Here is a 57671-nt window from a genome sequence, read left to right on the forward strand (position 1 = left end):
CGCCCTCTCGGCGCATCCATGCGCCTCGCCCCGGCCTACAGGAAACGCCTCAGCGATTTACAGCCGGACCAGGACATCGCTGTAAGTTATTCATTTCTCTGAAGCAATGTTCATCGCTTCAGGAAAAAATTACTGGGGATCCCTCTCCCCTGTGGGAGAGGGTCAGGGTGAGGGCATCAGGCCGCACCTATCCTCCACCCATACGAAAATGTTATTTGCATCACAATCCAAACTGCAAATTAATGTGGATTGCATTTTTTTGCGGGAGGTAACAAAACATATCGTTGCCAACTGATAGAATTGCATCAAATAACAACCCTGAATGTTCCTATAACAACATATCTCCCGCTCACTTGTGAGGAAAGTAACATGAACCTTAAGCTGCAGCTTAAAATCTTGTCGTTTCTGCAGTTCTGCCTGTGGGGTAGCTGGCTGACTACACTCGGCTCCTATATGTTTGTGACGCTCAAGTTTGATGGTGCGTCAATCGGTGCCGTCTACAGCTCGCTGGGTATTGCGGCTGTTTTCATGCCAACGCTGCTCGGTATCGTGGCGGATAAATGGTTAAGTGCGAAATGGCTGTATATGCTTTGCCATCTGGTGGGTGCGGGGACGCTGTTTATGGCGGCCGAAGTGACCACGCCGGGGGCGATGTTTATGGTGATCCTGCTTAACTCGCTGGCGTATATGCCAACGCTTGGGCTGATCAACTCCATCTCCTACTACCGCCTGAAATCTGCCGGCCTGGATATCGTCACCGACTTCCCGCCAATCCGTATCTGGGGCACCATCGGCTTTATCATGGCGATGTGGGGCGTGAGCTTCGCGGGCTTCGAGCTGAGCCACATGCAGCTGTATATTGGTGCTGCGCTCTCCGTACTGCTGGCGCTGTTCACCCTGACGCTGCCAACCATTCCGGTATCTAACCAGCAGAAAAACCAGAGCTGGAGCACCATGCTTGGCCTGGATGCCTTCGCGCTGTTCAAAAACAAGCGCATGGCGATCTTCTTTATCTTCTCCATGCTGCTGGGCGCGGAGCTGCAAATCACCAACATGTTCGGCAACACCTTCCTGCACAGCTTCGATAACGATCCGCTGTTTGCCGGGAGCTTTATCGTTGAGCACGCGTCGGTGATGATGTCCATCTCGCAGATCTCCGAGACGCTGTTCATCCTGACCATCCCGTTCTTCCTGAGCCGCTACGGCATCAAAAACGTCATGCTGATCAGTATCGCCGCGTGGATGCTGCGCTTCGGCCTGTTCGCCTACGGCGACCCGAGCGCGTTCGGCACCGTGCTGCTGGTGCTGTCGATGATTGTTTACGGCTGCGCCTTCGACTTCTTCAACATTTCCGGTTCGGTGTTTGTGGAAAAAGAGGTGAAGCCTGAAATCCGCGCCAGCGCGCAGGGCATGTTCCTGATGATGACTAACGGCTTCGGCTGTATTCTGGGCGGCGTGGTGAGCGGTAAAGTGGTTGAGATGTACACCACCAACGGTATGACCGACTGGCAGCCCGTGTGGCTGATCTTCGCGGCGTATTCGCTGGTGCTGTTCTTCGCGTTCCTCGCGCTGTTCAAGTACAAGCACGTTCGCACAGCGCACGGTACACAGCCGATTGCGCATTAATTGTTGTGCCCGGTGGCGCTTCGCTTACCGGGCCTACAAAACCAGACCGTAGGCCGGGTAAGGCGTAGCCGCCACCCGGCTATTTTATTGCAGAGAGCACCCACCCCACCGACAGCAAATCCGCGCTGCCGCCCGGACTCAGGTTTCGTTCAATCAGTGCCTTATCCATCTTAAGCAACGCCTCGCGATCCCAGCCGTTAGCCAGCAGTTTCCGCGCATAGCCCTGAACGTAGCGCAGCCCCTGAATGCCGCCGCGCGACACGAGATTACTGTCCTGATTGACCGCCATCAGGCGCAACAGCAGGTCGTGAAGCGACTGTCCGTTCCACTGCCCCAGCGCCTTACGCACCGTCGCAAAGCCGCTCTCCGCCTCGCCTCGCGCCCCGGTTAAGCCGTACTGCTGAAACTGCCGCTCGCCCGCCGTCGCCTGCCCGCTGCGCGCTGCCAGCTCCCGCGACACCAGCCCGCTACAGATGTTACTCACCTCACAACAGAGGCTGCTGGCGGAGATATTTTTCACACGCCCGGCAGCGAAGCACAGCAGGCCGAGAGCAAAAATCCCACCCTTATGCGTGTTCACGCCGTTCGTCGCGGCGTACATCGCCTGCTCGCAGGCCATCCCCATCGGGCGGATAATCCGCAGCTGCTGAGCGGCTGGCTTGTCCGCATGTGCCTCGCCCAGCTCCGCAAAACGGGCAAACCACGGCGTAATCGCCGCAATGCTACGGACAAACAGCGCGTGGTCCATATCGCGATGGGAACCGTTGTTAAGCTTGTCCACCAGCCCCGGCTTGGGCGTCAGCTCCAGCTCCTGCCACAGCGCCGCTTCGGCAAGCCCGGGCACGTCAACCGGGCGCGGTTTAGTCGCGAGCAAACCAGTCATCGATCGTCTTCTCCACGCGGGAAACTACCTGCTCAACGGGATGGCGCCGCGAACGGGAGCAGGCATGCGCGGGCTCGTCGCAGATCAGGCAGCGCCTGAGGTTTGCCCCCAGCGACTGACGCCCCACGTGGCCATGCTGAGGACAAATCACGTCCAGATCCCACAGCCTGCCGAGCGGGTGCGTCTGCTCCAGTTCCGCGCAGTGCGCTTTGATTTCCGCCGCCGCATGGGCGACGCACCACAAGGCTTCCGGTCCGGTGGGCAGCCACAGCACCTGGCGGTCCAGCACCTGCCAGCGGTTCTCCCACAGCAGCTGGTCGCACATCTGGAGCGCCACGCCCATGGTGTTGCGATAGCGCTGGCTGTCCTTGATTTCCCCTGGCGTGACCAGCGTGAGGGAGATCACCGGCTGTTTATAGTGCTCAAGCATGTCAGCCTGACGGGCTGCGCGACGCTCCTTCGCCGCCAGCAGTTCCTCCAGGCTGACACCCGCCCGCACGGGTGTCGCTAAAATCATACTGACTCCTTCACCTGTCGTACGGTGTCGATCACGCTGCCGTCGCGGTAGCGGATCACACCGACTATTTTGTCTGTAAATTCAATCGGTTTCGGTACGCCGGTCAGGGAAATCGCCCGCTCATAGAGCGCGCTGATGTCCACTACCTTCAACCCGGCCTCCAGCAGCCGCTCGCGGATCTCCGGGCGCGCCGGGTTGACCGCGATGCCGTGATCGGTAACCAGCACGTCGATGCTTTCGCCCGGCGTGAGGCGCGTGGTCACCCGCTTCACGACGGTGGGGATGCGGCTGCGCAGCAGCGGCGCGACCACGATGGTCAGGTTGGCTGCCGCCGCCACGTCGCAGTGCCCGCCGGATGCGCCACGCATCACGCCGTCGGAGCCGGTGATGACGTTGACGTTGAAATCAACGTCAATTTCCAGGGCGCTGAGGATCACCACGTCGAGCTGGTCGCAGCTTGCCGCCTTGCTGCCGGGGTTGGCGTAGACATTGGTGGAGATCTCCACGTGGTTCGGGTTGCGCGCCAGCGAAGCCGCCGCCTGGCCGTCAAAGCACTGGGTGTCGAGCAGCTTTTCGATGAGCCCCTTCTCGTGCAGATCCACCAGGCTGCCGGTGATGCCGCCGAGCGCAAAGCGCGCCTTTACGCCGCTGCGCTCCATCTTCTCTTCCATAAAGCGGGTGCAGGCGGTGGCCGCCGCGCCGGAGCCGGTCTGCATCGAGAAGCCCGGCTTGAAGTAGCCGGAATGCTCGATCACGTCCGCCGCATAGCGGGCGATCATCAGCTCGCGCGGGTTGCTGGTGACGCGCGCCGCGCCGACGCTGATTTTCGCCGGGTCGCCCACGCTCTCGACCTGCACGATGTAGTCCACCTGGTCCTGCACCAGGCTGGCGGGCATATTCGGGAACGGCACCAGCTCTTCGGTCAGCAGCACCACCTTGCGAGCAAAGTGCGCGTCCACCATCGCGTAGCCGAGCGAGCCGCAGCACGATTTACCGTGCGTGCCGTTAGCGTTGCCAAACGCATCGCTGCACGGCACGCCGAGAAACGCCACGTCGATATTCAGCTCGCCGTCCTGGAGCAGCTTCACGCGCCCACCGTGGGAGTGAATGTGTACCGGCTCGTCCATCAGCCCGTGGGAGATGGCGTCCGCCAGCCTGCCGCGCATGCCCGAGGTGTAAATCCGGGTGATGACGCCGCTTTCAATATGCTCGATCAGAGCGTCGTTGCAGGTCATCAGCGAGCTGGAGGCCAGCGTCAGGTTTTTAAATCCCATCCGCGCCAGCAGCGCCACAACGGTGTTGATCACCCGGTCGCCTTCGCGAAAGGCATGGTGGAAGGAGATGGTCATCCCGTCCTGCAGGCCGCTGCGCGCTACGGCTTCTTCAAGGGAGGCACAGAGCTTGCGGTTGTGCTTCGCGTCACTATCCGCCAGCCAGGGCGTCGCGCTGTGGGCAGTATCAAAGGGTTTCAGGTCCCGCAGATGGGGGAAGTTTACGTGGAGAAGTTCAGTCTGATTCATTGTCTTATCCTTACCGACGCACGCCGGAAGCCGCCGCGCGCTCCAGCACCACCTGCGCGTGATTAATAATTGGTGCATCCACCATTTTGCCGTTGAGCGACACCACGCCCAGGCCGTTACGCTCGCCCTCTTCTGCCGCCTCAATCACCCTTTTGGCGTGATCCACCTCTTCCTGCGTCGGGGCGTAGGCGTTGTGCAGCAGGTCAATCTGGCGCGGGTTAATCAGCGATTTGCCGTTAAAGCCCATCTTGCGGATCAGATCGACCTCGCGAAGGAACCCAGCCTCGTCGTTAACGTCTGACCACACCACATCGAAGGCGTCGATGCCCGCGGCGCGAGCGGCGTGCAGCACGGCGCAGCGGGCATAGAACAGCTCGGTGCCGTCGCCGCGCTCGGTCTGCATGTCCATCACGTAGTCAAAGGCGGCCAGCGCGATGCCGATGAGGCGCGGGGAGCTGCGGGCAATCGCCACGGCATTGATGACGCCAATGGCCGATTCAATCGCCGCCATCACGCGGGTGGAGCCGACCTCGCGGCCGCACTCGCGTTCAATGCGTTCAAGATGGCCTTCCAGCTCGTAGACGTCGTCCGGGGTGTCGGTTTTTGGCAGGCGGATCACGTCCACACCCGCGCGCACGGCGGCTTCCAGATCCAGCAGGCCAAACGGCGTGCTGAGCGGGTTAATGCGCACCACGGTTTCGATATCCTGATACATCGGGTGCTGTAGCGCGTGGAATACCAGCAGGCGGGCGGTGTCCTTCTCACGCAGGGCGACGGCGTCCTCAAGGTCAAACATGATGGAGTCGGGGCGGTAGATAAACGCGGTGGAAAGCATGGCGGCGTTGGCGCCCGGCAGGAACAGCATACTGCGGCGGAGTTTACTCATTTCAGCGCCTCCCAGTTGATGGCCTGTTCATCGGCGGCACGCATCAGCGCGCTTTGCAGGCGGGCGCGAATAACACAGTCCAGCGCCCCTTTGTCTTCAATAATGATTAATCCCTGGCGCACGTTCATGGCGCGCAGCGTGTCGTTGACCACCTGGCGAATTTGCTCGCCAAACTGCTTAATCACTTCACTGTGGATGACAATCTCCAGCTCGCCGTGAGCGGGGGCGATTTTCACCATCAGGTCGCTGGACTCCTGCGTTCCGGCCAGCGCCTCCCTTACAATATTCATGATAAATTCCTGATAGTTATGCGACTTCCGCACTCGCACGATAGTGTGTTTCGAGATGCGCGAAGGTGGAGTCCGGGACAATCTCCCGGATCCGGGAAAACTGCTGTGTCTTGAGTAAACGGCGAACTTCGGACGCCGAAATGGCGTTGCCGGTGGCCTTGATGCGCGGCATCTCCACCACTTCGATATGCGAGGCCAGCAGGTCATGCAGCGTCTGGTTGTACTGGCGGGTGATGTCGCAAAAAGGCTCCGAGCCGATGAAGCGGTGCGTGATGCCGAGCGCCGGGGCGATGAAGTCCCGGAAGATCAGCACGTCGATCTCGCTCCACGCCTGCTGCACTTTGCCGGTCTCCTTCAGGAAGTAGGCCGGGAAGGTGGCGCGGGAGATGATGTACTGCGAGCCTTCATGCACCACCACGTTCGGCAGATGGGCTACGCCCGCGCGCACCATCTCGAGACGCGCGCTGAACGGGAAGAACGAGGCGTCTTCACGCACCACGAACAGATGCAGGGCATCGCACCGCTGCGCCGCCTGCTCCACCAGATGGCGGTGGCCGAGGGTGAACGGATTGGCGTTCATCACTATCGCGCCAGTTTTCTCCCCGCCCTTTCGCATCCGGCTTAAGGTACGGCAGTAGCGCGCGATCCCCTGCGGGGTGTTCTCCATCAGCACCGCGTTGTTCCCGCTCTGGGCAATTGGCCAGAAGCCGCTGCGGGCAAAGCGCTCCCGGTTGCACGGACGGGTGCAGAGGAAGAGGTGAAAATGGCCGCGCTCCAGCGCCGCATTTTCCACCTCTGCCAGCAGCCGCGCGCTGAGGTTTTCCCCACGAAGCTGCTCGTTGACCGCCACGCATTTGATGACGTTGCCGGCAAGTCCTGCGCAACCCACCAGCTGCGCGCCGGACCAGGCTTCGACAAACAGCGTGATGTCGTTGTCCAGGCCAAGGCCGCTGTCTGCCAGCAGGTAGCGGATCTGGCTTAAGCGTTCCGGGTGTTTCGCCACCAGCGTCTGGCGAAAATCGATGGGTTGACTGTTCATGCCGCCTTTCTCAGTGTGCCGCCGCAAGCCCGACGGCTGGCGCTTCAACAATCACGTTGCTCAGATGACCGATATGCTCGATCTCCACTTCAATGCGATCCCCCTCTTTCATAAACAGCGGCGGGTTACGCTTTTTACCCACGCCGCCCGGGGAGCCGGTGATGATCACGTCGCCCGGGCTTAAGCGGGTAAAGGTGCTGATGTACTCGATGAGCTCCGCGACCTTGTGGATCATGCTGCTGGTGTTGTCCTCCTGCACCATGCGGCCGTTAAGCCAGGTGCGGATCGCCAGGCTGTGCGGGTCCGGGATCTCATCCGCCGTCGCCATCCAGGGGCCAAACGCCCCGGTCTGACGCCAGTTTTTACCGGCGGTGAACCAGGTGTGCTGCCAGTCGCGGGCGGAGCCGTCCATGTAGCAGCTGTAGCCCGCCACGTGGCGCAGGGCGTCATCGCGGCTGATGTTCTCCCCACCCTTACCGATGATCACCGCCAGCTCGCCTTCGTAGTCGAATTCGCTGGAGTGGCGCGGCTTCAGCACCGGCTCGTTGTGGCCGGTCTGTGAGTCCGGGAAGCGGACAAACAGCGTTGGGGCCGGGTTGTGCTGGTCAAACTCCTTGCGCTTGTCGGCGTAGTTCATGCCCACGCAGAGGATTTTTTCCGGCTGCACGATCACAGGTAAGAAGGTGATGGCGCTCAGCGGTACATCCACCGCGTCGTTCAGGTAACGGGTGGCCAACGCCAGCCCGTTGCCCTGCAGCAGCGCTTTAAGGTCGCCATAGCGGTCGCCCAGGCGGCGGCCTAAATCAATCACGCCCTCGGCCTGGACGATGCCGTAGCTGCGTTTTCCCTGGTATAAAAAGCTTGCGAGTTTCATTGTTTTTTCCTGAATACTTAGACGAGGAAGTTGCCCAGAATCAGCAGTGAGACAGAGACGTTAATCGCCCCGCCGATACGGGTAGCAATCTGGGCGAAGGGCATCAGGCTCATGCGGTTGCCTGCGGTCAGGATCGCCACGTCGCCGGTACCGCCCTGGCCGCTCTGGCAGCAGGAGACGATGGCGACATCAATCGGGTGCATACCGATCTTTTTGCCGACGAAGAACCCGGTCGCCACCAGCGCGGAGACGGTGCTGATAATCACCAGCAGGTTGGTCAGCGTGAAGGCGGCCACCAGTTCATGCCACGGGGTAATGGCCACGCCAACGGCGAAGAGGATCGGGTAGGTCACGGAGGTCTGGAAGAATTTGTACACCACCTGCGAGCCCTCCAGCAGGCGCGGAGAGGCGCCGTTGCAGAGCTTCACCAGCACCGCCATAAACAGCATGCCAACGGGCGCAGGCAGGCCAATCAGCTTGTGGCCGAGCATGCCCAGCATGTACAGCAGCACCGCCAGCAGCGCGCCGGAGGCGATAGTCGTCACGTCCGCTTTACCGGAAAACGCAGGCTGAGAGACGGTGGCATCGGCATTCGCGCGGTTAGGCATCAGCTGGCCTTCACCGGTCAGGTGCGGGTAGCGTTTACCGAGCTGGTTCAGGCAGCCGGAGATGATGATTGCCGTCAGCCCGCCGAGCATGACCATCGGCAGCACGCGGCCGAGCGCTACACCCTGGTCCATATGCAGCAGGGTGGCATAGCCGATGGAAAGCGGAATCGCCCCTTCCCCGACGCCGCCCGCCATGATCGGCAGAATGATAAAGAAGAAGATCTGGAACGGCTCCAGGCCCAGCGCCAGCCCCACGCCCATGCCAACAATCATGCCGACGATTTCACCGCACAGCATCGGGAAGAAAATGCGCAGGAAGCCCTGAATCAGCACCGTGCGGTTCATGCTCATGATGCTGCCGACGATAATGCAGCAGATATAGAGGTAGAGAATGTTGGTGGATTTGTAGAATTTGGTCGTGGATTCCACCACCACGTCCGGCAGCAAACCGTAGTAGACCAGCGCGGAAGGGATAAAGGTGGCGCAAATCGCCGCCGCACCAAGCTTGCCGACAATCGGCAGGCGTTTGCCGAACTCACCGCAGGCAAAGCCGAAGAAGGCCAGCGTCGCCACCATCACCACGATATCGCTCGGCAGCTTTCCGCCCAGGCAATCAATCGCAATCAGCGCGCCCGCCAGAACGAACAGCGGCAGAGGAATAATCCCGATTTTCCAGGTATCCATAATATGCCACCACCGCTCCTTGAGGGATGGCCGCTGAATTTCAATCGGGTCGTGGGTAACAGAGAAAGAATCGTCAGTTGTGCTCATAAGAAGCCCCTTAGTTATTTTGTGCGTTCAGCTTAGAGTCACAAAGGCCTACTTTATGTGAGGAATGGCATATTAAAAGCGAAGTTTTAATGGCAGCTATGGTTTTTATGGTTTCTTTTATTTAATGTGATTTATGCCTTATTTATTATCGTGGTTTTTATGGTTTCTTTTCTGAATTGAACGACCAAATAACATTTAACTTAGCAGCATGAAGATCATAAGCCTTCTGGATAAATCATTTACAGCCCTTGCTGTGCAAGGGATCACAAGTTTCCCGCAAAGCGGACATCCGCATGAAAAAAGATGATATATTGACGATCTTTGCCGCTACTTTGCGTGATAGTTATGAAAGTCTCTTTCCAGATTAAGCTGTTTATTTCGCTGGTTGCCTTTTTCTCAGTACTTTTTGTGCTGCTGGGCGGATATTATTATGCCGATGTCGGAAAACAGCTTTATCAGGAAATGAGTGCGCGCGCTAAAATACAGGCAGAAGAGATTGCGCTTATTCCGTCATTGCGTACTGAAGTTGAACAAAAAGATATCAACGCCATTCATGATTTTATGCAGAAAATGGCCGCGCACAGCGACGCCAGCTTTATTGTCATTGGCGATAATACGGGACGGCATCTTTTTCACTCCGTCTTTGCCGACAGGGTGGGCACGACGCTGGTCGGCGGCGACAATGAGGCCGTATTGCAGGGGAAAAGCACGACAACCATACGTAAAGGCGGGTTGGGCATTTCACTGCGCAGTAAAGCGCCCATTTTCAACGACGCCGGACAGGTGGTCGGCATTGTTTCAGTTGGCTATCTCACCAGCTACCTGGACACCATTACCGTCAGTAAAGTGGTCAATATCCTGATTGCCGCCGTGCTGCTGCTGATCGCCCTCTTTGTCTTCTCCTGGTTCTTTACCCGTAGTATTAAGAAGCAGATCTTCTCCCTGGAGCCACGAGAGATCGGTCTGCTGGTGCGCCAGCAAAAGGCGATGATGGAGTCCATCTACGAAGGCGTGATTGCCATTGATAACGAACGGCGCATAGAGGTGATCAACCAGGCGGCGCGCAAGCTGCTGGGCCTGAGCCAGCCGGCCCGGGAACTGCGCGGGCAGCTGATAAGTCAGGTGATCGATCCGGTCCCGTTCTTCGACACGCAGACGATGCTGGCGAAAGATACCCATGACGAGATTTGCCGCTTTAACGATCTCACGGTGATTGCCAGCCGGGTACACATCATGCTTGAGGGGTCGCTGCAGGGCTGGGTGATCACCTTCCGCGATCGCAACGAGATCGACTCTCTCAGCAGCCAGCTCAGCCAGGTAAAACGCTACGTCGATAACCTGCGCATTATGCGTCATGAGCAGCTGAACCGGATGACCACCCTCTCCGGCCTGCTGCATATGGGCCGCTATGAAGAGGCCATTCGCTACATTCAGGCGCAGTCGGAGCATGCTCAGGAGCTGCTGGACTTTATCTCCTCCCGCTTTAGTTCCCCGACACTTTGCGGGCTGCTGCTGGGAAAAGCCGCCCGCGCGCGTGAGAAAGGCGTCGAGCTGAGTTTCGACCCGGCCTGTCGGCTGGACAAACCGTTCCTGCCGCTGGGAGAGCAAGAGCTGATTTCGATTATTGGCAACCTGCTGGATAACGCCATCGAAGCGACGCAGCGATCGCCGCTCCCGCATGCGCCGGTGGAAGTGCTGATAAAACTCAGCGAGCAGGAGCTGATTATTGAAGTGGCCGACCAGGGCGTTGGCATTACCCCGGCGATCCGTGACCGGATATTTGAACGCGGCATCACCACCAAAACGCGGGGCGATCACGGGATTGGCCTGTATCTGATTGAAAGCTACGTCACGCAGGCTGGCGGCACAATAGAAATTGCCGATAACATGCCGCACGGGACCATTTTCTCACTGTTTATCCCGGCCTCGGGAACCGTCCGGCAACTGGAAGATACCGACTATGCAACATGAACTTATCGACGTACTGATTGTTGAAGACGAGAACGAACTGGCACAGCTGCACGCGGAGCTTATCGGTAAACATCCGCGCCTGAGGCTGGTGGGGATTGCCGCGTCGTTGGCCGACGCGCAGCGACAGCTGGAGAGCAAACAGCCGAAGCTGATGCTGCTGGATAACTACCTGCCGGACGGCAAAGGCATCACCCTTATCAGCAACCCGATGCTGGCCCGCGCCAACTGCTCGGTGATTTTCATCACCGCCGCCAGCGATATGGACACCTGCAGCCAGGCCATTCGAAACGGCGCGTTTGACTATATCCTTAAGCCGGTCTCCTGGAAGCGGCTCAGCCAGTCGCTGGAGCGTTTTGTGCAGTTTGCCGAACAGCAGCGGGTCTGGAAGATTGTCGACCAGCAGAACGTGGATTCACTCTATCAGTTACAGGCGAAAAACTATCGTCTGGACAACGGCAGCAAGGGAATAGAGGAGAACACGCTGGCGCGGGTGCAAACGCTGTTTAACAGCAAGGCGGCGCACTGCTTTACGGTGGATGAGGTAGTGAGCGAGACGGGGCTGAGTAAAACCACCACCCGACGCTATCTGGAACACTGCGTGGAGGTGGGTTTTCTGACGGTGGAGATGCTGTACGGGAAAATTGGGCATCCGAGGAGGATGTACCGCCGCGCAGAAGCCTGACGAAGTATTGTAGGCCCGGTAAGCTTGCGCCACCGGGCCTACGTTCAGACATTCAATACGTACCCATACAGCCGCTTAATCCCGTCCGCATCCTTCTCGCTGTAAACGCCCTGCAACTCCGGCGAGAAGCCCGGCAGCATATTAATGCCTTCTTCCAGCGCCAGGAAGTAACGCTGTACCGCCCCGCCCCAGACTTCTCCCGGCACCACGCAAAGCACGCCTGGCGGGTACGGCAGCGCACCTTCGGCGGCAATGCGCCCTTCAGCGTCACGAATACGCACCAGCTCCACGTTCCCGCGAATGTACTCCTGGTTGGCATCCTGCGGGTTCATCACTACGGCGGGCAGGCTCTCCTGGCGGAACATCGCCTTCTGTAGATCCTTCACGTTAAAGCTGACGTAGAGATCGTGCATCTCCTGGCACAGTTGACGGATCGTGTAGTCGCGGTAACGCACCGGGTATTTTTGGTAGATGGTCGGCAGCACGTCAGCGAGCGGCGTGTCGTCTTCAATATGCTGCTCAAACTGCCCCAGCATCGCCACCAGCTGCGCCAGCTTCTCGCTGCTTTCGGCAGGCGTCAGCAGGAACAGGATCGAGTTGAGGTCGCACTTCTCCGGCACGATGCCGTTTTCGCGCAGATAATGGGCGAGAATGGTTGCCGGAATGCCGAAATCTGTGTAGTGACCTGTTTCTGCATCAATGCCCGGCGTGGTCAGCAGCAGCTTGCACGGGTCGACGAAATACTGCTCGCTCGCATAGCCCTCAAACCCGTGCCATTTGGCCCCCGGCTCGAAGCTGAAGAAGCGACGCTCGCTCGCGATGACCTGCGTGGGGTGATCCTGCCATGGCCGCCCCGCCACCACCGGCGGAATAAACGGTTTGATCATATGGCAGTTGGCGATGATGGCCTTGCGCGCCTCAATGCCCAGCTCGACGCACTCCGCCCACAGCCTGCGCCCGCTCTCGCCCTCGTGAATTTTAGCGTTCACGTCCAGCGCCGCAAACAGCGGATAAAATGGGCTGGTGGAGGCGTGCAGCATAAACGCGTTGTTCAGCCGCTTGTGCGGACAGAAGCGCGCCTGACCGCGGATGTGGTTATCCTTTTTATGGATCTGCGACGTTTGCGAGAACCCGGCTTGCTGCTTGTGCACCGACTGGGTCACGAAAATACCCGGATCGTTCTCGTTAAGCTCCAGCAAGAGCGGGGACGTTTCCGCCATCATCGGAATAAATTGCTCGTAGCCCACCCACGCGGAGTCAAAAAGGATGTAGTCACACAGATGGCCGATCTTGTCGATCACCTGGCGGGCGTTGTAGATCGTCCCGTCGTAGGTACCAAGCTGAATGATCGCCAGGCGGAACGGGCGGACCTCGTCGGCCTTTTCCGGCGCCGCCTCGCGGATCAGATCCCGCAGATACGCGTCATCAAAGCAGTGCTCGTCGATCCCGCCGATAAAGCCAAACGGATTGCGCGCCGCCTCAAGATACACCGGCGTGGCGCCCGCCTGGATCAGTGCGCCGTGGTGGTTAGATTTATGGTTGTTGCGGTCGAACAGCACCAGGTCGCCGCGGGTCAGCAGCGCGTTGGTCACCACCTTGTTGGCCGCCGACGTGCCGTTCAGCACAAAGTAGGTTTTGTCCGCGTTGAATACTTTCGCCGCGAACTTTTGCGCGTGCTTGGCGGAGCCTTCGTGGATCAGCAGATCGCCCAGCTTAACGTCGGCGTTGCACATGTCGGCGCGAAATACGTTCTCACCGAAGAAATCATAGAACTGTCGCCCTGCCGGGTGTTTTTTGAAAAAAGCCCCGTGCTGGTGGCCCGGACAGGCGAAGGTGCTGTTGCCCATCTCTACATACTGGCTCAGGGTATCGAAAAAAGGCGGCAGCAATTCCTCTTCGTAACGGCAGGCGGCGCTCTCCAGTTCCAGAAACTCCTGAGCTTTACCCGAGATAATCGCCGTGACGCCATCAGGCACCTCTCCAGGCTCTTGCGAGAACATAAACACCGGTAGCTGAAAGCCCGTACGCTTCAGCAACGCGAGAATGCCGCTGTAGCTTTCAACAACGGTAATGACGACTGCCGCCACATCGGTGAAATCGGTGTTATCCAGCGTCACCTTTTCACGGTGCGTAGAAACTTTGGATACCAGCTCATGGCTGACGGCAATTTTCATGGTTTTCATAAGCGCAAATACCCTCACCGAGCGGTGAGACAGGGAGGAGAAAATTCGCGCAATCATGTCACCTTTTATTTTCACGCGCAAGAAGGAATCAGTATGCACGAAACCACCCAAAGCTAAGGCTCGCGCAGCCCTGACGTGCCATAATAATGCAATATCAATGATTAAATAACAGGAGTTAACTGTGGTTATCGGGCCATTTATTAACGCCGGAGCCGTATTGCTGGGCGGCGTACTGGGCGCAGTGTTGAGTCAACGGCTGCCGGAGCGTATCCGTTCATCCATGCCCTCTATATTCGGCCTGGCATCCTTAGGCATCGGCATCCTTTTAGTGATCAAATGCGCCAACCTGCCCGTCATGGTGCTGGCTACACTGCTCGGCGCACTGATTGGCGAGTTTTGCTATCTGGAAAAAGGCATCAATAGCGCGGTGGGCAAAGCCAAAAACCTGATTGCCCGACCGGGCAAGGCGAAACACGGCACGCACGAGTCGTTTATTCAGAACTACGTCGCCATCATTATTCTGTTTTGCGCAAGCGGCACCGGGATTTTCGGCTCGATGCAGGAAGGGATGACGGGCGACCCAAGCATATTGATTGCTAAAGCGTTTCTCGATTTCTTCACCGCCACCATTTTCGCCACCACGCTCGGCGTTGCCGTTGCGGCGATTTGCGTGCCGATGCTGCTGATTCAACTCGCGCTTGCCACCTGCGCCACTTTGATTCTCCCGCTGACCACGCCAGCGATGATGGCGGACTTCACCGCCGTCGGCGGCCTGCTGCTGCTGGCGACGGGCCTACGTATTTGCGGGATCAAAATGTTTGCCGTGGTGAATATGCTGCCCGCATTACTGCTCGCCATGCCGCTCTCTGCACTCTGGACGCACTTTTTCGCTTAAGATTGCGGCGAAATGGCGAGAGATTGCGCAGTCTGTAACGAAAACAACATTTTTCGTTGACGGCAACGGGCAGATCGGGTTTAATGCGCCCCGTTGCCCGGATAGCTCAGTCGGTAGAGCAGGGGATTGAAAATCCCCGTGTCCTTGGTTCGATTCCGAGTCCGGGCACCACTTATTTATAACCCTCGCTTCGGCGGGGGTTTTTGCTTTCTGAGTCAGCAACTCGTTGTTTGAACAGTAGTTACCCCCTTATCTCTCCTCCGGCCCCGCTTCCCGGTGGTACAACTGGCGTGTTTACCGCCTTTACCGCCACACAGAAGCAGAAAAACCTGACCTTCACCGATCTATTTGAGCATTACAAATGCACATATCAACTGGACAGAGCCCGACAGAGCGGCATCACATATCCGTGATTACACCCCATCGGCTAACTGTTTTATTAGATTGATTGGTGGTAAATCCATCCGGGACATCCTGAAAAGTGACCTGTCGGCGTTACGTACACTGCTGGAACAGGCCCTGGCTAACCGCAGTAAAGTAGGCCGAGGAACGAAGCTGTAAAAAGCGACTTCTACTTCAGACACCGTAACCACATTGCTACTATATTGTGTGTGCGTTGGCAAGCATGGCTGTCAGGGGGGCGTTTATCAGTCTAAGCAGAGGCCGGTAAAGCAATTGAGAGGAACTACAATGGATGCAGCATTACTTAACATGATGCGCTCAGGTGGAAGAAATAAAGCCTGGGCGGAAACGATGGTGAATATGGAAGCCAGGAAACTGGTAAATACAGCCAACACTCTGTCGGCTTTTCATCTCAGCGATAGTTTGACTCGAATGAAGTTCGTTCAGGAAATTCGGGACCTCATAGAACTTCAGTTTACGTTAGCTCGTCAGGCTAAATCAGATGAAGAATGCATGGAATGCGTTAAAATTCTCAGAGAAGAAAACACTAACCTGCTGGAACAAGCGCGTTTATTAAGAACGAAGGCAGCGAAGCTTTACGCTAAAGTCGAGTTTATCCGAGAGAATAACAAAATTGTTGGGTATGTGATCTCGGCTGTTAGTGTTGTCCTGGCCGGTGCTGAAATAGCCGCAGGATTTACCCTCATAGGCACTATGACCCCTCTCGGGGTTCTTGCTGGTGCGATTCTGGTTACTGACGGGGCAAACAGCATCAGTAAAGAAGTGGCTCGCTACGCAACTAACAACACTACCAGTGAAGGGCTGGTCGCGAATGCCGCGATGTCTACAGCTGAGTTTATGGGCTTTAGTCGTGAGAATGGGTTAGGTGTCTACAAATCAATTTCACTGGCCGCTAATGCGTACACCATTTTTGGCTTGTTACGGCGACCTGGTACCTGGCGACTGTTTCGTTATCTACCTGCTGACTATTACCGAAAGGTGAGCACACTGAGCCGCCCGCAGCTTACAATGAAAATAGCGGGTTATGGCGTGAAAGCTAAGATTATTTTTGATCTGTTGTCCGTCAGCGACCCGTCCCAGAATTAGTCAGCATTTTACGATAACGCCAGGATTTGTAGCCAAGTTTTGCTGGCGTTATATACCAGATGAAAGGTAGTACAATCAATAACGTGAGTGCTAGTGTCAGGCTTGTATCCTTGGATGCAAGTAAAAGAGTTAAAGCCAGTATGATGAAGGCAATAATAGTTATCCACTTCATAGCCTTAAAACGATTGGCCAGATCATGAGTTACGCTATCAAACGAACCACCGTAATTTTCAATATTGTTTTTTAGCTTTTGAATATCTCGTTTGCTAAAACCTGATTTTAAAAGTGCCTCTTCGCTGGTCATTCTGTTATCCGTCCCATAACTCACTGAAACCTGTGACGAAGTTTAACTTAATTTGGCGGATAAATCGCTACCTGACGATATTCGTCAAATTTATATATATCAACGAGTTGAAGATATCTTAGAGTATACGCTCGAAAACTGACATTATTGCCCACTGCGGAACTTCGCTGGTAGCAACTCTAATGACTCCTTCGGGGCCGTTTCCAACATCTCCCGCCCTGCCCTGTAGAAGCAACATGCAGATCACCACAGGAGGCTGAATCATGCACGATGAAATCATTAATCAGGCCCGCGAAATCCTCCCTCAGCGGCTCAACCATACCGACACATTGGCATCACAGCAGGACACCGCGAACTATCTGGCCCTACAGTGAAGCGCAATGCTGCTATTATCTATTCCCCTATCCACGACACCCCGACCACTGCGTCAGCAGCGCATGCAGTTTAGCCGGCTCCAGAGGTTTGCGCAGCACCAGATACCCTTCCTGCTCCGCCTCCAGCAGAACAGGCGAATTAAACTCGCCGCTGACCATCGCGCCGCTCATGTCCGGCAGACGTTCAAAAAGCGCTTTCAGGATGTCAAAGCCGCTTTCGCCGGATCGCAGGCGCTGGTCGCACAGCACGGCGAACGGGGTGAAGCCGTCGTCGATGATGGCGAACGCTTCTTCAGCGGAGGCCGCGCAGCGCACGTTGATTCCCCAAACGCTCATCAGGCTCTCCCAGGCTGACGTCACCAGCGGGTCGTCATCGACGACCAGGCAAGAACCGCGCAGCGGCGCATAGCGTACCGGCGCAGAGGCGTTGTTATCGGCGGGCGGGGTGTCCGTCTCGATCTCTTCGCCAGCATATTGAGTGAAGCGCATCCAGAAGCGTGAGCCTTTACCTTCTATGGATTGCATCCCGTACTTCACCTTCATCAGCCTGGCACAGCGGGCAACCACGGCGAGGCCCAGCCCGTGTCCGGCGCTGTCGATCTTCCAGGCCAGTTCGGGGCGGTAGTAAGGGGAGAAGATTTTACCTTTCTCGTCATCAGCGATACCGACACCCGTGTCCCACACCTCCACCAGGCACTCGTCACCGCGCGGTCGGATGGCAACCAGCACGCCGCCCTGCTGCGTGTAGCGAAGGGCGTTTTGAATCAGGTTAATCAGCGATTGTCGCACCAGCAGCGGGTCGCCCATCACGTGGATGCGGCGTTTGGGTCGACGGGTGGACAGCCTAAGTGCACGGCTGTTGGCCTCTTCGCGAAACAGCGTGATCACCGAGTCGAGCAGAGCGCCGATGTCCACTTTGGTAGGGGCTGTGAGCACTTTTCCGGATTCAATCTTGCTGAGGTCGAGCAGAGAATTGAACATCAAATGCACCGAGCGAACGCTCTGCTGCAGGTCAAGCAGCTGGGGCGTCAGGCTGCAGTCCCGGTTTCGGTGGATAATCGCTTCGATCAGAAAGCCCATGGCGTGTACCGGCTGACGCAGGTCGTGGCTGGCTGTCGTCAGGAACTGATTTTTATCCAGCAGCGCCTGCTCCGCTTCCTCTTTGGCCTGACGAAACTGTTCTGCCAGGCGTGAGCTTTTTTCCTCAAGCAGCGCTTGCTGAATAAAGTACGCGTGCGACGTTAATGCATGGCGGTAAATGGCGAAGCCGTACAGCAGGTTCAGCATCAGCACAATGAATATCAGCTCGTCCAGCCGCCAGATGATGCCGATATTCAATACTCCCCAGGAGGCGAAGAAAAAGCACGTAAAAGTGCTGATGACTGGCGTCAGATGCGTCGCATTGGCGGCGACGATGGCGGCAATACTGATATTAAGGAGCAGGAAAAAGTCAAAGTTCTGCGTCTGCGGAGTAATTAAATAGAGAGATGAAATCCCCAGCCCGTGAATAAAAGCGATCTTATTTATGCGCGGAAGCCAGCGGCGCAGGACGTCCTCTTCATCATGCTCTTTCACTTCGCGCTGGTAGCGTCGGTGCAATATGCGGATTGCCACGGCACATAGCAGGTAAATAATTATCCAGATAATGGTTGGGCCAAGTTCATCGCCCAGCAAATAGATCCAGATGGCAAAAGGAATACCGACAAATGGCACCGCGCTAAAGCTGAACACCAGCCGCAAAAAAGTGTTGTTTAGCAAACGGATCTGCGCGGGAGATGAGATACCATCTTTCTGTAAGCTCTGGAAAAACCTCATTCTGATGATTCCCGCTTGCCATGCAGAAGCGTGATGGCTTCGACCCGGCTGTTAACGCCTATCTTTTTCAATATATTGCTGATGTGTTCTTTGACCGTGGGCTCAGAAATTGAAAGCTGCGCGGCGATTCGTTTATTTGGCAGGCCGCGCATAATCATATTTAAAACGTCTATTTGTCGCGGCGTTAAGTTAAATTTACTTAACTTCTCATTATTCGATTCAACGGGAAAATCGTTTCTCTCAGGAAACCAGGTCAGATTATCAAGGAGTGCACAAACGGCCCGTGAGAACATTTCAGGCGGTTCGCTTTTCAATACAAATCCGTGTCCCCCGGCGGCGTGAACTTTCTGCCAGATGTCATTATTGTCGTCCCCGCTGACCACCAGGAACCGTACCTGTGGGTAATGTTGTTTTACTTCTTTGAGTAATTTCAGTGCCGTTCCGGACGAAAGCCAAAAATCGATGACCAGCAAACGCGGCGGGCCATTATCCCTAATTTGACGGTAGCAATCTTCCTCATTCGTCACCACGCTCGCCTGCTTAAAATGGCAATGTGAAATCAGAAAATTAGCGATGCCGCTTGCTACCAATGGATGGTCATCAACGACCAACGCATAATTCTGCCCCAAAGGATCCTCCTTTTACCTTCGCATATCTGAGTGTACAGATGAATTATTATCTACCCACCCTACTTTAGGAGGGTTTTTTCGATTAGGAAAGGGAAATATATTATTCGCTGATTTGGGTAATTGAAAACATAAATACAATCAGTGAAATTAACTGATTGGATATCAAGGATAATTTATGAAAAAACCACTCATCTTTTTAAGCGTTACGTTGATGCTCGCCGGTTGTTCCACGCTAAAAACCGATCAGGCTATTCCACTCCTGCAGGCCGAGACCGCTAAAATGCTGGGGCTGGGCTCATCGGATGAAATAACCGTGACCAATGTTAATGGCGCCCAGCCGGACGCACTGGGAGGGCAAAAACTGTCTTATCGCGCTACGACGGAAAAAGGGCGTATTTTCGATTGCTCATCAATGATGATGCCGGGGATTTTAGGATCCGCCCCGACGCTCAGCGCACCAACCTGTACCCCTGTTGTCACGCATAAATAATTAACGGCAAATGAAAAGGCGTACATAAATAACGCCTTTTATATTTTCTGACGTATCTGAGTTTTCATAAAAACGATTTTCCAGACATCACGCTAATGAGTACGGAGATAGCCCGTGAATAACTCTACATCGCATGCTTTAGCGGTTAAGACGCCGCTTTCCAGACTTTACCTCGCTCTATTTTCCGCGCCACTGTTACTGCTTTCACCTGCCGATTTCGCGCGTGCAGCCGATGCCATTTTTGATGGCGAGGCGCGTATAACCGAAACGCTGGGTTACACCGGAGATGTTTACGTTGGACGTAATCAACCCGGAAACCTGCTGATTGATAATGGCAAAATCACCGCCTATAACATCAACATCGGTCGGCTGTTCGACGGCCAAATTTATGAAAGCGTGGTCACGGTCCGTGGGCCAAACGCTGAGCTTAACGCAGTCAACGATCAGTACGTCCTGCGCGGCGACCTGAATCTTGGCCTCGGCACCCTGCGAGTCGAAGAAGGCGCGCTGGCCAGCGCAAAAGAAATTGTTGTCGGCACCACCCGCGGCTACGACAGCCACCTTATCGCCACTGGCGCCGGCTCTCGCGTGACCAGTAATTTTCTCAGCGTAGGTACCGATCTGGGGGCACGCTCCACGCTGGCGATTGAAGACGGCGCGGCGCTCAGCACCGCCTACGATGCGCGCATCGGCAACGGTACCGGGCCGGGTGAAACCGACACGCTAAGCCCGAAAGCCACCGTCACGGGGAGCGGCTCACAGTGGAACGTTGGCCGTACGTTGACGCTATATGGCGACCTGGACGTGCTGAACGGCGGTGCGGTTAACGTTGGCGGCGTGCAGGTGGCGGGCGTCTCCGGGGCAGGTAAAACCGCCGAGCTGGTTATTGCGGGCAAAGACTCGCGCTTTACCAGCGGCAGCAGCGTGAGCGTGGGCGATTATGGCAATGGCGTGCTGTCGGTGATTGACGGCGGTTCATTTTCCGCTGGCAGCAATACGCTGATCGTGGGGACCTCGGGTTCCGGCTCGAACCGGGGTGCGCTCATTGTCGGCAGCCGCGGCAATATGGACACCGGCACGGGTTTAACTGAGCCAACGCTTGGCACAGCGGGCGGCGCGGGTACTCTTGATGCGAATACGGCAATCAGCCTGCGCGGCGGGCTGTTCGGCAGCTATGTCTACTTCAACCATACCGACGAAAATTACGTCTTTAGCAACAAGATGAGTGGCGAAGGTGAAGTGATCAATACTTCCGGGCAGACAACGCTGAATGGCGATCTTTCAGCCCTTCAGGCGAACGTGACCGCGCGCGGTGGCAAAGTCATTATCGCCAGCAACATCAACACCCAGCCAGAAGACGATATTTTTGATATTCAGACTCTTAGCGCCGAGAACGGCGGGACACTGATCCTCAACGCGACGGCGGGATCCGACGTTAGCGACGGGCTGGGCTACAGCAGCGCCGCCTCAATCAAGGCCGGCGGAACGCTGGGAGGGAACGGCACGCTGGGCCAGACCGAGATCCTTTCCGGCGGGCATATCTCGCCAGGGGATGGCGATATCGGCACGCTGACGCTGAAACGTTATCTGAATTTTGTGGGTGACTCTTTCTATGACGTCGATATCGCCGGAGATGGCCGCAGCGACCAGCTGCTGGTCGCAGGCAAAACGACCATCAGCGACCGGGCTCAGGTACAGGTCACTGCGCTGGATCCGCAAACCAGCTACAAAACGGGCCAAAGCTACCGCATTTTAACCTCCGACGGGGGAATTGACGGTCAGTTCGCGGGGGCGGTGTCCAAATCCGCCTTCCTGGACGTGGCGCTCAACCAGAGCACCAACGCCGTCGATCTGACTATCGCGCAGAAAGAGACCGGCGGCGAGAATCCGGGAGGCGAAAACCCGGGAGGTGAAAATCCAGGAGGAGGAAACCCAGGAGGAGGAAACCCTGGCGGTGAGAACCCGGGGGGAGAAAACCCTGGCGGTGAGAATCCGGGCAGCGGCAAGCCGGGGATTTTCCAGACCGTCGCCAAAAGCAGCAACCAGTGGAATACCGCCGGCGCGCTCTCCACCCTGACGCAAAGCGGCCCGTCGCTGGCGCTGTATAACTCGCTGCTGGTACTAAGCGCGGCGGAAGCGCGCGAGGCGTTCAACCAGCTGTCCGGTGAAGTTTATCCGTCAATGCAGTCCAACCTGATCGCCGGCAGCACGCAGGTGTTTAACGTCTTAAACCAGCGTATGCAGCGCGCGTTTGATAACGACAGCCTGCCGATACCACCGTTAGCGATGTCGCTGGTGCAGCAGCCGGAGCCGCAAAACAATGGCGTCTGGGGCCAGACCTTCAGCTCCTGGAGCCGAAACGACGGCGACGGTAACGTGGGCAAGCTGGACGGCAACACCACCGGCTTCCTGCTGGGGGCAGATCGCAAGCTGGCGGATCATAACGTGCGTGTCGGTGGCTACTTCGGCTACAGCCGCGGTGATTACGACGTCGACAGCCGTCGTTCCTCAACGGATACCGATAACTACCACCTTGGCCTGTATGCGGCGGGTCAACAGGATGCGTTCTCTCTTCGCGGCGCGCTGGGTTACACCTGGCACAAGATCGAAGGCGAGCGCAGCGTTGATTTCAGCGGCTTCTCGGATCGGCTGAAGTCGGATTACGACGCCAACTCGCTGCTGGCATTCACCGAAGCGGGCTACCGCTTCGGCCAGCCTGATATGAATATCGAGCCGTTCGCCAATTTATCGTACATTCGACTGCATACCGACAGCTTCAGGGAAGACGGCGGTGCCGCCGCGCTGAGCGTAAGTAACGAAACGATGAACACCTTCTACTCCACCCTCGGGGTGCGCGGTGTGACCGAGCTGCCGAAGAACGTGAACCTCTACGGTTCGTTGGGCTGGCAGCACGCCTATGGCGATAAGAATACCTCTTCGCGCATGGCGTTTGCGGGCAGCGACGCGTTCATTACTCAGGGGCAGGCCGTGGATGAGGACGTGATGGTGGGTGATATCGGCGTGAGCGTACAGCTGTCGCGTGCTGCGACGCTGGATGTGGGTTATCAGGGGCAATATGGTGCGGATACCCGCGCCAACTCGGTTAACGCTAATCTGCGCTGGTCGTTCTGAATTATTTCCAGTAAAAGAACCCGCCCTTGTGGCGGGTTTTTGCTTTTAGGCTCTCAGGAATTCAGGGATCGTTCCCAACCGCGTCCAGCAGTTTGTTTTTAAAGATAAACAAACACGCCTCGTTGAAGTTCTCCGCCCCCAGGCGTTCCGACAGCGCTGTCCGCTTGCGATAGAGGCTCTTCACCGACGTGTTCAGCTCATCGGCAATCGCTTCCATCGACATCCCTGCCCTCAACAACCGCAGCATGATCGCTTCGTGCGTGCCAAGCCGTAAGTTAAGCAGCCATTTGGTGGTCAGACGCCTGCCCTTCATATTGAGCACCAGGTTAAATAACGATGCCATATCCGGCGCCGTAAGCGACGTGTTCATAAACAACTTCATACTGAGTAGATTCTCCTCGCGATGTCGCATATCCAGCATAACGCAGCAGATCGTTTTTTTTGTTCTGGCCGGATGGCGTATCAGGTAATCATATAAACGGAGCGGAGAACGGCTATCAATCAACACAGAATATTCATCTGCACCGTTATCAAATATGTTTCTGTCAATCGAGTCGAGCAGGATAATATCCGGGAAAAATAGCCTCATCCCCCTGACAAGATAGCGATCCTGGGTCACTAACACTATTGAAGTTGCCACTAACCATCCCTTTTAGATTAAAGCAAGAGCGCACCTTCAGAAAGAAGGCCGCCTTCGTTTTATAGCGCTGTAATATTAACGACAATATGTATTCTGGCGTTGAACATCCCTCAATACAGACATTGATGAGTAAGACTTCCTGTAGACTTTCATTCAATGGCTGGCGTTAATTATAAATAAAAAACAATCGCAGAAAAGTCACTTCGATGAACATTAAGACTTTTTGTCATGAAACTTCCCAAACATGCACCAGAAAGTACTTTAATTGCTACAATAAAACCTCGCCGGGAATATAAACAAACTCAAAAACACCTAAATAAATTACATTAATATCAAGTAGTTACAAATACACACTCAATTCAAAATAATCACAAAAGACATCTCATTCCAGAATTATCCCAAAACTACCCCTCTGCTTTTCACCATATTTATCCGGCAACATATCAGGTGTACATTACCTTCCACCCAGTTTCCAAAGAGGAGGTTCCATAATTACCTTAAAGTAAGTACCCCATAACGTTACTGCATTCAGATTTAATGTTCTCATTTATGGCCTTTAACGCAGAGTTAAAAGGCGGCCGTGTTATGCAATGGATTCATGATAAACAAATGGCAAATAGATATGGAAAGATCGCTTCGCTTCAATACGTTATTCTTTTATCGCGCCCCAGGATTATTGTTTCTGCTATTTCTGTTTCCTGTTCTCGTTCAGGCAACGGAATCCGTTTATGAGCAACAGATTCAACAGGCACGTAACGGTAATTACACGCCGTTTCTCAATTATCTTCAGCGGTATCAGCAACAGCATGCTCTGACGCCCGAGCAAGTAGCGGACTGGTTACAGGTGGCTGTGTGGGCAGGTCGTAATGACGAGGTGATTCAGCTCTGGCAGCGCTATGGCATTTATATGCCGCTGCCCGCTCGCGGCGTTGCGGCTGTCGCGCAGGCCAGAAGAGATCAAAAAGCGTGGCAGCCTGCCTTATCGCTCTGGAAAGAGGCGCGTAGCCTTGCGCCACATAATGACGATTATCGTATCGGTTATATCAAAACCCTGGCCGATGCCCGCATGGATACGCTCGCTCTGCAGGAAGCCCGCCAGCTGGTGACGGAGGATCCCTCTCCGGCGCATCTTCAGACGCTCTCGTACGTCTGGTTACGCCAGGGAAAAAGCTGGGATCGGCTTTTAGCGGACACGCGCGCGCTGACCCTTTCGCCGGAGAATAACGCGCTCCTTAGCGAGTTGATTGACGCGCTAACGGATAACCGGGTGAGTACTCCCGCGCTGATGCTGTCACAAAGGGTAACGCTGACCCCCGCGCAGCGCCGCCGTCTGGAGCTTAATGCCGCCGCAGAATGGGTTCGCCTTGCCGACGTGCCTGGCAGAACGGAAAAGGAGCGCCTGCAGCTGGCGCAAACGGCACTGAATCGTTACGACGCCCTGCTTTCACGCTGGCAACACGAACCGCAGGCAGCGGAAGACATCATCCTCGCCCGTATCGACAGGCTGGGTGCGCTGTACGCGCATGGCGATTACCCGCAGGTCATCCGTGAATATCAGTCGCTGACGGAGGCGCAGCATCCGGTGCCGGGCTGGGCCATCGGCTGGGCGATCTCCGCGTATCTGCAGGAGAAAAACGCCACTGCCGCCTTCTCGCTGCTGCAACACTATCCGCAATACGCCGCCGATCCGCAGGACGAGGAGCATGCGCTTTTTTACGCCTGGCTGGACACGGGGCAGTATCAGGCCGCTCGCCAGTACGTTGAGCGCCAGACCCGCAGCGTTCCGTGGACCCGCTACGATTTCGGCTCGCCCACTCCGCAGCCCAACGATCGGTGGCTTACCGGGCAGTCGCTCAAATTTAACTATTTGCTCTCAACCAACGCCCTGCCGGACGCGGATAAGCTGGCGCACCGTCTGGCCACAACGGCGCCGGGCAATCAGGGGCTGCAGATTGACTATGCCACTCTGCTTCAGGCGCGGGGCCAGCCGCGCGCGGCCGAGCAAACGTTAAAAAGGGCGGAGGCGCTGGAGCCATCTAATCTGGAGCTGGAACAGCAGCAGGCTTACGTCGCCATGGATCTGCAGGAATGGCGACAGATGGATTTACTGGCCGACGACGTGCTTGCCCGCGCGCCCGTTGCTCGCAGCGCCAGGCGTCTGGACAGGCTCAGAACGGTGCATCACATGTCCGAGCTGCGCCTTAACGCGAGCAAGGGCTTGCACTCCGATAACCCCATCAGCGGGACGCACGACCTGAACGGGGATGCCACGCTCTATGGTCCACCGGTAGCGGATAGCTGGCGGCTGTTTGCGGGTACCCGCTATGCGCAAGGTAATTTCGATGAAGGCAAAGGCACCAGCCGTCACCTCCTGGGCGGCGTCGAGTGGCGTCCTCGCGACCTTCAGCTCGAAGCCGAGGTATCCAGCAACCGCTATCACGGTGAAAACAAGCCGGGTGCTAGCCTCTCAACCACGTACTTTCTAAATGATAACTGGCAGGTCAGCGGCAGCCTTGAACGCTTATCCCGCACCGCGCCGCTACGGGCATTACGCAACGGGATTAGCGCTAACCGGGGTGAAGGCGGGATCCGCTGGTATCAAAACGAGCGCCGTGAGTACCAGTTCAGCGCCGCCGTCAGCCGCTTCTCAGACCATAATCGCCGACAGGAATACACCCTTACGGGTAAGGAGCGTCTCTGGCAGACCCCGACCCTGACGCTGGATCTTGAACCGGGGATCGCCGCCAGTAAAAACAGCCTGCGGGACACGCTCTATTACAACCCGGCGCGGGATCTGTCCGTGACGGCCGCCCTGTCCGTGGACCATGAGATGTACCGCCATTACGACACCCTCTGGAGCCAGCAGTTGGTGGCGGGAGTCGGCAGCTACTGGCAGAAAAACCAGTCCGTTGGCGCCATCGCCCTGCTGGGCTACGGGCAACGCGTCCAGTGGAATAACGTCATTGATACCGGCGTGATGCTGAACTGGGATAAACGCCCTTACGACGGCAAACGCGAGAGCAACCTCTCCGTCACGCTTGATGCGACTTTACGCTTTTAAGGATGAATATGCTGAACACACGTTTTTCCGTGAGCCTGATCCTCATCGGCTGGCTCTGCCTCAGCGCGAGCGTCTGGGCGCAGGCGATCTCGTTCGTTGCGCCCAGCGAGCGGCCGCAGCCGGAGGCGAGCAAACCCTGGCCGCAGAACCAGTTTCTGGTGCTGGCCTACCACGACGTCGAAGACGATGCCGCCGATCAGCGCTACCTCTCCGTGCGCACCAGCGCGCTAAACGAGCAGATTAGCTGGCTTCTGCACAACGGCTATCACGCCATCAGCGTGCAGGACATTCTGGACGCGCATGACGGCAAAAAATCGCTGCCGCCGAAAGCCGTTCTGCTTAGCTTTGACGACGGCTACAGCAGCTTCTACACCCGCGTCTGGCCGCTGCTTCAGGCGTGGAACGTCCCTGCACTCTGGGCGCCGGTGGGCAGTTGGGTGGATACGCCGGAAAATCAAAAAGTTAACTTCGGCGGCCTGATGACGCCCCGCGATCGCTTCGCGACGTGGGACATGGTGCGCGAGCTCAGTCGGTCTCCGCTGGTTGAGATCGGATCGCATACCTGGGCCTCGCATTACGGCATCGTCGCCAACCCGCAGGGCAGCCGCGAACCGGCCATCGCCAACCGCTTTTATGATAAAGCGACGGGGCGCTATGAAACTGACCAGCAGTTCAGCCAGCGGATCGGCGATGACGTCCGCAAGGTGACGGAGAAAATCGCGCAGGTGACGGGCAAAGCGCCGCGCGCCTGGGTCTGGCCTTACGGTGCCGCCAGCGGTACGTCGCTCGCCATCGCCAGGCAGCAGGGCTACCGGCTGGCCTTTACCCTGGAGGACGGACTGGGTGACGTGCGCAATCTCGGTAGCATTCCCCGTTTGCTGATCGCCGGCAACCCCTCGCTCAAAGCGTTTGCCAGTTCGGTCAGCCGGGTTCAGGAGCGCGATCCCGTGCGCGTGATGCACGTCGATCTCGACTACGTTTACGATCCCGATCCGGCTCAGCAGACCCAAAACATCAACAGGCTGATCCAGCGGGTCTACGACATGAAAATCAGCCACGTCTTCCTGCAGGCGTTTGCCGACCCGCAGGGCGACGGCAGGATCAGGGCGCTCTATTTCCCCAACCGCCGGCTTCCGGTCCGGGCCGATCTCTTTAACTTCGTATCCTGGCAGCTGCAAACCCGCGCGGGGGTGAAGGTCTATGCGTGGATGCCGGTGCTCTCGTTCGATCTCGATCCTGCCCTGCCGCGCGTGCAGCGCCGGGACGATCGAACCGGCCAGCTGCGCGAGGCCAATGAGCCCTACATCAGGCTTTCACCGTGGGATCCGCAGGTTCGCCTGCAGGTGACGGAAATCTATGAAGATCTGGCCCGCCATGCCAGCTTCAACGGGATCCTGTTCCATGACGATGCGGTACTGACGGACGTTGACGCTGCCGGGCAGGACACGACGCGCCAGAAAAGCCGGAGGCTTATCGGATTTACCCGCGCTCTGAGCCAGGCGGTGAAGCACATCCGCGGCCCGCAGATAAAAACCGCCCGCAATATGTTCGTCCTTCCCATTCTGCAGCCCGAAAGCGAAGCGTGGTTTGCGCAGAATCTCGATGATTTTCTGGCGGCCTATGACTGGACGGTGCCCATGGCAATGCCGCTGATGGAGTCCGTTCCGGCGAACGAGAGCAATGCCTGGCTGACGCGTTTGATCAAGGCCGTCGCCGCGCGGCCCGGCGCGCTGGATAAAACCATTTTCGAGCTGCAGGCCAGAGACTGGGAGCAGAAGCCGCAGCGCGCCGTCTCCGACAGTCAGCTTGCGGCGTGGATGCGCGTCCTCCAGCTGAACGGCATCAAAAACTACGGCTACTACCCTGACGATTTCATCAATAACCAGCCTGATATCTCGCGCATCAGGCCCGTCTTTTCTTCCTACTGGTACCCTGACAATGACTGATCGCATAATCGCCTTTTCAATTTTGTGTCTGGTATTCGGGCTGCCGTTAGGGGTAGCCGCCCTCTTTACCGGCGAGCTGATTCTGGATTTTGTCTTCTTCTGGCCGCTGTTTATGTCCGTGCTCTGGGTCACCGGCGGCCTCTATTTCTGGTTTCAGCTTGAACGCCGCTGGTCGTGGGATAAAGACACGCCCGCCCCGACGCTCGCCGGCGAGCCGCTCATCTCAATTCTGATCCCCTGCTTCAATGAGGAAAGAAACGCCAGAGAGACCATCAGCGCCGCGCTGGCTCAGCGGTACGAGAATGTAGAAGTGATCGCCATCAACGACGGCTCGTCTGATAACACCGCGCAGGTGCTGCAGCAGCTGGCGCTGGAGCAGCCGCGCCTGCGGGTGATTAACCTCGTGGAGAACCAGGGAAAAGCGGTGGCGCTCAAAGCCGGGGCGGCGGCGGCCCGGGGCGATCTGCTGGTCTGCATTGACGGCGACGCCCTGCTCGACCGCGACACCGCGGCCTATCTGGTCGCGCCGCTGATTCAGTATCCCCACGTCGGGGCGGTTACCGGGAACCCGCGCATTCGCACGCGCTCCACGCTGATTGGCCGCATTCAGGTTGGCGAGTTTTCGTCCATCATTGGGCTCATCAAGCGGACGCAGCGGATCTATGGCCGGGTCTTTACCGTCTCCGGCGTCATCGCCGCCTTTCGCCGACAGGCGCTGGCGGACGTCGGGTACTGGAGCCCGGACATGATCACCGAAGACATCGACATCAGCTGGAAGCTCCAGCTGCGCCACTGGGATATCTTTTTCGAGCCGCGGGCGCTGTGCTGGATCCTGATGCCGGAGACGCTGAAGGGCCTGTGGAAGCAGCGTCTGCGCTGGGCACAGGGCGGCGCGGAGGTATTTCTGGTGAACCTGCGCAAGATGGTGCGCTGGGAGCATCACCGCATGTGGCCCCTGTTTCTGGAGTACGCGCTGTCAACGCTGTGGGCCTTCGCGTATGCGATAACGGTGCTGCTGTACATCATCAGCCACGTCGCGCCCATTCCCGCCAGGCTGACTGTTGAAACCCTGTTTCCCCCGGCGTTTACCGGGCTGCTGCTGGGCGTGATGTGCCTGCTGCAGTTCCTGGTCAGCTTGTACATCGAGCGGCGCTATGAGCGCAAGGTGGCCAGCTCGCTTTTCTGGGTGATTTGGTTCCCGATGGTCTACTGGATGATTGGTCTGTTCACCACCCTCGTCGCATTTCCAAAAGTCATGCTTAAACGTCAGCGCGCCCGCGCGCGCTGGATCAGTCCGGACAGGGGAAAAGGAAGCCTTCAATGAATGAAAATACCTTAATTTTGACTGAACATCGGTTGCTGCCACGACTTTTTGATGCCGCGTTAACCGTGGTGGCGTGGGGCGGGTTTCTGTTCTTCCTGTATGCCAGGCTGTGGATGCAGTTAACCGAGGAGAGCGACCACCGGTGGAGCGTGATTATTGCCTCCTTTAATACGGTGTTGATTTATTTGCTGTTCGCCGCGCTCAACGGCTGGCTGCTGATTTTGTGGTATCAGTACAACCGCCGCCGCGCGAACGTAAGACGACGTCAGCCGGGCTTGTTGCATCATGACGAACTTGCCCGCAGCTTTAACGTCTCACCGCAGCTCATCTCGGAGATGAGCCAGCACAACCTGCTGACGGTTTATCATGACCAGATTGGACGCATCATCGAACTGAAAACCAGCGCGCAGCAGGACGAGGAAGCGCAGTAACAAAAAGCCCCCACAGAGAATACCCTGCGGGGGCTTTTTTAGCGCAGATGCACGTTACTTATCCTTGAGTACAATCAGCGGCTCGATATCGCTCTCTTTTTTCACCACCAGCGAGTCATCACCGCGCAGGCAGGTCCCGCCGTAATTTCCGCCCACGGTAAAGGTACAGACCTGAATGTACTTGCCGTCGACGTTTGGCAGGCACCACAGCTGCTGGTAGATATTTTTGCGGTCAACAAACTTGCCGCTGGATTTATCCAGCAGTTCGTCCTGGGCGCTGATGAGATCGATATTGCTGCCGCAGCGTCCGGCAATCGGCTTGACGGCATAGCCGGTCTGCTTCAGCAGGTCGTTAACCTCAAAATCGGTGTCGAGCAGGTAGCGGTGATTCGGGAACAGCTGCCACAGGACCGGAAGAATCGCCTTGTTGCCGGGAATAACGGTCCACAGCGGTTCAAAAACCAGCACCTCCGGGCGCAGCAGAACATCAATCAGGCGCACTTCGCCCTCAGGATGCCCGGTGCGGATCGGCACGGCGGCGTATTCGGTTTCGCTGACCTCGCGGATCTGCTCTATCGCCGTCTCCCACGCCCAGGTTTTCCACACGCAGTTGACGTGACGACCTTCGTCGTCAATCAGCTGTCCGGCGCCATCCCAGCTCAGCGCCTCCAGCCCGTGCAGGATTTTGGTCTCGAACCCGGCCTGCATCAGCGAGCGCTGGATAAAGAGCGCGTGGTAGTCCTCCTCGACATCGTTGTCCTGCATGATGTGAACGAACGGCCGCGCGTGGCTGTGCTTCCATGCGCCGGTCAGCTCTTCAAGCAGCCCTTCCGCCGGGTTGTGCCCGCTGCCGCGATAGCCGTTTTTGACCCACTCTTCGAGGATCAACCCGCCTTCTGTGTGACAAGACGCTGAGTCGGCATTGTATTCGTAAACCTTAATGCCGCGCTCATCCATGCAGAAATCCATACGACCGGTGATCATATGGTGGCGACGCCATTGCCAGGAGAGGCGCAGGCGCGGCCAGAGGATTTTCGGGATGTCGAACAGCGCCAGCAGATTGTCGTCTTTCAGCACCTTGTCCGTCGCGTGCAGGTACATCAGGTGCAGTTCGTTGGTGGCCTTGATCAGCTCCTGCTCGGCGCTTTCGGTGACGGTGAAATACTGGCAGGGATCTTTGTTGATCACATGGCCGTTCGCTCGGATATACGCCTGCTGCAGCGCGTCATTTTCGTTCAGCCATTTTCCGTCGAACTGACGTTTGTTTTTCAGCCGCGCGCCGCGGATTTTCAGCAGTTCACCATCCGGTTCAGGCTGGGGAATGCTGTGCTCCGTGTCGTCCGTCTGGATCATCCAGCCGAGAATTTCGGTATCGCTGAAGGTGTCATGAAGGGTATAGCAGCCGTTCTCCACGGTCATGCGCAGCTCGCGCGTCCACTGCTGCCCGAGCGGCAGCGGCGAGTGAATCACGTTTTGCTCCGCAATACGCACCTTATCGTCCAGAAGCTGGGTGATCACCGCCACGTGGCCGGTCTCATGAAACTCGCCGCCTTTTTGCCAGATCAGTAGCGCCCCGGCGCGCGGTGCGCGCTTCGAGCCGTTGGCAAAAGCCTGAAGGGGCAGAATGTTATCGTTCACCACCTGGCGCAAAAAGCGCAGGGAGAAGATCTCCCACGCCATGCCGACGTCGGTAAACACGAAGCCATAGTTGAGGAACAAGAAACGGCGGGCAAACTCAACGCACTGCCACTTGTGGCCCATGTATTCGTTGCCGATATAGCTGCGAAAGTCCGCGTCTTCCGGGTAGTTACGCGGGTCCAGACTGCCGTAATTTGATGAGTAAATCGCCACGCCACCGGGCGCATAGCCTAACAATGTCCCGAATGGCGCATCACTGCTTAACTTTCCTTTACGCATGTATCCAACCTAAAACAGGCAGGCGGCAATTTTTTGAAGGGTTGTCGTCGTCTGCACGTTGTAATTAACCTGACAGAGGAGCGTTTATCATACACCTGCGCGACGCGTGAATAACATTTAAAACAACCAGCATGCCGCGAAATGCCCTGGCGCAATCTCCTGCATCGCAGGCTCCTGCGTCTGACAAACCGGCATGGCGTGCGGGCAGCGGCTGCAGAACTTACAGCCCGGCAGCGCGGACGTGGGGCCTGGAATGTCGCCGCGCAGGGTGGCGTCTTCGAGATTGCGGATGCGCGGATCGGGCTGGGGAACCGCCGCCAGCAGCGCGCGGGTGTAAGGGTGTGCCGGGCGCTGATACAGTTCATTCGCCGGGGCCACCTCTACCAGTTTGCCGAGATACATCACCCCAATGCGGCTGGAGATATGGCGCACCATGGAGAGATCGTGGGCGATAAACAGATAGGTTAGCCCCAACTCCTGCTGCAGGTCCTGCAAAATATTCACCACCTGCGCCTGCACCGATACGTCCAGCGCCGAGAGCGGCTCATCGCACAGCACAAATTCAGGATGCACGGACAACGCGCGGGCAATACTGATGCGCTGACGCTGCCCGCCGCTGAACTCATGCGGGAACCGTTCAAGGTGTTCGTGCTTCAGCCCGACTTTGTAGAGCAGCGTTTCCGTCCGTTCTCGCTGTTCTTCGCGGCTGTAGCCGTGGATCTGCATCGGTTCGGCCACCAGCTGTCGCACCGTCATACCGGGGTTGAGCGAGGAGTAAGGATCCTGAAAAATTGCCTGCATCCGCTTACGCAGCGGCTTGAGCTCTTTTTCACGGGCATGGGCGATTGACTGTCCGGCAAAGTGGATCTCGCCCGAAGTGATATCGAACAGGCGCAGGATGGCGCGCCCGAGGGTGGATTTGCCGCAGCCGGACTCCCCCACCAGACCAAACGTCTCGCCAGGCTGGATATCAAAGCTCACGCCATCAACCGCCTTCACGGCCACGCCTTTACGCAGCAAACCGCCGCTAAGCGGATAGTGCTTGCGCAGTTCGCGCACGCTCACTAATGGCGCCTGTTGTTCACTCATGCCTGAATCTCCTTATCGGCCCATAGCCAGCAGGCGGCGCGATGGCCCTCTCCGGTGGTGTAAAATGCGGGCTGTCGTTCACACTGGGGCATGCGTTTCGGACAGCGTTCCGCGAACGGACAGCCCGGGGGCGGGTTAAGCAGGCCAGGCGGCGCGCCTTCGATGGGCGATAAACGTTGGTTGACCTCATCCGGGCGCGGCAGCGAGGCCAGCAGCCCCTGGGTGTAAGGATGCGCAGGACGATAAAAAATGTCTTCCACGCTCCCCTCCTCCATCACCAGCCCGCCGTACATCACCACCACGCGGCTGCAGACCTGCGCCACCACGCCGAGATCGTGGGTGATCAGCAGAATCGTGGTTCGGGTCTGCTGTTGCAGGCTTTTCAGCAGGCGCAGGATCTGCGCCTGAATGGTCACGTCCAGCGCGGTGGTCGGTTCGTCGGCAATAAGCAGCTTCGGGCTGCAGGAGAGCGCAATGGCGATCATCACCCGCTGTCGCATCCCGCCGCTGAACTCGTGGGGATACTGGTCGTAGCGGCGTTCCGCCTCGGCAATGCCTACCTGTTCCAGCATGGCGATCGCCGCCGCTTTGGCCGCTTTTTTGCTCAGCCCTTTGTTACGCATCAGGATCTCAGCCATCTGCTTGCCGATGGTCAGCACCGGGTTCAGGGCGGTCATCGGATCCTGAAAAATCATCGCGATCTCGTTGCCGCGAATGGCGCGCATCTGCGCGGGCGTTTTCTGCGCCAGATCGTCATTCTGGAAGCGAATGCTGCCGCCGGTTATCCGTCCGTTGCTCCCCAGAAGCTGAATGATCGACTTACAGGTGACGCTTTTCCCGCAGCCCGACTCGCCGACGATACCGACGAGTTCGCCCGGCTGAACCTGAAAGCTCACGCCGCGCACCGCGTGAACCTCGCCCTCGCGGGTGCGGAACGTGGTTTGCAGGTTCTCAAGCGCTAATAAGTTACTCATCGCGATTTGCTCCCGGCTCAAAGGCGGTACGGAACACATCGCCCAGCACGTTAAAGCTGAACACCGTCAGCAGGATCAGAATGCCGGGGAACATCGCCAGCCACGACGCTTCGCCAATATAAGACTGGGCGTTGTTAAGCATGCTTCCCCATGATGCCGCCGGTGCCTGCACGCCCAGCCCTAAGAAGCTGAGCGTAGACTCCATCAGAATGGCCGAGGCGATATTCAGCGTGGCCGCCACGATAATGGTCGGCAGCACGCCGGGAATGATGTGGCGCACGATAATACGCAGCGGATGCGCTCCCGACGCGCGGGCATAAAGCACGTACTCGCGCTCTTTCACCGATAGGGTTTCAGCACGCACCAGACGCGACATGTTCATCCACGTCAGCAGGCTGATAATCAGAATGATGTTATCCACGCCCGGCTTGAGGTAAGCATTCACCACCAGCAGCAGGAAGAAGGCCGGAATGGCCATCAGGATATCCACGGCGCGCATCATCAGGTTATCCAGCCAGCCGCCAAAATAGCCGCTCACCGTTCCTACCACCGTGCCGATAAGCGTGGAAAAGAGCATGGCAAGAAAACCGACCATCAGGGAGATCTGGCCGCCGTACAGCGCGCGGGTAAAGTAGTCGCGCCCGTATTCGTCGGTGCCGAACCAGTGCGCGGCATCCGGCGGCAACGTGCGCGCGCCGAGCGCCATCCGATCTGGATCGTACGGACTTAACCCCGCACAGAACGCGGCGACAACGAAAATAAAAAGCACAAACAGGGAGAACTGCGCCGGACGGTTGCGGCGCAGCTGGTGACGAACCTGCTGCCAGCGTCTGCTCATCCGGTTACCTCAGCGTACGAATGCGGGGATCGGCGAAGCGATAAAGCACGTCGGCGATCAGGTTACCGACGATCAGCATTATCGACGAGAGCATGATGATCGCCATAATCAGCGGGTAGTCCAGCGAGGCGATCGACTGGATCCCGAGCAGCCCCATCCCCGGCCAGGAGAAGACGCTTTCCGTCACATAGGCCCCCACAATCAGCTCACCGAACGACAATCCGAACAGGGTGATCACCGGCAGCAGCACGTTTTTCAGCACGTGGCGGAACAGAATGCTGGAACGCGTGGCGCCGTAGGCCAGCTGGGTCTGCACGTAGTCGGCCGAGAGCTGCGAGATGGTGTTGGAGCGGATGTAGCGTACGTAGCTGGAAAGATTATAAAACGTGAGAGCAATACACGGCAGCACGCCGTGGCGCAGCAGATCCAGCGCATTATCTTCCATGCCGATGGTACGCATCCCCATGCTGGGGAACCAGTTAAGCTGCACGGCAAAAACGGTGATGAGCAAAATGCCGAACCAGAAAATCGGTACCGAGATGCCGATATAGGCAAACAGGTTCAACAGGTGATCCAGCCAGCGGTGCTTAAATGCCCCCGCCAGCAGCCCCAGCGGGATCGCCAGCACGATAGCCATCAGCAGCGACGCCCCCATCAGCCCCAGCGTGGCCGGAATGCGTTCGCCGATCATCTCCAGCACCGGGCGGTGGTAAATCAACGAATAGCCGAGATCGCCCTGCAGGACGCTTTTCAGCCACAAGACGTACTGCGTGACCAGCGGCTTATCCAGCCCCAGGCTCTGGCGAATTCGCTCAATATCTTCCGGCGCCATACGCGGCGTGATGTACGCGGCCACGGGGTCGCCGGGCGCGAGCTTGACCAGCAAAAACGCCACCAGCGAAATAAAGAAAAGCATCGGCAGCAGCTGCAGCAGCCGACGCGTGAGGAGTGTGTTCACGACGTCCCCTTAAAAGGCCCCGATCTTACGACCGGGGCAACAGCCTATTTTTGATAAATTTTTGACAGATCCTGGAACAGATAAACCGGCTTCGGCTCCGCTTCCTTCGTGCCGCCGAAGCGTTTATCCACGGCGACGGTCGCATTGGTGTAGGCGATCGGGTAGTAGGTCATCTCGTTCGCCACGGTCTGCTGAATTTGCTTGTAGATATCGGCACGTTTCGCGGCGTCGGTTTCCACGGCACCTTTATCCCACAGGGCATCAAACTGCGGATTTTTGTAGTGCGCGTAGTTATAGGCTTCGTTGCTCATGAATAGCGATTTGTAACCGTCCGGCTCTGCTCCCATAATGTAGCCGCCCAGGTTCAGTTCCCACGCGGTGTTGTTCATATCAAGACTGCGCTGAGACATGGCGTTGGAGTCCAGCGGCATCAGCTCCACGTTCACCCCAATGCCCTTCAGCGCCTGCTGAATGTAGAGCGCCATGCTCTCCTGGGTTTTGTTGGTGTTCACATACGCCAGGCGTAGCTTGAGATTATCCGGCGCGCCGGACGTCTTCAGCAGGTCTTTGGCTTTTTGCAGATCGAATTTGTACTGTTCAACGTCATCCGTCTTGTAAAGCGTATCTGGCGTCAGGAACGAGGTTGCTGGTTTAGCGTAGTCCAGCGAGGTAAACGCGGTCTGGGTTAGCTCGTCTTTGTTGATGGCGTACGCGATGGCCTGACGCAGCGCTTTGCTCTTCATCACCGCCACGTTCTGGTTGAACGTCATATAGGCCAGACGGCCTTCCGGATAGACCACGAAGTCAAATTTCCCGGTATTTTTCAGGCGGTTCACATCCTGCGGGTCAACCATCTTGAGGTTGATTTCACCGTTTTGCAGCGCCAGGTTGGCGGCGTTGCTGTCTTTGGCGAAACGGTAGGTGACGGAATCGAGCTTCGGTTTGCCGTTCCAGTAATCGTCGAAGCGCGTAAGGGCGTAATACTGACCGGCGCGATACTCTTTAAATTTGAACGGCCCGGAACCGACCGGCGCATCGTTTTTGGTGCTCTTTTCCAGGTCGCCTTCACCGGCGAACACGTGCTGCGGGATCGGGTAGATCTGCACCAGGGTGCCGGTAAAGGCCGCGCTGACCTGCGGTAAGGTGAACTTAACGGTGCGCTCATCAACCTTGCTCACTTCAACAGGCTTGCCGCCGTAGGTAAACATGCTGCGGAAGAAGCTGTGCTGTTTGGCATCCAGCAGCTTATTGAAGGTGAAGACCACGTCGTCCGCCGTCAGCGGCTGGCCGTCCTGCCATTTTAGGTTGGGTTTTAGCGTCAGGGTATAGCTCAGGTTGTCGGCAGAAGGCGTCAGGCTTTCCGCCAGGCCCCACTCAATGTTGCCGTTATTAAAGCTGTACAGCGGGGCATAAAGCGCCTGCATGATGGTTAATGTTGTGCGGTCGCTGGCGTAGAGCGGATTAACGGCTAACGGGTCGCCGGAGGTAATCCCTATAATGAGCGAACCGCCCTCTTTTGGCGCGTCGCTTTTTGCCGCCGCGGCCGAATTTGTCTCTTTATTTTTCGCATCATCACAGCCCGCCAGGCCTAACGCGAGCGAAACGACCACTGCCGATAACAGAAGCTTGCGCATCTCACTAACTCCTTGCCTTATAAAGTGTTTATTACTGCATCTTTTATTTATGTTGAAGCATCATATTCAGCTTTAGCGGTTTACGCATTAATTATGAAAATGCGATTTTCGATTAAGCTTATGCCGGATTTGATATATATAAGCAGCAGAAGGAATAGCGGTTAATTGCTTGCGCTCACAACGTTAAACGCTTCACAAATCTCCTGCTACACTGCCTCAACACATCACTAAAAAGGCAGGCCAACATGTCAGACAACACGTATCAGCCACCCAAAGTGTGGGAATGGAAAAAGAACGGCGGCGGCGCGTTCGCCAACATCAACCGTCCAATTTCCGGCGCAACGCATGAGAAGGATTTGCCCGTAGGCTCTCACCCGCTGCAGCTCTACTCGCTGGGCACACCGAACGGCCAGAAGGTGACGATCATGCTCGAAGAGCTGCTGGCGCTGGGCGTGACGGGCGCGGAATACGATGCGTGGTTGATCCGCATCGGCGAGGGCGACCAGTTCTCCAGCGGGTTTGTCGACGTGAACCCGAACTCGAAAATCCCGGCGCTGCGTGACCACTCTACAAACCCGCCAACGCGCGTCTTTGAATCCGGCAATATCCTGCTTTACCTGGCAGAGAAATTCGGCCACTTCCTGCCGAAAGATCCGGCGGGACGCACCGAGACGCTGAACTGGCTGTTCTGGCTCCAGGGTGCGGCACCGTTCCTCGGCGGCGGCTTTGGCCACTTCTACAACTATGCGCCGGTAAAAATCGAGTACGCGATTGACCGCTTCACCATGGAAGCTAAGCGCCTGTTCGACGTGCTGGATAAACAGCTGGCGCGCGGTCGCTACGTGGCGGGTGAGGAGTACACCATCGCGGATATGGCGATTTGGCCTTGGTTCGGCTGCGTGGCACTGGGCAGCGTCTATAACGCCGCCGAATTCCTGGATGCAGAGAAGTACACCAACGTCCAGCGCTGGGCGAAGGACGTGGCGAACCGCCATGCGGTTAAGCGCGGTCGCATCGTTAACCGCACCAGCGGCGAGCTGAACGAGCAGCTCCACGAACGCCACGCGGCGAGCGACTTCGATACCAATACGGAAGACAAGCGTCAGGCGTAACGTTCCGCCGGGCGGCTCCCCGCCCGGCAGCCGCGATCCTTGCCCAGGGCATGATTAGCCTAAAGGTTGAGTGGCTATTGCTGGCACTATCTGGACGTTTTTCTCACCTCAGAATGAGAAACGCCGTATCAACTGACAGCAGTCACAAAGGATCTGTTATGAGACTTATTAAAACAACGCTGGTTATCAGCGCCCTCATTTTTTCCACCTCGGGAATGGCCATCGACAAAACCGCCGCCGGCGCGGTAGCAGGTGCTGCTATTGGCGCAGCCACGGGCAAAGATCTGAAATCAACCGTGGGTGGTGCCGTGGTTGGCGCAGGCACGGGTGCAATGTTCAAAAACGGCGAAAAAGGCAAAGACGCACGTAAGGGCGGTGCCGTGGGTGCCGTCGTTGGCGCGGGCGCGGCTGCGGTGACGGGCAATAGCGTGCTGAAAGGCGCGGCCGTGGGTGCCGGCACGGGCGCGCTGATTGGTGAAGCGACGCACTAACAGCATCGGGAAAAGAAAGAAGTAAGGCCGCATCAGGCGGCCTGTTGTGTTATGCCGTCAGGCGGAACTTCTGCACCGAACGCTGAAGCTCTTCGGTCTGGCGTTCCAGCGCCGCGGCTGCCGCGGAAACCTCTTCGACCAGCGAGGCGTTCTGCTGGGTGACGCCGTCCATCTGCGTAATAGCAATCCCGACCTGCGAAATGCCCTTACTTTGCTCTTCAGAAGCCGACGCGATTTGCTTCATAATGGTCGTCACCTCCGTCACGTCACGCAAAATCGCATCCATGGTGGTGCCCGTGTCGCTCACCAGCTGCGCACCCTGCTCTACGCGGGTCACGGAATCGGTAATCAGACCCTCAATTTCTTTTGCCGCATTGGCGCTTCGGCTTGCCAGGTTGCGGACTTCACCCGCTACCACGGCGAACCCACGCCCCTGCTCGCCCGCGCGCGCCGCTTCTACGGCCGCATTGAGCGCCAGAATATTGGTCTGGAAGGCAATGCTGTTGATGACGTTGGTGATTTCAGCAATTTTCTTCGAGCTTTCAGAAATACCGCTCATGGTGGTGACCACCTCTTCCACCAGCGAGCCGCCGCGGCTGGCGGTGGTTGAGGCCACATCGGCAAGCTGGCTGGCCTGACGCGCACTTTCGGCGTTCAGCTTCACGGTAGCGGTCAGCTGTTCCATGCTGGCCGCCGTCTCTTCCAGCGCGGCAGCCTGCTCTTCGGTACGGGAAGAGAGATCGTTGTTGCCGCTGGAGATCTCCGTCGCGCCGCGCCAGATATTCTCACTGCCGGAGCGAATGGTGCTGACCGCTTCACGCAGGCTGTCCTGCATGGCGCTCAGCAGCGGCACCAGCTGTCCCACGCAGTTGCGGCCGAAAGGCGCAATGGGCTGGCTGAGATCGCCCTGGGCAATCTGGCGAAACTGCTGGCGAATGCGCTCCAGCGGTTTGACCAGCATCGCCACCAGGTAGCGGTCGGTAAAGAGCAGGATCAGCAGGCCGATAATGGTGGCGACGATAATAACCGTGCGGGTCATGCTGGTCAGGCCGTCGACCACCATGCGGGTGCTGTCGAGCGTCTTCGCGGCGGCATTATTGAACTTCTCGGCGGCGGCACCGAACGCACGGCTTAGCGGCGGCGTAACGTTGTTGGCCTGCTGGCGGTAGCCGTCCAGGGTCGCCTGCTTCGCCTGCTCCATTTGCGGCGTCACGCCCTGTTCAAGCAGCGCCTGCCAGGCACCGATCACCTGCGCAGAGACCTGCTCATCCATTGGGCCAGGCGAGATCGCCTTCATTTCGGCCAGTTTCTTACCCATGTTGTCCAGCGCCTGTTGGGCAGAGGACAAATCCGGCGTGCCGCCAGCGGCTTTGACCTCCATGGCGCGGCTCAGACGGGTCACAAAGCGGAAATACTGATCGTTGCCCTGGCTGAGCACCATCATCTGTTTGACCAGCTGGCGATCGACTTCATTGCCGTCTGATACCCGTGACAGGGACCAGGTGCTGTACAGCCCGACGCCCGCCCACATTAAACAAAAAATCCCGAGGATCGTCAGCATGACGAAACGGATCGTGAAATTACGGAGCATATTCATAAGTCTTCCTTGCCGTGAGGGTGAATTCGCCCAGAGGCGAGTCTTACCCTCGTTATCGGCAGAAACTGGCGAAATTATAATATTTCGCGAGTAATTTTATAAAAATCTTCACTACCCTGCCGATCGCCGGAAAAGGATAATCGCTGCGGGGAAAATCCGCCTGCACAATACGTGTTTTAATATTTCAGCAGCCCTCGAAATGTAAAACAGACAAACAGTTAATTAACCTCATAACCCTAAAGGGTTAATACCCCGGTGAATAAGAAGGTCAAAGAACCGCACGACCGGTCAAGAAACCCTTTAATTTGTATGCAAATCATTCAAAAACATTTAGATCATGAATTAATTCAAATTTATTAATTAGGTTTAATTATTTAACCGTCAACTATTGCGCGGTATATATCTTTAGATTTCATTACATCCTTAGCCGCTAAGAAAGTTCTTATTTTAAATAAATTAAATTAAAAAGAGCCGGACAATTTTCGACTCATCCAGAGAACTTAAAAATGCGCAAATTAATGAATCGTACGTTGCTTTCGCAATGTGTATTAGTGGCTTTTACGTCATTGGGTGCCCAGGCTGCCGTCACTCCCGCTACGCCCTGCCAGCCCGGCGTGACGTCGCAGACCTGTGGCTTATCGAAATATAAAGATAATAGTTTCTATCAGGATCCCGGCGTGACGGATGCCGTTATGGCCGACGCCACCGCAAATAATATCTTTATGGATGGAAGCCGTGAATCAGGGGATACCCAGTCATTGACCGTTTCCGGTACCGACATGTCCGGCCATTATATCCAGGGCAGCAACGGGGGGACGGCTAATATTACGATAAATAACGGCGCCACCGTCGATATGATCGAAGTGGGCAATACCGGTGCAACCACCAATACGACGGTGACCATCGATGGCGCCACGCTGAATGGTGAAAATGACGCCGGAAGCTACGAAGGTAAAAAAGCCTATATGATGGGTTCAGCCATTTACCTCGACCCGATGGATAAAGGCTACCACACCGTGAACGTTGAGAACGGCAGCGTACTGCACGGCAGTATTCTCAGCGCGGGGGCCGGTGCGCAAAATATTGCTATCAGCGACAGCACGATGGATAAAGGCGGTATCTACGCGGGTAGCGATAAATCTGATACCACTATTACGCTGACGAACGCTTCCGTGGATGCCTCGCAGAGCGAAATCGCGCAGAACATCGACACGCTGGCGGTAAAACTGAGCGAATACAAGCCCTTCAGCGACATCAACCTCGATGCCTTTGGCGATGTCGCCATCGCGATGTACGGAACGAAGGCCGATTCGCTGACGCTGAATAACAGCACGATCACCGGAGACATCGGGGCCATTAACGAAAACGGCACCACCAGTATCTCACTGACAAATAACAGCGTTGTAAATGGTAATGTAACCATCGAGGGTAATTCCGCAAATTCCGTTCTGGTGGATAACAGCACCGTGAATGGCGAGATAAATACCAGCCAGAATACGGGCAGCAGCACCATCACGCTGCAGAACAATGCGACCATCAACGGTGATATTACAACGGGTGCGGGTGATGATACGGTCGTGCTGACCAATGATTCACATGTTAATGGCAATGTTAACGGGGGTGACGGCAGCGATACCCTGTCAATGGATGCGGGCAGTTCCATATCCGGACAAATAAGCCAGTTTGAAACGGTCAATACCACCAGCGATAACAGCATTGCCATTGATAAAATTAACGACGCAACCAGCTGGAGTTTGCAAAACGGTTCAACCCTGATTGCCACCACCACCGGCAGCAATGCACTGGTTACCATGAGCACCGACAGCTATGTGAATTTCGGAAATATTACCGGCGCCAATAACACCGTGATTGTGAATAGCATCACTCCGTCGGCACAAAATCAGCGTAACGTTATTCTGGGTACGTTCACCACCTCAGGCAGCAGCGCACCAGAAAATTATGCCGCAGCAAGTTTTACCAACGGCCAACAGACTGTTGAGAACCGTAGCGGAGCCTATAATTACGACAATAGCCTGAATATTGTTGCTGCCGACAGCGCGCCACAGACGATGCTGGCAGCTGATAACAGCCAAAGCTGGAATATTGAATTTAATAGCCAAAAAGGCAATCTCGCGAGCGACGTTCAGGGGCTGGTTGCAGGTCTGGATGCCGCGGAACAAGCCGGTCATCAGGTGGCTGATGACATTAGCAACCACATGAACCAGGTGCATCTGGCGAACCTGCAGGGAGAACAGCAGGACGGCGCGCAGGTGTGGGGTGATTTCCTCTATCAGAATGGTAATTTCAGCAACGACGTCGACTATAAAAGCATCACTCAGGGGGCGCAGGGCGGCGTAGACTGGACGGCGCATATGGACAACGGCGACAGCGTGACCGGCGGTATAGCGCTGGCGTGGACGCGCAGCCGCGTGCAGGACACCAGCGATGGTGCGGATAGCTTCAAAGACAGCGTTTACGGTAACTACTACAGCCTGTATGGCGGCTGGCAGCAGGCACTGAACGGCCGCAACTGGGGTCTCTTTGCTGACGGTAGCTTCAGCTACGGCGATATGCGTTACTCGCTGTCTGCCAACAACGTGACGGGCGATACCAGCGGCATGACGGAGGCGCTACACGGCTCCACCGATGGCAGCCTGTATATGGCTCAAGCCCGTACCGGCGTCAATGTCCTGCTGCCGGGCGAAACGCTGCTGCAGCCTTACGCGACGTTAGGCTGGGATCAGACCAAAGCAAACGGCTTCTCGGATAGCGCGGTGACGTTTGCCGACAGCCAGGTCTCTTCCTGGAACGGTGGCGCGGGCGTGAGGCTCACCACCACCCTTCGCGATTTGAACAAGAACGTGAAGGTGATGCCGTGGATCGACGCGCGCTTCCAGAAAGAGTTCAGCGATAACACCGACATTCAGGCGGCGGATTATCACAACACCTCTGGTCACAACAACACAATGGGCATCTTTGGAGCAGGCATCAACGCCACCATCGCCCATAACTTTACCCTGAACACCGGGGTGTATGTCGGTACCGGTGATGTGGATAACGGTGCCAGTGTGCAGGCGGGGATGAGCTACAGCTTCTGATTGTCGTCTGGTTGCCCGGTGACGCTACGTTTACCGGGCAGGTCGGGGCTCAACGTCTGACGTATCCCGGGGAAAAGTGCCGGCAGCGCGTTCTGCCATCGCATCTCTCCGGGATTTATGTTTTGATAAGGACAGAATGAAAACGCCGTTTCAAAAATTCATCGATAAGAAAAGGAGACATCATGTCCTGGTACCCTGACGCTACCCGCTACGAGAATATGCAGTACCGCTACTGTGGCAAGAGCGGCCTGCGCCTGCCCGCGCTGTCGCTGGGCCTGTGGCATAGCTTCGGCCACGTTCAGCCCCTTGACTCCCAGCGCGCGCTGCTGCGTAAAGCCTTCGACCTCGGGATTACCCATTTCGATCTTGCCAACAACTACGGACCGCCTGCGGGAAGCGCGGAAGAGAACTTTGGCCGCCTGCTGCGTGAGGACTTTGCCCGGTATCGCGACGAGCTGATTATCTCCACTAAAGCCGGTTACGACATGTGGCCAGGCCCGTACGGTTCAGGCGGCTCACGCAAGTACCTGCTCGCCAGTCTCGACCAGAGCCTGAAACGTATGGGCGTCGAATACGTGGATATTTTCTATTCCCACCGCGTGGATGAAAATACGCCAATGGAAGAGACGGCCTCCGCGCTGGCTCATGCTGTTCAGAGTGGGAAAGCACTGTACGTGGGCATTTCCTCCTACTCTACCGAGCGCACACAAAAAATGGCCGCGCTGCTGCACGAGTGGAAGATCCCGCTGCTGATCCACCAGCCATCCTATAACCTGCTTAACCGCTGGGTCGATAAGACCGGCTTGCTGGATACGCTGGAAGCAAACGGCACGGGGTGTATTGCCTTTACCCCGCTGGCGCAGGGTCTGCTGACCGGAAAATACCTGAACGGTATTCCGGAAGGTTCTCGCATGCAGCGCGAGGGGAACAAAGTGCGCGGCCTGACGCAGAAAATGCTGACGGAAGCTAATCTGATCAGTCTTCGTCTGCTTAATGAGATGGCGCAGGCGCGCGGGCAGACGATGGCGCAGATGGCGTTGAGCTGGCTGCTGAAAGATGCTCGCGTGACGTCAGTGCTGATTGGCGCGAGCCGCCCGGAACAGCTGGAGGAGAACGTTCAGGCGCTGGGTAATCTGCGCTTTACGGAAGATGAACTGACGCGGATTGACCAGCACGTGGCGGACGGGGAACTGAATTTGTGGCAGGCGTCGTCGGATAAATAGTGTGGTTCGATGCTTTCTCCCCTCACCCTAACCCTTCCCCCGGGAGAGGGTTAGGGTGAGGGGAGAAATGTGTACCTTATTTCTTACTGATCTTATCCAGATACCCCATCACAAACGCCGACAGCACAAACGTCAGGTGGATAATCACATACCACATCAGCTTATTATCCGGGACGTTTTTCGCGTCCATAAACACGCGTAACAGGTGGATAGAGGAGATTGCCACTATAGATGCCGCAACTTTATTCTTCAGCGACGAGGCGTCCATTTTCCCCAGCCAGCTGAGCTTTTCTTTATGCTCGGCGATATCAAGCTGAGAGACGAAGTTCTCATAACCGGAGAACATCACCATCACCAGTAAGCCGCCCACCAGCGTCATATCCACCAGCGATAGCAGAACCAGAATTAAATCAGCTTCCGCCACGGAGAAAATGTTAGGCAATACGTGGAAAATCTCCTGGAAGAACTTGATCGTCAGGGCGACCAGAGCCAGGGAAAGACCGAAATAGACGGGGGCGAGCAGCCAGCGAGAGGCATACATTGCGTTTTCAAAGAAGCGTTCCATAAAATCCTGTCTGCAAACGAAACCAGCGCTCAGTATATCTCAACGGCGCTGACTGTTTGCAAGAACTAACCAGTACGCCACTCAGACGTCGTCCGGGTTAACCTCAGGACGCGCATACTCCGGCCAGACCAGCACCACCAGCTCCGGGTAGGCTTCCAGGCTAAACTCGCGAAAACACTGGCGAAGGTTTAATACGTCCAGGTCTGAATACGAGACCTTCTCACCGTTAAGACAGCGCTTTTTGATGTTGTCGTAATATTTATAAACCGCTGAATTCAGATCGCTACAGCGACGCTGGGCCTCAAACAGACCGGGCGTGTCATTAATTTCCGACATTTTCATGCGCTTAATTGTCGCGTGTAAGAAGTCGATATATTCATGATTCACCCGCCAGTACCAGACAGGCGTAACGGAGTTCATTAAAACAGAGAAATGATCTTCTCCTTCCTCTTTTGTCATTAGTTCAGGTTGTGGCGGTTCACTGGTGTCTTTCGACACTTTCGTTTTATTGAACTCCTGCATCAATAAAAGCACACCAGCGGTCAGTAATAGTAATGTGATGACCGTAAAAAAGATGCTGTTCATGGGTTGGCTCCATTTTTTTTGATTTTAAAATTGCCTCATGATATTGTCAACGAATCTCACGCCTTTACCAACCTCACCCTGTTGAAATTAAAGGAAATTAAAAATGCTGCCCGACTATCTCGTCCCGGCTAAGTACCACATTACGCCTGTGGAACAGCAACCGACGGAAGAAGAAAAAAAGGCCAGTTTCACTCAGGGGAAAAGAAAGCTCTCTGATTTCGAGCCTGATATATTAATTGGCGTTTCTCACACTGGCAAATCCCGTAATATGCTGCTGGAAGAGCACGATCGCCATATAAAAGACCGCTTATTTCGCGCTATAAAAATTGAAGCCTTCGTCCACCTGCTGAATGACCTGCAGGCAGAAGGCGAAATAGATGCCCAGAAACTAAGTCAAATAATGACTGAAAAAACGAAGGAAATAAATGAGGCCGGCAATGAAATTTGGCTTAATCTAATTACGCGAGAAAAAAACAACCCTATTTTTTATACCCTGGGGGAAGATTAACGTGAAAGAAGTTAAAGACAATAACGTTTATGTGACTTTAGATGATAAAAAAAGTGATGAATTTATCTTAAAGCAAAATATCGAGGCACTAAGAAATGCAAAAAATGCCGAGATGACGCGTATTACACAAGACCTGGTATCGATCCCGGCAACGCTGGTGCGTCTGAAATGGCAGAATCGCCGCGAGATTTATCCGTTACAGGTCAAAGAAGAAATTTACGGCGCCGTGATGAACGCCATCATCGAACAGCTTCCAGAACTGAAAGAGAAACTTCTGGGACGTCTTGAGGCCAACTACCAGTATCTGCTTGCCAGAGAAGTCGCCACCCTGCGCCTGACGCGCAAACTGTCAGCCGGCGAGTACCGTACGTCAAATGTCACCTGCGTTGCGCTCGATGAGGACGCGCTGACACCCCCCTCTACCGCACCGACGGACAACAAAAACGCATAAACCAACAGGCATAAAAAAAGCCGGCTTTCGCCAGCTTCTTTATCACTTCGAGGCCGCTTTCTCTTCCCCGACCAGCCCAATCTTCAGATAACCCGCCTGATGCAGCGTGTCCATTACCTTCATCATGGTTTCGTAGTCGACGGTTTTGTCCGCCCGGAAGAAGACGGTGGTATCCTTCTTGCCGCCGGTCAGCTGGTCCAGCGCCGGAATAACGGAGGCATCCGTCACAGGGTCGTTCCCCAGGAACATGGATTTATCCGCTTTCACCGACAAATAAATTGGCTTTTCCGGACGCGGCTGCGGCTGGCTGGAGGAGGCAGGCAGATTCACCTTCACGTCGACCGTCGCCAGGGGTGCTGCCACCATGAAGATAATCAGCAGCACCAGCATGACGTCGATAAACGGCGTCACGTTGATTTCGTGCATTTCGCCGTTATCGTCCAGATTTTCGTTTAGACGCATTGCCATACAATCAACCTACGCGCAGTTTAGACGCCGCATGCACCGGCTTCACGGCGCTGGCGTTCAGGTCGAGATCGCGGCTTTGCAGCAGCAGAACCTGAGCGGCAACGTCGCCGAGCGTGGCTTTGTAGTTGCCGATCATACGCGCGAAAATGTTGTAGATAACCACCGCCGGAATTGCTGCAACCAGACCGATTGCCGTCGCCAGCAGCGCTTCCGCGATCCCCGGGGCAACTACCGCCAGGTTGGTGGTTTGGGTCTGAGCAATACCGATAAAGCTGTTCATGATGCCCCAGACCGTACCGAAAAGACCGATGAACGGTGAAATCGCGCCGATGGTCGCCAGATACCCATTGCCGCGTCCCATGTGTCGGCCAACGGCCGCAACGCGACGCTCCAGACGGAAACCGGTACGCTCTTTAATGCCTTCGTTATCTTCACTGCCGGCGGAGAGTTCCAGCTCGTTCTGAGCTTCATTCACTAACAGGGTGGTCAGGCTTTTCGGGTGGAAGGATGAGGTCATCTCAGAAGCCTGATCCAGAGAGCGGGCTTCTGCCAGCTGCTGCTGTTCCCGTTTGAGGCGACGCTTCTGCGAAAGCAGCTCGGCGCTTTTGCTGAAGAAGATAGCCCAGGTGACAACGGACGCCAGAATCAGGCCGATCATCACAATCTTAACCACGATGTCAGCATGATGATACATGCCCCAAACGGAGAGATCCGTCTGCATCAAATTATTACCCACTCTGTATCTCCAGGACGCAAATCACAAAATCTGAACGTAATAATATCAAAAAGCCGTCGAATTGATAGTCGTTCTCATTAGTATTTACATGGTGCCGTAATTTTCGCTCAGTTTCCTTGCGCTTACGCAGTAAAAATTTCTTATGCGCTTTTTTGCTAATATTTTCTGCTTATTCGATAAGCATGCGGGTGCAGTTTTTTACAATCGTGGTAGTCTGGACGTCCAGACGTATAAAAACAGGGTTAGCGAACATGACCAAGAAGCATCTTGATACCACGCTGGTGCAGGCGGGACGCAGCAAGAAATACACTCAGGGATCGGTCAACAGCGTGATTCAACGCGCCTCCTCGCTGGTGTTTGATACCGTTGAGGAGAAAAAAATCGCCACGCGTAACCGCGCGAAAGGTGGGCTGTTCTACGGTCGCCGCGGCACGCTAACCCATTTTTCGCTGCAGGAAGCGATGTGCGAGCTGGAGGGGGGCGCGGGCTGCGCGCTGTTCCCGTGCGGTGCGGCGGCGGTCGCCAACACCATTCTGGCGTTTGTGGAACAGGGCGACCATATCCTGATGACCAACACCGCCTATGAACCCAGCCAGGATTTCTGCACCAAAATTCTCAGCAAGCTCGGCGTGACCACCAGCTGGTTTGACCCGCTGATTGGTGAAGGCATTGCTGAACTTATCCAGCCGAACACGCGCATTGTGTTCCTGGAATCTCCCGGCTCCATCACCATGGAAGTGCACGACGTTCCGGCTATCGTGAAGGCCGTGCGCAGCAAAGCGCCAGAGGCGATTATCATGATCGACAACACCTGGGCGGCAGGCGTGCTGTTTAAGGCGCTGGAATTCGATATTGATATCTCGATTCAGGCGGCAACGAAATACCTGATTGGACACTCTGACGGGATGATTGGCACCGCGGTTTCCAACGCGCGCTGCTGGGACCAGCTGCGGGAAAATGCCTACCTGATGGGCCAGATGGTGGATGCAGACACGGCATACATGACCAGCCGGGGCATTCGTACGCTCGGCGTGCGTCTGCGTCAGCATCATGAAAGTAGCCTGAAAATCGCTGAATGGCTGGCGCAGCATCCGCAGGTTGAGCGCGTGAACCATCCGGCGCTGCCGGGTAGTAAAGGCCATGAGTTCTGGCAACGTGACTTTACGGGCAGCAGCGGGCTGTTCTCGTTTGTCCTTAAAAAACGGCTAAGTAATGACGAGCTGGCAAGCTATCTGGATAATTTTACCCTCTTCAGCATGGCCTACTCCTGGGGCGGTTTTGAATCTCTGATCCTGCCGAATCAGCCGGAGCAGATCGCGGCCCTGCGCCCCGGCGGAGAAGTGGACTTCAGCGGCACCCTCATTAGATTGCATATCGGTTTAGAAAATGTGGACGATTTAATTGCGGATTTATCTGCAGGCTTTGAACGTATCGTGTAGAGTGCGGGCTGAAAATGTACTCCCCGGACTCTTTTGTGAACACTGCAAGCAGAAAAGTCTGCATGAGTTGCGCCTGCGATCAATCCCGACAGGTGAAATTGGGAGTACAATAGCGTTATCTCTGCTGTTCCACAGGAAAGTCCATGGCTGTTATTCAAGATATTATCGCGGCGCTCTGGCAACATGATTTTGCCGCCCTGGCGGATCCCCACGTTGTAGGCGTCGTCTATTTCGTGATGTTCGCGACGCTGTTTCTGGAAAATGGATTACTGCCAGCCTCGTTTTTACCCGGTGACAGTTTGCTTTTGCTTGCCGGGGCGTTGATCGGCAAAGGCGTCATGGACTTTACGCCAACGATGGTAATCCTTACCTCCGCCGCGAGCCTGGGCTGCTGGCTGAGCTATCTGCAGGGCCGCTGGCTGGGGAACACGCGCGTGGTGAAGGGCTGGCTGGCGCAGTTACCGCATAAATATCACCAGCGTGCGACCTGTATGTTTGACCGCCACGGCCTGCTGGCGCTGCTCGCCGGGCGTTTCCTGGCGTTTGTTCGCACCCTTCTGCCCACCATGGCGGGTATTTCCGGGCTGTCTAACCGCCGCTTCCAGTTCTTCAACTGGCTGAGCGCCCTGCTGTGGGTTGGCGTGGTCACCACCCTCGGCTACGCGCTGAACATGATCCCCTTTGTGAAGCACCATGAAGATCAGGTGATGACCTTCCTGATGATCCTGCCGATATTCCTGCTGGTTGCTGGGCTGGTGGGTACCATTGCGGTGGTGATTAAGAAAAAGTATTGCAGTGCATAAACAAAAGCCGGGTGGCGCTACCGCTTTCCCGGCCTACGTTTCCCCTCAGGCGCCCTGCATCGTTCTTATACGTGACGCATCCTCTCCCGGCGTGACGCCGAAATAGCGCTTAAACTCCCGACTGAACTGCGAGGCACTTTCATAGCCGACGCGCATGGCCGCCGCGCTGGCCTTCATGCCGTCGTGGATCATCAACATCCGTGCCTTGTGCAAACGGTAGGTTTTGAGGTACTGCAGCGGCGAGGTGCTGGTCACCGACTTAAAGTTGTGGTGAAACGCCGAAACGCTCATGTTCGCTTCCGCCGCCAGCTGGTCAACGCTGAGGTTCTCCGTGTACTGGCTTTCAATACGCTTGAGCACGCGGCTGATCAGGCTGAAGTGGGTCTGTCGGCTCACCAGCGCGAGTAACGCCCCGCCGCCCGGCCCCAGCAGCACGTGATAAAGAATTTCGCGGATAATCTGCTTGCCGAGAATACGCGCGTCCAGCGGCCTTTCCATGACGTCCAGCAGGCGCTCAATGGCGCAGAGGATCTCTTCCGACAGCGTCGCCGAGTTAATCCCGCTGGAGGCCATCGACGGCTGGAAAAGCTCGTCTTCGCCAATCTCCATCAGCAGCTCCTGCAGTTGAAGAATATCGACGTTGACGCGAATACCCGCCAGCGGGACCGCTTCTGTCGCGAAGGTTTCACATTCGAAGGGTAAAGGTACCGTCAGGAGCAGATATTCATTGGTGTCGTAGCGGAACACCCGCTCGTTGATATAGCCAATCTTATGGCCTGAAAAGAGAAAAACGATGCCCGGCTGGTACATCACCGGCGTGCGCGTCCCGGGCTGCGTGCCGTAGAGCAGGCGAATGTCCGGCAGCAGGCCGCCAATATTATTTTCTTTATTTATCAGCACTTTAATCTGTGAGGTAAGCTGAAGGCAGATCGCTTCACGGTTCATTTTACGTTACTCCGGGTACGGTTTCCGACCCTCACAGTCTGCGCATTTTTACGAAGTTTCTCCAGCGCTCTGTAGAAATGGGCAAGACATCGGCAGGAATGTGCATTGAGAGCCTGGCCCCGGACGGCCACAATGAGCAGCATCAGGTAGCCATCAGCGCCACCACGGTTTTTCACCCACTAAAGGGAACGAGCAATGAACAACTTTAATCTTCACACCCCAACCCGCATTCTGTTTGGTAAAGACGCTATCGCCGACCTGCGCGCGCAGATTCCTGCTGACGCCCGCGTGCTGATCACCTACGGTGGCGGCAGCGTGAAAAAAACCGGCGTGCTGGATCAAGTTTACAGCGCTCTGGACGGACTGGACGTGCGTGAGTTCGGCGGCATTGAGCCAAACCCGTCTTACGAAACGCTGATGAACGCGGTGAAAATCGCCCGCGAAGAAAACATCACCTTCCTGCTGGCGGTCGGCGGCGGCTCCGTGCTGGACGGCACTAAATTCATCGCGGCGGCAGCGCACTACGCTAATGGCATCGATCCGTGGCACATCCTGGAAACCCGCGGCAGCGACATTAAAAGCGCTATCCCGATGGGATCCGTATTGACCCTGCCAGCGACGGGTTCTGAATCCAACAAGGGCGCGGTGATCTCCCGCAAAACCACCGGCGACAAGCAGGCCTTTATGAACGAACACGTTCAGCCTGTCTTTGCCATTCTGGATCCGGTTTACACCTACACCCTGCCCGCGCGACAGGTGGCGAACGGCGTGGTCGACGCCTTTGTACACACCGTCGAGCAGTACGTGACCTACCCTGTTAATGCCAAAATTCAGGATCGCTTCGCGGAAGGCATTCTGCTGACGCTGATCGAAGACGGCCCGAAAGCTCTGAAAGAGCCGGAAAACTACGACGTGCGTGCCAACGTCATGTGGGCAGCAACCCAGGCGCTGAACGGCCTGATCGGTGCTGGCGTGCCGCAGGACTGGGCAACCCACATGCTGGGCCACGAGCTGACGGCGATGCACGGTCTGGATCATGCCCAGACGCTGGCGGTCGTTCTGCCTGCCCTGTGGAATGAAAAACGGGATACCAAGCGTGCCAAGCTGCTGCAGTACGCCGAGCGCGTATGGAACATCACCGAGGGTTCTGAAGACGCGCGTATCGATGCCGCCATTGCAGCGACCCGTAACTTCTTTGAAAGCCTGGGCGTACCAACACGTCTGTCCGGCTACGGCCTGGACGGCAGTTCCATCCCAGCCCTGCTGGCAAAACTTGAAGAGCACGGCATGACCCAGTTGGGCGAGCACGGCGACATTACGCTGGACGTCAGCCGTCGAATCTACGAAGCGGCACGCTAAGCGTTTTTGGCATCCTGACTTTCGTTTTTTGACATTTCGTCCAGACTTAATGCACACCCCATCGCCGGAGTCCCCCTCCGGCGATGCGCACCTGAAGGAGGAAAAATGGCAAACCAAACCGTAATCAAGCTGCAGGACGGCAACGTGATGCCCCAACTGGGGCTAGGTGTATGGAAAGCCGGTAACGACGAGGTCGTCTCCGCCATTCATAAAGCACTCGAAGTCGGCTATCGGTCGATTGATACCGCCGCCGCGTACAAAAACGAGGACGGCGTGGGGACCGCGCTGGCCAGCGCCGGCGTCCCTCGCGATGAGCTGTTCATCACCACTAAACTGTGGAACGACGATCAAAAGCGCCCCCGCGAAGCCCTGCAGGAGAGCCTGGAGAAACTCCAGCTCGATTTCGTCGATCTGTACCTGATGCACTGGCCGGTTCCGGCTATCGATCACTACGTTGACGCCTGGAAAGGGATGATTGAACTGCAGAAAGAGGGGCTGGTGAAAAGCATCGGCGTCTGTAACTTCCAGGTGCATCACCTGCAGCGCCTGATTGACGAAACGGGCGTCGCTCCGGTGATTAACCAGATCGAGCTGCACCCGCTGCTGCAGCAGCGCCAGCTTCACGCCTGGAACGCCACCCACAAGATCCAGACCGAGTCCTGGAGCCCGCTGGCGCAGGGCGGTGAAGGCGTGTTCGACCAGAAAATTATCCGCGACCTGGCGGATAAATACGGCAAAACCCCGGCGCAGATCGTCATTCGCTGGCATCTGGACAACGGCCTGGTGGTGATCCCGAAATCGGTCACGCCATCGCGCATTGCCGAGAACTTCGACGTCTGGGATTTCCGACTGGACAAAGACGAGCTGGGTGAAATTGCGAAGCTGGATAAAGGTAAGCGGCTTGGGCCGGACCCGGATCAGTTTGGCGGTTAATCGCGTAAAAAAGCCGGGTGGCGGCTACGCCTTACCCGGCCTACATGTCGACATAAAAACCCCGGCTTGCCGGGGTTTTTTATTTACGCTTTGCGCTTCACGGGCTTCTTCACACTCGAATTACCGTTCGAACGCTGATGCACAATCGGCGTATGTTTGGTCAGCGCCGGGCGCGTATTGCGGTTCTGGCGACGCGCTTCGCGCATCTCATCCAGCGTAGGAGCCGGAACCAGGCAGTCGCGGCGCGAGCCAATAAGGTGTTTTTTACCCATCTCTTCCAGCGCCTGGCGGATCAGCGGCCAGTTTTTCGGGTCGTGGTAACGCAGCAGCGCCTTATGCAGACGACGCTGTTTATCCCCTTTCGGCACCACCACCTCTTCACTCTTGTAGCCAATCTTACTCAGCGGATTTTTGCCGGTGTAATACATGGTCGTCGAGTTGGCGAGCGGTGAAGGATAGAAATTCTGCACCTGATCCAGACGGAAGCGACGCTGCTTCAGCCACAGCGCCAGGTTCACCATGTCTTCATCGCGCGTGCCAGGATGCGCGGAGATGAAGTACGGGATCAAATACTGCTCTTTGCCCGCCTGCTTCGAGTAGGTGTCGAACAGCTGCTTAAAGCGATCGTAGCTGCCCATGCCCGGCTTCATCATCTTCGACAGCGGGCCTTCTTCGGTGTGCTCCGGCGCAATCTTCAGATAACCGCCGACGTGGTGCGTCGCCAGCTCTTTGATATAGCGAGGATCTTCCACGGCGATGTCGTAACGTACCCCGGACGCGATGAGGATCTTTTTGATGCCCTTCAGGTCGCGCGCGCGGCGGTAGAGGTTGATCGTCGGCTCGTGGTTAGTATCCATGTGCTCGCAAATGCTCGGGTAGACGCAGGAGAGACGACGGCAGGTCTGCTCCGCGCGCGGCGACTTGCAGCGCAGCATATACATGTTCGCGGTTGGGCCGCCGAGATCGGAGATCACGCCGGTAAAGCCCGGCACCGTGTCGCGAATGGCTTCGATCTCATTGATGATCGAATCCTCAGAGCGGCTCTGGATAATACGGCCTTCGTGTTCGGTAATGGAGCAGAAGGAGCAGCCGCCGAAGCAGCCGCGCATGATGTTGATCGAGAAGCGGATCATCTCATACGCCGGGATGCGGGCGTTGCCGTAGGCCGGGTGCGGCACGCGCTTGTACGGCAGCGCAAAGACGCTGTCCATCTCTTCGGTGGAGAGCGGGATCGCCGGCGGGTTGATCCAGATAAAGCGCTCGCCATGCTTCTGCATCAGGGCGCGGGCGCAGCCTGGGTTGGTTTCATGGTGCAGAATACGGGACGCGTGCGCGTAGAGCACCTTGTCGGCTTTCACCTTCTCGTAGGACGGCAGCAGTACGTAGGTCTTTTCCCACGGCTTCGGGCGCGGCGGCTGCACGACGATCGCCTTCGCTTCCGCCTTCTTTGGCTCTACCGGTTTGTTATCGGCACACGGCAGATCGTCGCCGTACGGATGTGGGATCGGGTCGATTTTGCCCGGCATATCGATGATGCGGGAATCTACCCCGCGCCAGCCCGGCAGCGCCTCTTTCACCATAATGGCGGTATTGCGCACGTCGCGGATGCTGCTCACCGGCTCGCCCTGCGACAGGCGGTGCGCCACTTCCACCAGCGGACGCTCGCCGTTACCGTAAATCAGCATGTCGGCCTTGGAGTCCACCAGCACCGAGCGGCGCACGGTATCTGACCAGTAGTCGTAGTGCGCGGTGCGGCGCAGGCTCGCCTCGATGCCGCCGAGGATCACCGGCACGTCTTTCCAGGCTTCTTTGCAGCGCTGGGTATAAACCAGGGTCGCGCGGTCCGGACGTTTGCCCGCCACGTTATCCGGCGTGTAGGCGTCGTCATGGCGCAGCTTACGGTCGGCGGTATAGCGGTTGATCATCGAGTCCATGTTGCCGGCGGTCACGCCGAAGAACAGGTTTGGTTTCCCCAGACGCATGAAGTCGTCTTTGCTGTTCCAGTCGGGCTGGGAGATGATCCCCACGCGGAAGCCCTGCGCTTCGAGCATACGGCCACAGATGGCCATGCCGAAGCTCGGGTGGTCAACGTAGGCATCGCCCGTGACCAGAATGATATCGCAGCTGTCCCAGCCCAGTTGGTCCATCTCTTCCCGGGACATCGGCAGGAACGGCGCCGGTCCAAAGCAGGCCGCCCAGTACTGGGGCCAGGAGAAGAGGTCACGATCCGGCTGGATCAGGGAAATTGCGCTCATAGTGCTTCCGAAGAAAAAATAGACAAAAGGGCGGGGATTATACGCTGGAACATTGTGGGAAATGAAGGGGTATTATGCGGGCTGTTGCTCTCACCCCAACCCTCTCCCACAGGGAGAGGGAGAAAAGCACGTTACGGCGCCGGATTCACCAGCATCTGCCCTACCGAGCCCCTGTCCATCATCTCCAGCGTCTGGCTGTGGAACAGGAACGGGAAGTGCGGCCACGAAGGCTGACCGTAGTAGACAAGCAGTTCAACCTGGCCGTCCACCCACACGGTATCTTTCCAGCCGCGATCTTCCGGGAACGGCATCGCGCCATTAACGTTGCGGATCAGGAATGACACACCTTCAATATGGAACGACTGCGGCATGTCTGACCGGACCGTCCAGCGCTCCCAGGTGCCCTGCTGAGCGGTGATATCAATGCGATTTACATCCCACAGCGCGCCGTTGATGCCCGGATCGTCGCCCAGGCTGATATCACGGCTGCGCACCGGCGAGCCGCTCATGATCTCCTGCGGCAGCAGGCGCATCGGCAGGCTATCGGTGACCAACGGCAGCAGGCCGGTTGGACGCAGAGTTAGCACCAGCGTGGAGACCAGAATGCTCGACGGCTCAAAGAACCCGCGAATACGGTCAACGATGCTCGCGGCTTCACCACAGGTGACGGAGACTTCGTCCCCGTTGGTCATATCCACCAGAATTTCACGACGTTCACCCGGCGCCAGCGCCAGCTGTTTAACGGAGACCGGCGCGGGTAAAAAGCCCTGGTCGCCGGAGATCACGTGCAGCGGGCGGCCATCACTCATCTGCAGCTGATAGCGACGCGAGTTAGAGGCGTTGAGCAGGCGCAGGCGCACCCAGCCGCGGGACACTTCCACGTACGGGCTCTGCGCGCCGTTAACCAGCAAGGTATCGCCGACAAAGCCACCGCTGCCCGGCTCGCTGTACTCCGGCGTGCCGAAGTTATCCAGACGTTTGTCCTGAATAATGACCGGGAAATCGTCCACGCCGTAGTGGTTCGGGATCGGCAGAGATTTACTGACCTCATCTTCCACCAGCCACATGCCGGCCAGACCGTTATAGACCTGCTGCGCCGTACGGTTAGGGGTATTGGCGTGATACCACAGGGTTGCCGCACTCTGGCGAATCGGCAGGACGGGCGCCCAGTCGGCGTTGGGGGACATCATTCGCGCCGCGCCGCCAATCAAAGGTCCAGGAACCTGTAAGCCGCTGATGGTCATGGCGACATTTTCAGCCGTACGGTTGCTGTAAATGAGCTTAACGTCATCG

The 57671-nt window shown here is 56.6% G+C and carries 48 protein-coding genes and 1 tRNA gene (1 of these 49 running past the window's edge); 22 read left to right on the top strand and 27 right to left on the bottom strand.

Going from position 1 to position 57671, the window contains the following annotated elements; all coding sequences use genetic code 11:
* Positions 1-369 precede the first annotated feature (369 nt).
* Positions 370-1626, top strand: coding sequence for a nucleoside permease (locus tag AC2FAJ_RS12840; protein WP_188245693.1), 1257 nt, complete (start codon positions 370-372; stop codon positions 1624-1626).
* A gap of 79 nt (positions 1627-1705) precedes the next feature.
* On the opposite strand, the gene citG is transcribed toward AC2FAJ_RS12840, so the two are convergent.
* The 8 genes from citG to AC2FAJ_RS12880 are packed head-to-tail and all read right to left on the bottom strand — an operon-like array spanning position 1706 to position 9014.
* The gene (gene citG, locus AC2FAJ_RS12845) at positions 1706-2509 is read right to left on the bottom strand and encodes a triphosphoribosyl-dephospho-CoA synthase CitG (protein WP_485454214.1); all 804 of its coding nucleotides are present in this window, start codon (positions 2507-2509) and stop codon (positions 1706-1708) included.
* Positions 2487-3026 carry a citrate lyase holo-[acyl-carrier protein] synthase gene (gene citX / locus AC2FAJ_RS12850; protein WP_485454215.1) on the bottom strand — a complete coding sequence of 180 codons (540 nt, stop codon included), beginning with the start codon at positions 3024-3026 and terminating at the stop codon, positions 2487-2489. Before citX ends, citG begins: the two co-directional genes overlap by 23 nt.
* Entirely contained in the window at positions 3023-4546 is a 1524-nt protein-coding gene (citF, locus tag AC2FAJ_RS12855; protein ID WP_028014382.1) for a citrate lyase subunit alpha, read from the bottom strand. Before citF ends, citX begins: the two co-directional genes overlap by 4 nt.
* Positions 4547-4556: 10 nt before the next feature.
* The gene (gene citE / locus AC2FAJ_RS12860; protein WP_041908314.1) at positions 4557-5432 is read right to left on the bottom strand and encodes a citrate (pro-3S)-lyase subunit beta; all 876 of its coding nucleotides are present in this window, start codon (positions 5430-5432) and stop codon (positions 4557-4559) included.
* Positions 5429-5722 carry a citrate lyase acyl carrier protein gene (citD, locus tag AC2FAJ_RS12865; RefSeq protein WP_028014384.1) on the bottom strand — a complete coding sequence of 98 codons (294 nt, stop codon included), beginning with the start codon at positions 5720-5722 and terminating at the stop codon, positions 5429-5431. The genes citE and citD overlap by 4 nt, the downstream gene beginning before the upstream one ends.
* A gap of 16 nt (positions 5723-5738) precedes the next feature.
* A complete protein-coding gene (citC, locus tag AC2FAJ_RS12870) occupies positions 5739-6761 on the bottom strand; it encodes a [citrate (pro-3S)-lyase] ligase (RefSeq protein ID WP_028014385.1) in 1023 nt (340 codons plus the stop codon).
* Positions 6762-6771: 10 nt separating this feature from the next.
* Entirely contained in the window at positions 6772-7635 is an 864-nt protein-coding gene (locus AC2FAJ_RS12875) for a fumarylacetoacetate hydrolase family protein (RefSeq protein WP_045630636.1), read from the bottom strand.
* A gap of 17 nt (positions 7636-7652) precedes the next feature.
* On the bottom strand, positions 7653-9014 hold the full coding sequence (locus AC2FAJ_RS12880; protein ID WP_045630637.1) for a 2-hydroxycarboxylate transporter family protein: 1362 nt from the start codon (positions 9012-9014) through the stop codon (positions 7653-7655).
* Between the two features lie 345 nt (positions 9015-9359).
* Between AC2FAJ_RS12880 and AC2FAJ_RS12885 the strand changes: the two genes are divergently transcribed.
* Together AC2FAJ_RS12885 and AC2FAJ_RS12890 are read left to right on the top strand one after the other, a co-directional pair.
* Positions 9360-10985, top strand: a complete 1626-nt coding sequence (locus AC2FAJ_RS12885; protein WP_252008576.1) for an ATP-binding protein — start codon at positions 9360-9362, stop codon at positions 10983-10985.
* Entirely contained in the window at positions 10975-11667 is a 693-nt protein-coding gene (locus AC2FAJ_RS12890) for a response regulator (protein ID WP_047367414.1), read from the top strand. The genes AC2FAJ_RS12885 and AC2FAJ_RS12890 overlap by 11 nt, the downstream gene beginning before the upstream one ends.
* Before the next feature lie 44 nt (positions 11668-11711).
* On the opposite strand, the gene AC2FAJ_RS12895 is transcribed toward AC2FAJ_RS12890, so the two are convergent.
* Entirely contained in the window at positions 11712-13850 is a 2139-nt protein-coding gene (locus AC2FAJ_RS12895; protein WP_047367413.1) for an ornithine decarboxylase, read from the bottom strand.
* Positions 13851-14031: 181 nt separating this feature from the next.
* Between AC2FAJ_RS12895 and AC2FAJ_RS12900 the strand changes: the two genes are divergently transcribed.
* From AC2FAJ_RS12900 to AC2FAJ_RS12910, 3 genes are all read left to right on the top strand, one after another.
* Positions 14032-14745: a DUF554 domain-containing protein gene (locus tag AC2FAJ_RS12900; protein ID WP_028014391.1), complete on the top strand. Its 714-nt coding sequence runs from the start codon at positions 14032-14034 to the stop codon at positions 14743-14745.
* Between the two features lie 95 nt (positions 14746-14840).
* A tRNA-Phe gene (locus tag AC2FAJ_RS12905) sits at positions 14841-14916 on the top strand.
* Positions 14917-15435: 519 nt separating this feature from the next.
* Positions 15436-16254, top strand: a complete 819-nt coding sequence (locus AC2FAJ_RS12910; protein ID WP_485454216.1) for a DUF4225 domain-containing protein — start codon at positions 15436-15438, stop codon at positions 16252-16254.
* On the opposite strand, the gene AC2FAJ_RS12915 is transcribed toward AC2FAJ_RS12910, so the two are convergent.
* The 3 genes from AC2FAJ_RS12915 to AC2FAJ_RS12925 all read right to left on the bottom strand — a co-directional run bounded on the left by AC2FAJ_RS12915 (position 16232) and on the right by AC2FAJ_RS12925 (position 19376).
* Positions 16232-16558, bottom strand: a complete 327-nt coding sequence (locus AC2FAJ_RS12915; protein WP_045630641.1) for a hypothetical protein — start codon at positions 16556-16558, stop codon at positions 16232-16234. The genes AC2FAJ_RS12910 and AC2FAJ_RS12915 overlap by 23 nt on opposite strands.
* A 401-nt stretch (positions 16559-16959) precedes the next feature.
* A complete protein-coding gene (locus AC2FAJ_RS12920; RefSeq protein WP_485454217.1) occupies positions 16960-18747 on the bottom strand; it encodes a hybrid sensor histidine kinase/response regulator in 1788 nt (595 codons plus the stop codon).
* Entirely contained in the window at positions 18744-19376 is a 633-nt protein-coding gene (locus AC2FAJ_RS12925; RefSeq protein WP_048957273.1) for a response regulator transcription factor, read from the bottom strand. The genes AC2FAJ_RS12920 and AC2FAJ_RS12925 overlap by 4 nt, the downstream gene beginning before the upstream one ends.
* Before the next feature lie 175 nt (positions 19377-19551).
* On the opposite strand from AC2FAJ_RS12925, the gene AC2FAJ_RS12930 reads away from it, so the two are divergent.
* Together AC2FAJ_RS12930 and AC2FAJ_RS12935 are read left to right on the top strand one after the other, a co-directional pair.
* Positions 19552-19866 carry a lipoprotein gene (locus tag AC2FAJ_RS12930; protein ID WP_028014394.1) on the top strand — a complete coding sequence of 105 codons (315 nt, stop codon included), beginning with the start codon at positions 19552-19554 and terminating at the stop codon, positions 19864-19866.
* A 114-nt stretch (positions 19867-19980) separates the two neighbouring features.
* A complete protein-coding gene (locus tag AC2FAJ_RS12935; protein ID WP_485454218.1) occupies positions 19981-22998 on the top strand; it encodes an autotransporter outer membrane beta-barrel domain-containing protein in 3018 nt (1005 codons plus the stop codon).
* A gap of 61 nt (positions 22999-23059) precedes the next feature.
* Here the strand turns inward: AC2FAJ_RS12935 and AC2FAJ_RS12940 are convergent, their stop codons facing one another.
* A complete protein-coding gene (locus AC2FAJ_RS12940) occupies positions 23060-23587 on the bottom strand; it encodes a helix-turn-helix domain-containing protein (protein WP_045260784.1) in 528 nt (175 codons plus the stop codon).
* A 673-nt stretch (positions 23588-24260) separates the two neighbouring features.
* On the opposite strand from AC2FAJ_RS12940, the gene pgaA reads away from it, so the two are divergent.
* From pgaA to pgaD, 4 genes are read left to right on the top strand one after another with little or no spacing between them, the layout of a single operon-like run.
* Entirely contained in the window at positions 24261-26699 is a 2439-nt protein-coding gene (pgaA, locus tag AC2FAJ_RS12945) for a poly-beta-1,6 N-acetyl-D-glucosamine export porin PgaA (RefSeq protein ID WP_485454219.1), read from the top strand.
* A gap of 8 nt (positions 26700-26707) precedes the next feature.
* The gene (gene pgaB / locus AC2FAJ_RS12950; RefSeq protein ID WP_485454220.1) at positions 26708-28645 is read left to right on the top strand and encodes a poly-beta-1,6-N-acetyl-D-glucosamine N-deacetylase PgaB; all 1938 of its coding nucleotides are present in this window, start codon (positions 26708-26710) and stop codon (positions 28643-28645) included.
* A complete protein-coding gene (gene pgaC / locus AC2FAJ_RS12955) occupies positions 28638-29969 on the top strand; it encodes a poly-beta-1,6-N-acetyl-D-glucosamine synthase (protein ID WP_485454221.1) in 1332 nt (443 codons plus the stop codon). The genes pgaB and pgaC overlap by 8 nt, the downstream gene beginning before the upstream one ends.
* A complete protein-coding gene (pgaD, locus tag AC2FAJ_RS12960) occupies positions 29966-30400 on the top strand; it encodes a poly-beta-1,6-N-acetyl-D-glucosamine biosynthesis protein PgaD (RefSeq protein ID WP_045260787.1) in 435 nt (144 codons plus the stop codon). Before pgaC ends, pgaD begins: the two co-directional genes overlap by 4 nt.
* Positions 30401-30454: 54 nt before the next feature.
* Here the strand turns inward: pgaD and gss are convergent, their stop codons facing one another.
* From gss to AC2FAJ_RS12990, 6 genes are all read right to left on the bottom strand, one after another.
* Entirely contained in the window at positions 30455-32317 is a 1863-nt protein-coding gene (gene gss, locus AC2FAJ_RS12965) for a bifunctional glutathionylspermidine amidase/synthase (RefSeq protein ID WP_485454222.1), read from the bottom strand.
* Between the two features lie 117 nt (positions 32318-32434).
* Entirely contained in the window at positions 32435-33406 is a 972-nt protein-coding gene (locus AC2FAJ_RS12970) for an ABC transporter ATP-binding protein (RefSeq protein ID WP_188245706.1), read from the bottom strand.
* Entirely contained in the window at positions 33403-34380 is a 978-nt protein-coding gene (locus AC2FAJ_RS12975; protein ID WP_485454223.1) for an ABC transporter ATP-binding protein, read from the bottom strand. The genes AC2FAJ_RS12970 and AC2FAJ_RS12975 overlap by 4 nt, the downstream gene beginning before the upstream one ends.
* The gene (locus AC2FAJ_RS12980; RefSeq protein ID WP_188245708.1) at positions 34373-35218 is read right to left on the bottom strand and encodes an ABC transporter permease; all 846 of its coding nucleotides are present in this window, start codon (positions 35216-35218) and stop codon (positions 34373-34375) included. The genes AC2FAJ_RS12975 and AC2FAJ_RS12980 overlap by 8 nt, the downstream gene beginning before the upstream one ends.
* A gap of 4 nt (positions 35219-35222) precedes the next feature.
* Entirely contained in the window at positions 35223-36176 is a 954-nt protein-coding gene (locus tag AC2FAJ_RS12985) for an ABC transporter permease (protein ID WP_028014405.1), read from the bottom strand.
* Positions 36177-36220: 44 nt separating this feature from the next.
* Positions 36221-37810 carry an ABC transporter substrate-binding protein gene (locus AC2FAJ_RS12990; protein ID WP_045260792.1) on the bottom strand — a complete coding sequence of 530 codons (1590 nt, stop codon included), beginning with the start codon at positions 37808-37810 and terminating at the stop codon, positions 36221-36223.
* A gap of 245 nt (positions 37811-38055) precedes the next feature.
* Here AC2FAJ_RS12990 and yghU point away from each other — a divergent pair, with 245 nt between their 5' ends.
* Both yghU and AC2FAJ_RS13000 read left to right on the top strand, forming a co-directional pair.
* The gene (gene yghU, locus AC2FAJ_RS12995) at positions 38056-38922 is read left to right on the top strand and encodes a glutathione-dependent disulfide-bond oxidoreductase (RefSeq protein ID WP_028014407.1); all 867 of its coding nucleotides are present in this window, start codon (positions 38056-38058) and stop codon (positions 38920-38922) included.
* A gap of 158 nt (positions 38923-39080) precedes the next feature.
* On the top strand, positions 39081-39413 hold the full coding sequence (locus AC2FAJ_RS13000) for a YMGG-like glycine zipper-containing protein (RefSeq protein WP_028014408.1): 333 nt from the start codon (positions 39081-39083) through the stop codon (positions 39411-39413).
* A 49-nt stretch (positions 39414-39462) separates the two neighbouring features.
* Here the strand turns inward: AC2FAJ_RS13000 and AC2FAJ_RS13005 are convergent, their stop codons facing one another.
* Positions 39463-41010 (bottom strand): methyl-accepting chemotaxis protein, encoded by a 1548-nt coding sequence (locus AC2FAJ_RS13005; RefSeq protein ID WP_045260793.1) that lies wholly within the window; start codon positions 41008-41010, stop codon positions 39463-39465.
* Positions 41011-41687: 677 nt separating this feature from the next.
* Here AC2FAJ_RS13005 and AC2FAJ_RS13010 point away from each other — a divergent pair.
* Together AC2FAJ_RS13010 and AC2FAJ_RS13015 are read left to right on the top strand one after the other, a co-directional pair.
* On the top strand, positions 41688-44108 hold the full coding sequence (locus AC2FAJ_RS13010) for an autotransporter domain-containing protein (protein WP_317616875.1): 2421 nt from the start codon (positions 41688-41690) through the stop codon (positions 44106-44108).
* 182 nt (positions 44109-44290) lie between these two features.
* Positions 44291-45331 (top strand): aldo/keto reductase, encoded by a 1041-nt coding sequence (locus AC2FAJ_RS13015; protein ID WP_041908142.1) that lies wholly within the window; start codon positions 44291-44293, stop codon positions 45329-45331.
* A gap of 76 nt (positions 45332-45407) precedes the next feature.
* On the opposite strand, the gene AC2FAJ_RS13020 is transcribed toward AC2FAJ_RS13015, so the two are convergent.
* Positions 45408-45896, bottom strand: a complete 489-nt coding sequence (locus AC2FAJ_RS13020) for a TIGR00645 family protein (RefSeq protein WP_003862473.1) — start codon at positions 45894-45896, stop codon at positions 45408-45410.
* An 81-nt stretch (positions 45897-45977) separates the two neighbouring features.
* Positions 45978-46481, bottom strand: coding sequence for an ESA_00282 family adhesion-associated protein (locus AC2FAJ_RS13025; protein ID WP_041908140.1), 504 nt, complete (start codon positions 46479-46481; stop codon positions 45978-45980).
* 103 nt (positions 46482-46584) lie between these two features.
* On the opposite strand from AC2FAJ_RS13025, the gene AC2FAJ_RS13030 reads away from it, so the two are divergent.
* Positions 46585-46989: a hypothetical protein gene (locus AC2FAJ_RS13030; protein ID WP_045631553.1), complete on the top strand. Its 405-nt coding sequence runs from the start codon at positions 46585-46587 to the stop codon at positions 46987-46989.
* Between the two features lies 1 nt (position 46990).
* Positions 46991-47440, top strand: coding sequence for a hypothetical protein (locus AC2FAJ_RS13035; protein WP_045631554.1), 450 nt, complete (start codon positions 46991-46993; stop codon positions 47438-47440).
* Between the two features lie 42 nt (positions 47441-47482).
* Here AC2FAJ_RS13035 and exbD read toward each other — a convergent pair whose 3' ends face one another.
* Positions 47483-47908 carry a TonB system transport protein ExbD gene (exbD, locus tag AC2FAJ_RS13040; RefSeq protein ID WP_032643392.1) on the bottom strand — a complete coding sequence of 142 codons (426 nt, stop codon included), beginning with the start codon at positions 47906-47908 and terminating at the stop codon, positions 47483-47485.
* Positions 47909-47912: 4 nt separating this feature from the next.
* Positions 47913-48644, bottom strand: coding sequence for a tol-pal system-associated acyl-CoA thioesterase (exbB, locus tag AC2FAJ_RS13045; RefSeq protein ID WP_028014417.1), 732 nt, complete (start codon positions 48642-48644; stop codon positions 47913-47915).
* Positions 48645-48895: 251 nt separating this feature from the next.
* Between exbB and metC the strand changes: the two genes are divergently transcribed.
* Positions 48896-50083 (top strand): cystathionine beta-lyase, encoded by a 1188-nt coding sequence (gene metC / locus AC2FAJ_RS13050; protein ID WP_045631555.1) that lies wholly within the window; start codon positions 48896-48898, stop codon positions 50081-50083.
* A gap of 143 nt (positions 50084-50226) precedes the next feature.
* Entirely contained in the window at positions 50227-50886 is a 660-nt protein-coding gene (gene yghB, locus AC2FAJ_RS13055; RefSeq protein ID WP_028014419.1) for a DedA family general envelope maintenance protein YghB, read from the top strand.
* A gap of 45 nt (positions 50887-50931) precedes the next feature.
* On the opposite strand, the gene AC2FAJ_RS13060 is transcribed toward yghB, so the two are convergent.
* On the bottom strand, positions 50932-51831 hold the full coding sequence (locus AC2FAJ_RS13060) for an AraC family transcriptional regulator (RefSeq protein ID WP_485454224.1): 900 nt from the start codon (positions 51829-51831) through the stop codon (positions 50932-50934).
* Positions 51832-52026: 195 nt separating this feature from the next.
* Here AC2FAJ_RS13060 and yqhD point away from each other — a divergent pair, with 195 nt between their 5' ends.
* Both yqhD and dkgA read left to right on the top strand, forming a co-directional pair.
* Positions 52027-53190, top strand: coding sequence for an alcohol dehydrogenase (gene yqhD / locus AC2FAJ_RS13065; RefSeq protein WP_485454225.1), 1164 nt, complete (start codon positions 52027-52029; stop codon positions 53188-53190).
* 105 nt (positions 53191-53295) lie between these two features.
* Positions 53296-54123: a 2,5-didehydrogluconate reductase DkgA gene (dkgA, locus tag AC2FAJ_RS13070; protein WP_021242117.1), complete on the top strand. Its 828-nt coding sequence runs from the start codon at positions 53296-53298 to the stop codon at positions 54121-54123.
* 83 nt (positions 54124-54206) lie between these two features.
* On the opposite strand, the gene AC2FAJ_RS13075 is transcribed toward dkgA, so the two are convergent.
* Positions 54207-56378: a YgiQ family radical SAM protein gene (locus AC2FAJ_RS13075; protein ID WP_309257523.1), complete on the bottom strand. Its 2172-nt coding sequence runs from the start codon at positions 56376-56378 to the stop codon at positions 54207-54209.
* Positions 56379-56509: 131 nt separating this feature from the next.
* Positions 56510-57671 carry the 3' portion of a cell division protein FtsP gene (gene ftsP, locus AC2FAJ_RS13080; protein ID WP_028014423.1) on the bottom strand. Its footprint extends 251 nt past the window's final position, so only the last 1162 of its 1413 coding nucleotides appear in the window; its start codon lies off the right edge, out of view; the stop codon is at positions 56510-56512.

The sequence above is a fragment of the Enterobacter cloacae complex sp. 385G4 genome (assembly GCF_057320665.1).

Coding starts and splice junctions, on each gene's coding strand:
- AC2FAJ_RS13005 (WP_045260793.1), bottom strand. CDS start 41,010: ATGAATATGCTCCGTAATTTCACGATCCGTTTCGTCATGCTGACGATC.
- exbD (WP_032643392.1), bottom strand. CDS start 47,908: ATGGCAATGCGTCTAAACGAAAATCTGGACGATAACGGCGAAATGCAC.
- dkgA (WP_021242117.1), top strand. CDS start 53,296: ATGGCAAACCAAACCGTAATCAAGCTGCAGGACGGCAACGTGATGCCC.
- pgaB (WP_485454220.1), top strand. CDS start 26,708: ATGCTGAACACACGTTTTTCCGTGAGCCTGATCCTCATCGGCTGGCTC.
- metC (WP_045631555.1), top strand. CDS start 48,896: ATGACCAAGAAGCATCTTGATACCACGCTGGTGCAGGCGGGACGCAGC.
- AC2FAJ_RS13020 (WP_003862473.1), bottom strand. CDS start 45,896: ATGGAACGCTTCTTTGAAAACGCAATGTATGCCTCTCGCTGGCTGCTC.
- yghB (WP_028014419.1), top strand. CDS start 50,227: ATGGCTGTTATTCAAGATATTATCGCGGCGCTCTGGCAACATGATTTT.
- yqhD (WP_485454225.1), top strand. CDS start 52,027: ATGAACAACTTTAATCTTCACACCCCAACCCGCATTCTGTTTGGTAAA.
- citF (WP_028014382.1), bottom strand. CDS start 4,546: ATGAATCAGACTGAACTTCTCCACGTAAACTTCCCCCATCTGCGGGAC.
- AC2FAJ_RS12885 (WP_252008576.1), top strand. CDS start 9,360: ATGAAAGTCTCTTTCCAGATTAAGCTGTTTATTTCGCTGGTTGCCTTT.
- citG (WP_485454214.1), bottom strand. CDS start 2,509: ATGACTGGTTTGCTCGCGACTAAACCGCGCCCGGTTGACGTGCCCGGG.
- pgaC (WP_485454221.1), top strand. CDS start 28,638: ATGACTGATCGCATAATCGCCTTTTCAATTTTGTGTCTGGTATTCGGG.
- AC2FAJ_RS12890 (WP_047367414.1), top strand. CDS start 10,975: ATGCAACATGAACTTATCGACGTACTGATTGTTGAAGACGAGAACGAA.
- AC2FAJ_RS12930 (WP_028014394.1), top strand. CDS start 19,552: ATGAAAAAACCACTCATCTTTTTAAGCGTTACGTTGATGCTCGCCGGT.
- AC2FAJ_RS13060 (WP_485454224.1), bottom strand. CDS start 51,831: ATGAACCGTGAAGCGATCTGCCTTCAGCTTACCTCACAGATTAAAGTG.
- AC2FAJ_RS13075 (WP_309257523.1), bottom strand. CDS start 56,378: ATGAGCGCAATTTCCCTGATCCAGCCGGATCGTGACCTCTTCTCCTGG.
- AC2FAJ_RS12880 (WP_045630637.1), bottom strand. CDS start 9,014: ATGAGCACAACTGACGATTCTTTCTCTGTTACCCACGACCCGATTGAA.
- AC2FAJ_RS13025 (WP_041908140.1), bottom strand. CDS start 46,481: ATGAACAGCATCTTTTTTACGGTCATCACATTACTATTACTGACCGCT.
- AC2FAJ_RS12875 (WP_045630636.1), bottom strand. CDS start 7,635: ATGAAACTCGCAAGCTTTTTATACCAGGGAAAACGCAGCTACGGCATC.
- AC2FAJ_RS12920 (WP_485454217.1), bottom strand. CDS start 18,747: ATGAGGTTTTTCCAGAGCTTACAGAAAGATGGTATCTCATCTCCCGCG.
- AC2FAJ_RS12990 (WP_045260792.1), bottom strand. CDS start 37,810: ATGCGCAAGCTTCTGTTATCGGCAGTGGTCGTTTCGCTCGCGTTAGGC.
- AC2FAJ_RS13030 (WP_045631553.1), top strand. CDS start 46,585: ATGCTGCCCGACTATCTCGTCCCGGCTAAGTACCACATTACGCCTGTG.
- pgaA (WP_485454219.1), top strand. CDS start 24,261: ATGGAAAGATCGCTTCGCTTCAATACGTTATTCTTTTATCGCGCCCCA.
- citD (WP_028014384.1), bottom strand. CDS start 5,722: ATGAATATTGTAAGGGAGGCGCTGGCCGGAACGCAGGAGTCCAGCGAC.
- AC2FAJ_RS12980 (WP_188245708.1), bottom strand. CDS start 35,218: ATGAGCAGACGCTGGCAGCAGGTTCGTCACCAGCTGCGCCGCAACCGT.
- AC2FAJ_RS12975 (WP_485454223.1), bottom strand. CDS start 34,380: ATGAGTAACTTATTAGCGCTTGAGAACCTGCAAACCACGTTCCGCACC.
- AC2FAJ_RS13000 (WP_028014408.1), top strand. CDS start 39,081: ATGAGACTTATTAAAACAACGCTGGTTATCAGCGCCCTCATTTTTTCC.
- gss (WP_485454222.1), bottom strand. CDS start 32,317: ATGCGTAAAGGAAAGTTAAGCAGTGATGCGCCATTCGGGACATTGTTA.
- AC2FAJ_RS12915 (WP_045630641.1), bottom strand. CDS start 16,558: ATGACCAGCGAAGAGGCACTTTTAAAATCAGGTTTTAGCAAACGAGAT.
- AC2FAJ_RS12840 (WP_188245693.1), top strand. CDS start 370: ATGAACCTTAAGCTGCAGCTTAAAATCTTGTCGTTTCTGCAGTTCTGC.
- citE (WP_041908314.1), bottom strand. CDS start 5,432: ATGAGTAAACTCCGCCGCAGTATGCTGTTCCTGCCGGGCGCCAACGCC.
- yghU (WP_028014407.1), top strand. CDS start 38,056: ATGTCAGACAACACGTATCAGCCACCCAAAGTGTGGGAATGGAAAAAG.
- pgaD (WP_045260787.1), top strand. CDS start 29,966: ATGAATGAAAATACCTTAATTTTGACTGAACATCGGTTGCTGCCACGA.
- AC2FAJ_RS12910 (WP_485454216.1), top strand. CDS start 15,436: ATGGATGCAGCATTACTTAACATGATGCGCTCAGGTGGAAGAAATAAA.
- citC (WP_028014385.1), bottom strand. CDS start 6,761: ATGAACAGTCAACCCATCGATTTTCGCCAGACGCTGGTGGCGAAACAC.
- AC2FAJ_RS13015 (WP_041908142.1), top strand. CDS start 44,291: ATGTCCTGGTACCCTGACGCTACCCGCTACGAGAATATGCAGTACCGC.
- AC2FAJ_RS12895 (WP_047367413.1), bottom strand. CDS start 13,850: ATGAAAACCATGAAAATTGCCGTCAGCCATGAGCTGGTATCCAAAGTT.
- citX (WP_485454215.1), bottom strand. CDS start 3,026: ATGATTTTAGCGACACCCGTGCGGGCGGGTGTCAGCCTGGAGGAACTG.
- AC2FAJ_RS12940 (WP_045260784.1), bottom strand. CDS start 23,587: ATGAGGCTATTTTTCCCGGATATTATCCTGCTCGACTCGATTGACAGA.
- AC2FAJ_RS12970 (WP_188245706.1), bottom strand. CDS start 33,406: ATGAGTGAACAACAGGCGCCATTAGTGAGCGTGCGCGAACTGCGCAAG.